This is a genomic window from Luteimonas panaciterrae (genome assembly GCF_020511115.1).
GTDB lineage: Bacteria > Pseudomonadota > Gammaproteobacteria > Xanthomonadales > Xanthomonadaceae > Luteimonas > Luteimonas panaciterrae.
Genome location: NZ_JAJAVH010000002.1, coordinates 1 through 57671 on the forward strand (window position 1 = coordinate 1; position 57671 = coordinate 57671).

Genomic DNA, 57671 nt, shown 5'->3' on the forward strand with positions numbered 1-57671 from the left:
CCCCGACCCTCCGGGTTGCTTCCCTATGGCCGCTATGCGGCGCCGCGCGGCTTGACCTTGCAGACAGCAAGGCGCTGCGCCGCGCAACACCACCTGACGGCCATAGGGAAGCAACGCGGGCCATGCGGAGTATGGAAACAGGTTCTCAGTGTCCATGTGGGCACGATAGGAGGCGGCGGGGGGGCGGTCAAGACAGGACGAGGGCGGCGTCCGGCTGCGCCGGTGCCCAGCGACGGATGAAGTCCAGGCAATCCTGCGCCTCGCGCGGGGGCGAGAGCCAGAATCCCTGGATTTCGTGACAGTGCCGTTGCTGCAGGAACTGCATCTGCGTGTCGGTCTCGACACCTTCCGCGACGACGTTCAGCCCCAGCGAATGCGCCATGGCGATGATGGTGCCGGTGATCGCGGCATCGTCCGGATTGCGGGCAAGGTCGTCGATGAACTCCTTGTCGATCTTCACGGTGGTGATGGGCAGGCGCTTGAGATAGGCGAGCGAGGAGTAGCCGGTGCCGAAGTCGTCGATGGCCAGGGAGACGCCGAGTTCGCGGAACGCCTGCAATCGCGCCGCGGTCTGTTCCGCGCTCGCCATCAGCACGGATTCGGTGAGTTCGAGTTCCAGTGCGCTCGCCGGCACGCCGGTTTCGATGAGGATGTCGCTCACGATGTCGGGGAAATCGCCGCGCAGCAATTGCAGGCCGGAGACGTTCACGGCCATGCGGAAGTCATCGAGGCCCTGGCGGCGCCAGTCGCGCAGGGTCTGGCAGGCTTCGCGCAGCACCCATTCGCCGATGTCGCGGATCAGGCCGCTTTCCTCGGCGAGCAGGATGAATTCGGTGGGATCGATCTGGCCATGCTCGCGGCTGCTCCAGCGCAGCAACGCTTCCGCGCCGGAGATGCGCGCGGCGGCGGAAGGCGTGGACGCCAGGGTCAGGCGCGGCTGATAGACCAGATGCAGTTCGTTGCGGTCGAGCACCTTGCGCAACGCGCCGGAGAGGATCGCGCGCCGCCGCGTGGCGACTTCCATCGTGTCGTCGTAGCGCATCGACGTCCGGCGGCCTGCGGCCTTGGCCTGGTACATCGCGGTGTCGGCGTGCTTGAGCAGATCGGCGGGCACCAGGCCGTGATCGGGATACAGGCTGATGCCGATGGAAGGAGAGATCGAGACTTCCAAGTGCTTGTCGATCGTCAGCGGCGCCTCGAATGCTTTCAGCACGGCTTGCGCGACGTCGTCGGCATCTTCCTGTGAGTTGATGTTCTCGAGCACCGCGGTGAATTCGTCGCCGCCGAGACGGGCGACGGTGTGGTGTTCGCCGACGGTCGCCTGCAGGCGCTGCGCGGCGGCGCACAGGATGCGGTCGCCGATGGCGTGGCCGAGCGAATCGTTGATGTCCTTGAAGCGATCGAAGTCGAGGAACAGCACCGCGATGCGGACCTGCGCGTGCTGCGCATGCATGATCGCGCGCCACAGCCTCTCGGAGAGCAGCGTGCGGTTGGGCAGGCCGGTGAGCGTGTCGTAGTTGGCGAGATAGCGCAGCTCTTCCTCGGCGCGCTTCTGCTGGGTGATGTCGTTGAGAACGGCGACGAAATACTGCTGCGCGCCGTTGGCATCGAGCACGACGTTGAACTCGTAGGCGCAGAGGAACTCCTCGCCATCCTTGCGCCGCTGCCACAGTTCGCCGGCGTAATGCCCGTGCCGCGTGACCAGCGCGCGGATGTGGTGATAGAAGGCGGTGTCGTGCCGGCTGCTGTCGAGCAGCGCGGCGCTGCGGCCGATCACTTCGGTTTCCTCGTAGCCGGTGATGCGGGTGAAGGCCGGGTTCACGGAAACGAACTCGAAGTCTCGGTTCAGCACCGTCACCGCCTCGCTCATGCTGCGCAGGACTTGCGCGGCGACGCGGTGTTCGTCGTCGATCTCGCGTTCGCGAGTGATGTCGAGCGTGGTGCCGGCCATGCGTGTCACCTTGCCGGCGGCATCGCGCTTCACGGCGCGGCCGCTGGCGCGCACCCAGATGAGCTTGCCATCGGCGTCGAGCATCCGGTGCTCGGAACGATATCTGTCGTCGTTGCCCTCGAGATAATGCTGGATGCGCTCGGTCATGAGCGGCTGGTCTTCGGAATGGGCGACGTTGCGGATGTCGAGGGTGTGTGCTTCCAGACGACCGGCATTGCCGTCGCCTGGATCCTTCACTTGCAACCGGCGCACCTTGCCGGCGACGACGTCATAGTCCCAGTAATACTGTCCTGTCGCCCAAAGCGCGAGTTTCAGGCGCTCTTCCAGCTCGCGCATGTCGACCATGCGCAAGCGGTCCGCGCGCCTGCGCCAGACGACAAGCGCGATCAACGCGAGCAGCACGAACACGGCTGCCGCGAGAAAGCGCAGATCCACGAAACTGCTCAAGTGGCGCCCCCTGGCCACGTCGTGTCATCTTTTGCAGTTTAGGGGTGCGGGCCGATCTGTGACAGGGGGCAACCTATGTCGCCTGTTCAGACAAATTCGAAAGCCGCGCCATGGCGTTGTTACACTTTGTGGCACCCGTAATATTCGAAGACGATCCGTGCCGCTCGATCTGCCCGCATTGCCCGAAGTTGAAGCCGCCTGCCGCGCACTGCGCATCGGCGTGGGCGCGTCCGAGCTGCATGGCGCTCTGTGCGGCTGGCTGGCCGGCGGCGGCGCCGATACGGACCGGTGGCTGGGCCAGGTGCTGGCCGACGACGATCTCCCGGCCGTGGCTGCCGATGGCGCGCTGGATCGTCTGTGCAAGGCCAGCGTCACCCAGCTCGAGGACCGCAGTTTCGGCTTCGAACTGCTGCTGCCCGACGAGAACGAGGCGCTGAGCGAGCGCAGCGGCGCCCTGTTCGACTGGTGTCGCGGCTTTCTCGGCGGTTTCGGGCTGGCCGCGGGCGCCAAGCCGGCGTTGTCGGAGGAAGCGGGCGAGGCACTGGCCGATCTGGCCAAGCTGGCGGCCGCTTCGCCGCAGGAAGAGGGCGATGAAGAGGACGAGGCCGCGCTGGCGGAGATCGAGGAATTCGTCCGCGTCGCCGTCCTGCTGCTGCACGGCGATTGCGCGCTGGGGCCGCGGCACCGTCAAAAGCTGAATTGAACGAAGTATTGGACGAGATCGGTTGCAGTTGAACCGAATGTTTCCGTTGAATCGAACCACATCGCGATGACCAGCAACGCCGGAATGACCGCCCAGGCCTACACGCGCCGCCGCAAGCAGCTGATGCGCATGGCCGGTGAAGACGCCATCCTGATCCTGCCGGCCGCGCCCGAGCGCATCCGCAGCCGCGATACGCATTACCCGTACCGGCAGGATTCCGATCTCTGGTACCTCACCGGTTTCCCGGAACCGGAGGCCGTGCTGGTGCTGGTGCCGGGGCGTAAGCACGGCGAGCATCTGCTGTTCTGCCGTGAGCGCAATCCCGAGCGCGAGGGCTGGGACGGGCCGCGCGTCGGTCCGGAAGGCGCCATCGACGCCTATGGCATGGACGACGCCTATCCGATCGACGATCTCGACGAAATCCTGCCGGGTCTGCTCGAAGGCCGCACCCGCGTCTACTACCACTTCGGCCGCGACACCGATTTCGATCTGAAACTGATCGGCTGGCTCAACCGCGTGCGCGCGCAGGTGCGCCAGGGCGCGCAGCCGCCGCACGAATTCCTTGAGTTGGGGCATTTGCTCGACGAGATGCGGCTGTTCAAGTCGCAGGGCGAGCTGAAGCTGATGCGCAAGGCCGCCGAGATCAGCATGCTGGCGCACGAGACGGCGATGCGCGCGGCGCGCCCCGGCATCCACGAATACGAACTGCAGGCGGAATTGGAGCGCGTGTTCCGCGCCCACGACGCGCATCCGGCCTACGGCAGCATCGTCGGCGCCGGCGGCAATGCCTGCGTGCTGCATTACGTCGCCAATGGCGGCGCGGCGAAGGACGGTGATCTGGTGCTGATCGATGCCGGCGCCGAATACCGCAACTATGCGTCCGACATCACGCGCACGTTCCCGGTCAACGGCCGTTTCAGCAAGGCGCAGCGCGCCCTGCACGACCTGGTCGGCGCCGCGCACGCCGCGGCGATGGCGCAGGCGCGGCCCGGCGTGCCTTACGAGACTGGCCACAACGCCGCGGTGGAGACGCTCACCGAAGGACTGCTTCAGCTCGGCCTGCTCAAGGGCAAGCTGGAGAAGAACATCGCCGACGGCAGCTACAAGCGCTTCTATCGCCACAAGACCGGACATTGGCTCGGCCTGGACGTGCACGATGTCGGCGATTACCGCATCGACGGCGAATCGCGCCTGCTCGAACCGGGCATGGTGTTCACCATCGAGCCCGGCCTGTACGTCGCGCCGGACGACAAATCCGTGCATGCGAAGTGGCGCGGCATCGGTATCCGGACCGAGGACGATGTGGCGATCACCGACGATGGCCACGAAGTGTTGACGGCGAAACTCGCCCGCAGCGCCGACGAGATCGAAGCGCTAATGGCGCGCGGCGCATAACGTGCAGCTGTTGACGCACCACCGATCGTGATCAGGCGTTCCCGCGCGCCGGCAACAGCCGCGCGCGCAGGCGCGGCCATAGCGTGATCACCACCAAGCCGAGCAGCAGCAGGGCACACGCCTGCAGTTTCCATGCGGGCAAGGGTTCGGCGAACACGAGTGTCGCGGTGAGCATGCCGAACACCGGCACCAACAGTGACAGCGGCGAGACCGTCGCCGCCGGATAGCGCGCCAGCAACCAGTTCCAGGCGCCGTAGCCGAACAATGTGTTGGCCACGCCCTGCCAGATCGCCGCGCTCCAGCCGAGCCAGCTGGCGCTCGCGAGCGCATGCGCGATCCGCTCCGGCCCTTCGAAGACCAGGCTCGCGGCGAGCAGCGGCGGCACCGCGAACAGGCTCGACCACACCATGAATCCCAGCATGTCCACCTTGCCGGCGCGCTTGGCGACGAGATTGGCGATCGCCCACGACAAGCCGCCGGTCAGCGTCAGGATCAGGCCGCGCGTGGTCAGGGACGCGTCGGTGTGCGCGAACAGGATCACCAGCCCGGCGATGCAGAACGCCAGTCCCACGGCCTGGAAAGCGCGTAGGCGTTCGGACAGCAGCAGCATCGACAGGCCGATGGTGAAGAACGCCTGCGTCTGCACCACCAGCGAGGCGATGCCGGGCGTGATGTCCGCGCGCATGGCGATGAACAGCAGGCCGAACAGGCCGAAGCCGAGGAAGATGCCGGTCGCGATCAGCAGTTTCCACGCCACCGGCGGCCGCCGGATCAGGAAGATCCAAGGGAAGAAGGAAAAGAAGAAGCGCAGTGTCGCGAACAGCAGCGGCGGCAGTTCGCCCAATCCCAGCTTGATGATGACGAAGTTCGTGCCCCAGACGATGACGACGGCCAGGGCAAGCAGGAGATGGGCGGGGGACATCGAAACGCGGCCGGTGCGGAAGTCGTCGTGCGGAAGTGATCGTCAGTAGGCGCCGCATGCATCGCGGCGCTGGTGCGACATTCTGCACGAAGGCGGCGATGACTATGTGGAGGCCGTCGCTCCGGTGTGGGTCGTCATGCACTGCGGCAGTTCGTAACGCACGGCGGGATTTCCCGTCTTCGTCGCGATCACCGGGCGTTCCCTCGCGTTCTGCCAGGGAAGTGGCGGCCACCATTGCGCGAACGCCGGATGCTGCGTGGGCTCGAAACTTTGTCCTGGCCGCGGCGTCAGCACGGGCGTGTCCGTGCAATGGGCTGCAGCGATCACGCGCTCGACCGGTTCGGTCCAGCCGTGATGCGCGAGTTTCAGCAGGCCCCAATGCACCGGCAGCAATGTCTTGCCGCGCACCAGCGTGTTCGCGACGACGGCCTGCTCCGGCCCCATGTGCCAGTCCGGCCAGTCGGCGTCGTATTGGCCGGATTCGATCATGGCCACGTCGAATGGCCCGAAGCGCGTGCCGATTTCGCGCAAGTCCTCGTGCAATCCGGTATCGCCGGAGTAGAACACGCGATGCCGGCCACCGATCAATGCATAACCGGCCCATAGCGTCTCGTCGCTTTGCGGCACCACGCGGCCGGACGCGTGCCGCGCAGGTGTCGCCACGATGTCGACGCCGCCAATGCGGGTGTGTTCCCACCAGTCGAGCTCGACGATGCGTGAGTCGGGCACGCCCCAATGCACCAGATGCGCACCGACGCCGAGCGGAACGACGAACACGGCGGAAGAGGAGGCCTGCAGCGTGCGGATCGTGGCTTCGTCGAGATGATCGTAGTGATCGTGCGAGATCACCACGGCATCGATCCGCGGCAATGCGCGCAGCGGCAGCGGCGGCGCGAACCAGCGTTTCGGGCCGATCCATTGCAGCGGCGACGGGCGTTCGCTCCACAGCGGGTCGGTCAACACATTGACGCCGTCCAGTTCCACCAGCGTCGTGGAATGGCCGAACCAGGTGACGCGCAATCCGCTCCGGGACGGCCGCGCGTATTGCGAGGCATCACTGACCGGGACGATCGGTGCCTCGGGCACGCTGTGCGGTGTGCTCTCGAACATGCGCGACAGCGCGCGCGGCATGTCGCCCCACATCGCCTGCGGATTGGCGAACGCATCGCCGTGCCACTGCGGCGAATGCTGCATTCGTGCCAGCCGCGTGCCTTCGGCGCGGCCGCCGAAGGAGGAACTGCCGCCGAGCACGAGCACGCCGAGCGCGAGTGCCAGCAACAGCGCGGGCACCGCGAGCGTCCAGCGCAGGATGCGTCGCAACCTCCCGCCGACACGCTTCGGCGAAGCAGGGAAACGCTCAGCCATGGACCGGCTCCCGCTCGGCGAGCCGTCGGATATCGCGGCTTTCCAGCACGGCCGTCTCCGCGCCTTCGCGCGCCGCCACCAGCATCGCGCGGCCGATCGCTTCGGTGGTCAGCACCGAATTCGGGAACAACGCGCGCAAGGTCGACAGGAACGGCCGCAGCACCGTGTAGGCGGCCTGATACAGGGCCGTTTTCGAGCGGATGCCGTGCAGCGGCTGGATCGCGCCGGGCCGGAACAGATAGACGGCCTTGAACGGCAGGCGCTGCAGTGCGTTCTCGGCGCGACCTTTCACGCGTGCCCACATCTTGCTGCCGCGTTCGGTGCTGTCGGTGCTGGCGCCGGACACGAAGACGAAGGTCATCCGTGGATTCAGCCGCGACAGCGTCCGCGCGGCGGCGAGCGTGAGATCGTAGGTGACGCGGGTGTAGTCGGCTTCGTTCATGCCGACCGAGGACACGCCAAGACAGAAGAAGCAGGCATCGAAATCCCGCAGCTGTCCTTCGATGGCCGTGTAGTCGTACAAATCCTTGTGCACGATCTCGTGCAGCTTGGGATGCTGCTGCTCCGTGGCAGTGCGGCCGAGCGTGACCACGCGCGAAACGTCGTCGTCGAGCAGGCATTCGCGCAGCACGCCCTGGCCGATCATGCCGGTGGCGCCGAAAATGAGGACGTTCATGCGGCGATCTCTTGACGGTCTTGTGGCCAGTGCGCGCTGGTCAGTTGCTCGGAGACTTCCCACAATCGTTTGGCGACGGCGATGTCGCGCGCGCGCCTGGCGATGGTGGCTTTCCCCACCGGGCCCTTGAGTTCGAGGCAGTCGTGCGGACCGTAGTAGGCGGCCGGTTCCGCGTCGGGCGAAGTGGCGGCGAACAATGTCGGCAGGGCGCCCTCCGCGGCCGACTGCGACATGTAAGGCTGCATCCATCGCGTCAGAGGCTCGATCGGATGCGGCTTGCCCTGGCCCAGGCGCGGGCCGGACGTCTGCAGGTCGGTGACCGCGTAGCCGGGATGGCAGGCATTGCTCATCAATCCCCAGCCGTGGGCATCGCTGCGGCGCTGCAGTTCGAACGCGAACATCAGCATCGCCAGCTTGGATTGCGCATAAGCGCGCCAAGGGCTGTAGCTGCGCTGCCATTGCAGATCGTCGAAATGGATCGCCGCGCCCAGGCGGTGGGCGCTGCTGCTCAGATTCACCACGCGCGGCTGCCGGCCGTTGCGCAGCAGCGGCAGCAATTGTGCGGTGAGCGCGAAATGGCCGAGGTAGTTGGTACCGAACTGCAACTCGAAGCCGTCGCTGGTGGTGAAGCGCGTGGGCGGTGTCATCACGCCGGCGTTGTTGACGAGCAGGTCGAGGCCGTCGTGCTCGCGCGCGTAGCGCTCGGCGAAGTCCGTCACCGAGGCGAGGCTGCCGAGATCGAGATGCGCATAGCCGATCGTCGCGTTGGGATAGGCCTTGCGGATACGGACGAGAGCGGTCTGGCCCTTGGCGTTGTTGCGGCCGGTGAGCAACACATTGGCGCCGGCACCGGCCAGGGCGAGTGCGGTCTCGTAACCGAGGCCGCCGGTCGCGCCGGTGATCACGACCTGGCGGCCGGTTTGAGGAGGGATGTCTTGAATGGTCCAGAGGGCGGTTGGCATGGCAATGTTTCCGTCGTTGTGTGAGTACATATGAGTGACTAGTCACTCATTATTGGAATCAAAAAATCAGGGCTTGGCGATTGCATTCCAGCAGGCCTCGAAACCGGCCTGGCTGTAGTGCTCGGCCTGTTTCGGCTCGCGGAGGACCAGATCCATGGTCATTTCCGCCAGCGCCCCGAGGATGGCCGGGACGAGTTCGGGTGGCAGCCGGTCGCGCAGCAGTCCGCTGCGGCGGCTTTCCTCGAGCAGGGCGCCGATTTCGGCGAATGCCTCGGCGCTGATCGCCTTGCTGCGGTCGTCGATATGGGAAGACAGGGCCAGTTGCACCATGACCTTGCGCTTGTCCGGATTGGCGACACCCCAGCCGACATAGCTGCGCCAGAAATGCTGCATGCGCTGTTGCAGGCTCGCGTCATGCGGATAGGCGGCCATGAGCGTTTCCCGCATTTCCAGCTTCAGGCTCAGGTAGAGCTGGTTGAGCAGCTCCTCCTTGGTGCGGAAATAGGTGAACAGCGTGCCCCCGGCGACGCCGGCCTCGCGGGCGATCCGGGCCGTGGGCGCGCTCAGCCCCTGCTCCGCGAACACCTGGGTGGCGGCGGTCAGGATGGCGTTGCGTTTGTCTTCGCTACGGGGGCGGGCCATGCCGGGATATTGCTTGAGGAATATTGATTGAGTACGCGCTCAATAATAAAGGCGGGCCGCGCCAAGACAAGAGGCGCGGCGTGCCGGTTCAGCTTCCGGACGGCCGCGCCTGTTCGGGATCGGGCTTATTCGGCGGCTTCCTCGAACGCCGGCCGCGTCAGATTGAGCGGGTCGCCCTCGGTGACCGCGATGTCGTCCTCGATGCGGATCCCGCCGTAGGGGCGGAAGGCATCGATGCGGCTCCAGTCCACGCTGTCGGCATGCGGCCCCTGCTTCAGTTCGTCGAGCAACAGGTCGATGAAATAGAGGCCGGGTTCGTTGGTCACCACCATGCCCGGCTCCAGCGTGCGCGTCAGGCGCAGGTAGGGATGGCCGTCCGGCTTGGCGATGGTGCCGCCCTGATCCGATTCGGCGAAGCCGGCGACATCGTGCACCTGCAAGCCGATGCCGTGGCCGAGGCCGTGCGGGAAGAAGGTGCTGCTGACGCCGGTTTCCACCGCCGCTTCCGGCGAGATTTTCAGGATGCCGAAGTCCTTGAGCACGATCGACAGCGTCAGATGCGCGTACAGATGCACCTGGCGGTAATCATGGCCAGCGCGATAGCGCTGGGCGATGTCCAGCTGCGCCTTGTCGACGGCATCGATCAGCGCCTGGAAGTCGCTTTCGCCCTCGGCGGCATAGGTGCGGGTGATGTCGGAGGCGTAGCCGCCGAAGCTGGCGCCGGCGTCGATCAGGAAGCTGCGCACGGGCTTGGGCGGCATGCGGCCGAGCTCGGTGTAATGCAGCACTGCGCCGTGTTCGTTGAGGGCGACGATGTTGTTGTAGGGCAGTTCGGCGGCGTCCTGGCCCACGGCCTGGCAGTAGGCAAGATGGATGCCGAATTCGGACGCACCGGCGCGGAACACGCGCTCGGCCGCGCGATGGCCGCGCACGGCACGACGCGTGGCCTCGCGCATCATCGCGATCTCATAGGGCGTTTTGTAGGCGCGGTGGTATTCGAGATAGTTCACCACGGCCGGCGGATTGTTCGGCTTGAACGCGCCGTAATCGCCGAGCGCGCTCTGCGGCTCGCCCAGGATGGCGCAGCGCGAGGCGTTCTTCGGCAGATGCTCCAGCGCCTCGGCCGGCTTGCGGATCACGACGATGTCGAAATGCTCGACCCACCAGCCGCTCGGCGCTTCCGGCACGACGTGCCAATAGTCGAACGGCTGCAAATAGATCAGCTTGGGCTTGGATCCCGGCGTATACACCAGCCAGCTGCCCGGATTGCGCGTGAGCGGCACCCAGGCCTTGAACTGCGGGTTGACCGCGTAGGGGTAATCGCGGTCGTCGAAGACCTGGTAGTGCGACGTGCCGCTGGGGACCACCAGATGATCGAAGCCGCCGCGCGCCAGCGCCTCGTCCGCGCGCTTGCTGACGGTGGCGAGGTGCTCGGGATAGAGGGCGCTGAGTTCCTGAAGATTCATCGGCATGATCGGCGGCGGAAACCAGTGATTTTGCCGCAATTGCCGCGATCTTGCGCATGATGCGGCGCAAGGCGGGCAAGTGCGGCGATGCGGCGAAGGTGGATGCCGGCCTGCGAGCCCTAGACGAGGAACAATTCGATCACGTCATTGGTGAAGCGCCGGCCCAGCTCGGTCGGCGCCACGCGATCGCCATTCATCTGCAGCCAGCCGCGCTCACGCGCGGTGGCGAGCGCGTCGGCGATCGCCGCCCGCGTCAGCCCCGTGCGCCTCTCGAATTGCGTCAGTGAGAAGCCTTCGTTCAGCCGCAGCGCATTGAGCATGTATTCGAAGGGCCGGCGTCCGGGTTCGATGCGCTCGTCGCCGCCGATCGCCTGCGGCGTGCCCGCGGCGGCCAGGTAGGCGGCGGGATGCTTGAGTTTCCAGCGCCGCAGGATCGCCTGCTCCGCGCCCAGCGTGATCTTGCCGTGCGCGCCGGCGCCGATGCCGAGGTAGTCGCCGAAACGCCAGTAGTTGAGGTTGTGCTCGCATTGGCGGCCCGGGCGCGCGTAGGCGCTCACTTCGTACTGCGCGTAGCCGGCGCCGGCGAGCAGCGCCTGGCAGTGCTCCTGCATCTCCCAGGCGGTGTCCTCGTCGGGAATCCCGGTCGGCGGCTTGGCCGCGAAGACGGTGTTGGGTTCCAGCGTCAGCTGATAGTGCGAGATGTGCGAGGGCTGCAGGGCGACGGCGCGTTCGATGTCACGCTCGGCCATCGCCAGCGTCTGCTGCGGCAGGGCATACATCAGGTCGAGATTGAAATTGTCGAATCCGGCCTCGCGCGCGAGCGCGACGGCGGCGACGGCCTCGGCGCTGTCGTGGATGCGGCCCAGGCGTTGCAGCGTGTCGTCATCGAAGGTCTGGATGCCGAAGCTGATGCGGTTCACGCCGGCGCCGCGGTAATGCTCGAAGCGGCCGTGCTCGGCGGTGCCGGGATTGGTCTCCAGCGTGATTTCCAGATTCGGCGCGAAGCGTAGGCGCGCGCTGGCGGCTTGCAGGAAGGCGTCGATGGCTTCGGCGGGAAACAGGCTCGGCGTGCCGCCGCCGAAGAAGACGCTGTGGATTGTGCGGCCCCAGACCAGTGGCAGGTCGTGATCGAGATCGGCCAGCAGCGCATCGACGTAGGCCGCGAACGGCAATTCGCCCCGTTGTTCGTGCGAATTGAAATCGCAATACGGACACTTGCGCACGCACCACGGCAGATGCACGTACAGCGAAAGCGGCGGATGCAGCAGCGCGGGCGCCGCCGGTGCGTCGACGGGCGTGGAAAGAGAGGTGTTCACGGCAGTGCGATTGTAGGTGCGAAGCGCGCACGGCGCCGCGCCGTCAGGCGCCGGGCTGCAATTCCGGCAGGCGTCGCTTCAGCTCCGCCAGCGCGCGGGCGCGATGGCTGACCCGGTTCTTGAGCGCGTCGTCGATCTCGCCCGCCGACACGCCGTGTTCGGTATCGAAGAACACCGGCTGATAGCCGAAACCCTTGTTGCCCCGGCGCTCGTGCAGGACACGGCCGTGCCAGACGCCTTCGGCGATGACCGGGCGCGGATCGCCGGCATGCCGCATCAGCACGATCACGGCGTAGAAGTGCGCGGTGCGCTGCCCCTCCGGCACGTCCGCGAGCGCGGCCAGCAGCTTGTCGATGTTCGCCTCGGCATCGCCGTGCTTGGCATAGCGTGCCGAATACAGCCCCGGGGCGCCGCCGAGCGCGTCCACGCAGATGCCCGAATCGTCCGCCAGCGCCGGCAGGCCGGTCATCGCGGCGGCATGGCGGGCCTTGAGCAGGGCGTTCTCGATGAAGGTGCCGCCGGTTTCCTCCGCGTCCTCGACACCGAGATCGGTCTGCGCCACCAGTTCGATGCCGGTATCGGCGAGCAGTTCGCGCAACTCCACCAGTTTTCCCTGGTTGCTGCTGGCGAGGACGATCCGTTGCATGACGCTCGAAGGAGAGGGCGATGGCCTAGGATAACGCGTCGCGGACGCGGCATAGCAGACTCGGTACTGACGGAGACGGCGATGGGCGAACGGGTGCGTTTGGAAGTATCCGAGGGCGTGGCCCAGGTGACGCTCGCGCGCGGCGACCGCCACAACGGCGTGGACCTGGCGATGTTGCGCGAGGTGCGCGCGATCCAGCGAGCACTCGCGCGGCGCCGCGACGTGCGCGCGGCGATCGTGCACGGCGACGGGCCGTCGTTCTGCGCGGGACTCGATTTCAAGAGCGTGCTGGCCGATCGCCGCGGCGCGTTGCGCGGCGTGCTGTCGCTGTGGCTGCCGTGGCGCAACCTGTTCCAGCAATGGAGCGTGGGCTGGCGCGAGTTGCCGTTCCCGGTGATCGCGGCTGTGCATGGCAACTGTTTCGGTGCCGGCATCCAGCTGGCGCTTGGCGCTGATCTTCGCGTGCTGGCGCCGGAAGCGCGACTGTCGTTCATGGAAGCGCGCTGGGGATTGGTGCCCGACATGGGCGGGATCGCATTGGTGCGAGAACTGCTGCCGATCGATCGGGCCAAGGAACTGGTGATGAGCGGGCGCGTCATCGGCGCCGACGAAGCGCTGCGACTTGGTCTGGCGAGTGAAGTCGCCGACGATCCGCTGTCGCGGGCGCGCGAATTGGCCAGCGAATTGAGCGCGGGGTCGCCCGATGCGATCGCCGCCGGCAAGTTCCTGCTGCAGGAGGCCTGGCACGGCTCGCTGTCCGAGGCATTGGCAGCGGAGCGGCGGCGTCAGCGCAGTTTGATCGGGCGTATCAATCAGCGCATCGCGATGCGGCGCAACTTGAGCAAGGGCGAAGCGCCGCCCGCGTTCGTCAAGCGTCGCGTCGATCACTGAGCAGAAATCCCATCAGCCGTCATTCCGGCAGTCGTTGGGATGACGGGGCAAACAACTACGCGTTCAGCTGCAACAGATCCCAGCGATTGCCGTAGAGATCCTCGAACACCGCGACCGTGCCGTAACTCTCCACACGCGGTGTTTCCAGGAAGCGCACGCCGCGTTCGGACATGGCGGTGTGATCGCGCCAGAAATCATCGGTGTGCAGGAAGAAGCCGACGCGCCCGCCGGTCTGGTTGCCGATGCTGCGTGCCTGTTCGTCGTTGGAAGCCTGCGCCAGCAGCAAGGCCGTTTCCGCGCCGGGTGGTGCGACACGCACCCAGCGCTTGCCGTCGCCGAGGTCGGTGTCCTCGAGCAGGGTGAACCCGAGGGCTTGCGTGTAGAACGCGATCGCCTCGTCGTAATCGCGCACGACCAGCGCGACCAGGCTGATGCGTTGCTTCATCGGCCTTCGGCGAGTGCCGCGTGCTGCAATGCGAGCAATTCGCCGACGCCTTTTTCCGCCAGCGCGAGCAACGCATTCAGTTCATCGCGACGGAAGGCGTGCCCTTCGGCGGTGCCTTGCAGTTCGATGAAACCGCCGCCGTCGTTCATCACCACGTTCATGTCGGTGTCGCAGTCGCTGTCCTCGGCGTAGTCGAGGTCGAGCACCGGCATGCCGCGGTAGATGCCCACCGAGATCGCGGCAACCGCGCCGTGCAATGGGTCGCGAGTGATTTCCTTCTTCGCCTGCAGCCAGCGCACGGCATCGACCAGCGCGACGTAGGCGCCGGTGATCGCCGCGGTGCGGGTGCCGCCGTCGGCCTGCAGCACGTCGCAATCGAGGGTGATGGTGCGCTCGCCGAGCGCGCCGCGGTCGACGCAGGCGCGCAGGGCGCGGCCGATCAGGCGCTGGATTTCCAGCGTGCGTCCGCCCTGCTTGCCGCGCGCGGCCTCGCGATCACCGCGGGTATGCGTGGCGCGCGGCAGCATGCCGTACTCGGCCGTCACCCAGCCTTCGCCCTTGCCGCGCAGGAACGGCGGCACGCGGTTCTCGACGCTGGCGGTGCATAGCACGCGGGTTTCACCAAAGGAAATCAGTACGGAACCTTCCGCATGACGCGTGTAGGCACGTTCAATGCGCACCTCGCGCAACTGGTCGGGGGCGCGGCCGCTAGGGCGAGTCGGGGAGTTCATCGGTGCAAGTTTAGTGGAGAAGCGGGGCGTCCGGTGCGGGAGCACGCGGGAAACGATCTGTGCCGGTTTCCGTCGACCCTGCGCCTTTTCCCGGCCTGAGGCATACTGCTGCGCCAATTCAGCACGTCCCACAGGTTCTCGGCATGATCCGCAGCATGACGGCTTTCGCCTCGGGCGAGCGCAGCACCGAATGGGGCACGCTCGGCTGCGAGCTGCGCGCGGTCAATCATCGCTTCCTCGAACTCGGCGTGCGGCTGCCGGACGAGTTGCGCGCGCTGGAATCGGCGCTGCGCGAGCGTGTGGGCGCGCGCGTCTCGCGCGGCAAGGTCGATCTCACCCTGCGCCTGCGTTCGAGCGAGGGCGGCGACACGCTGCAGATCAACCTCGCGCGCATCGGCCAGCTCTCCGAACTGGCGCTGGACCTGCAGGCGCGCTTCTCCGGCCTGCGCGTCGAATTGACGGACCTGCTGCAGTTCCCCGGCGTGCTGCAATCGAAGGCGAGCGATCCCGCGGTACTGCAAACAGAAGCGCTGGCGCTGCTCGATACCGTGCTCGACGATTTCCTCGCCACGCGCGAACGCGAAGGCGGCAAGCTGGTCGCGGCCATCCTCGAGCGCGTCGACGCCATCGCCCGGCTGGCCGGCGACGCGCGCGCCCTGATGCCGACGATCCGCGCCGGCCAGCGCGCCAAACTCGAAGCGCGGCTGGCCGATCTGATGCAGCCAGGGCCGAACAAATTCGAGACCGGACGCGTCGAGCAGGAGCTGGTGCTGTGGCTGCAGAAGCTCGATGTCGACGAGGAGCTCGATCGTCTCGACAGCCACATCGTGGAGATCCGACGCATCTTCACCCAGCGCGAACCGGTCGGCCGCCGCCTGGATTTCCTGCTGCAGGAATTCAACCGCGAAGCCAATACGCTCGGATCGAAATCCGTCGACACCCGCACCACCAACATCGCCGTGGAGCTGAAGGTGCTGATCGACCAGATCCGCGAACAAGTCCAGAACATCGAATGAGCATGCGCGGCACTCTTTTCATCGTTGCCGCGCCTTCGGGCGCCGGCAAATCCAGCATCGTCAATGCCTGTCTGGCGCGCGATCCGAACATCGCGCTGTCGATCTCGTTCACCTCGCGCAGCCCGCGTCCGGGCGAGCGCCATGCCGAGCATTACCACTTCATCGGCAAGGATGAGTTCCAGCGCATGATCGATGCCGGCGACTTCTTCGAGTACGCGCTGGTACACGGCGACTGGAAGGGCACGGCCAAGCAGTCGGTGGAGCCGCAGTTGTCCGCTGGCCGCGATGTGCTGCTGGAAATCGATTGGCAAGGCGCGCGCCAGGTGCGTAAGCAGGTGCCGGATGCGGTGAGCGTGTTCATCCTGCCGCCCTCGCGCGCCGCGCTCGACGAGCGCATGCGCAAGCGCGGGCAGGACAGCGAGGCGGTGATGGCGCAGCGCCTAGCCGCGGCGCGCGAGGAGATGTCGCACTACGACGAGTTCGACTACGTGATCGTCAACGAGGTCTTCGAGACCGCGGTGGACGAAATGTGCGCGATCTTCGTCGCCAGTCGCCTGCGCCGAGAGGCCCAGGCGGTCCGGCATGCCGGCCTGATCGATACCTTGCTGAACACGTGATTCCGGCCCGGCCCGGATGGCGAAATCCGGCCTAAATCATTGATTTTAAAGATTTGGCTTGCGAATCGCGGGCCGAATCCCCATAATTGCTGGCCCCTTTCTTGATTAAGTCGACGGCCCTCAGGCCGCCGGGAGTGTTATGGCCCGCATCACCGTAGAAGATTGCCTGGAAGTCGTCGACAACCGCTTCGAGCTCGTCATGATGGCCGCCAGGCGCGCGCGCCAGCTGGCCAACGGCGTCGAGCCGCAGCTGGACAACAGCGAGCACGACGACAAGCCGACCGTGCTGGCGCTGCGCGAGATCGCCGCGCGCCGCATCGATCAGACCTTCATCGAAGCCGTCGACAAGTCCGAGCGCGAGCGCAAAGAGCGCGAGGCGCTGGAATGGGCCGCCGCCGAGGTGGTCGCCGACGACGACATGTCGAAGGGCGACGATCTGTAAGACGATCCATAAAAACAGCGGTTTGGAGCGGGAATGCTGCATTCGCACAGCCCCGATCCCCGAACGCGATTGCAACGGCCCGCTTCGGCGGGCCGTTGTTTTTTTGTGAATCCCCATTACCGAATTGGTAATCCCGGCCTTATCCTCAGAGGATGACGCCCGCCGAACCTGCCCTTCGCTCAGTGCCCGTGCCCGCCGACGAGGCGGTGCCGGACTACGTGCGCGACCTCGAGCAGGCGACCGGCTACCTCCCGGACGACCAGCGCCTGCTGCTGCGCCGCGCCTGGGCGGTGGGCGCGGCGGCGCATGCCGGGCAGACGCGCAAGTCGGGCGAGCCCTACATCACCCATCCGGTCGCGGTGGCGCGGGTGCTGGCCGAACAGCACGTCGACGTGGAGACCCTGGTCGCCGCGATCCTGCACGACACCATCGAGGACACGCCGCTCACGCGCGAGGAACTCGCCGGCCAGTTCGGCGAAACCGTCGCGGAACTGGTCGACGGCGTCACCAAGCTGGACAAGCTGAAATTCCAGGATCGCAAGGAAGCCGCCGCCGAAAGTTTCCGCAAGATGCTGCTGGCGATGGCGCGCGATCTGCGCGTGATCCTGATCAAGCTCGCCGATCGCCTGCACAACATGCGCACGCTTGGCGCGCAATCGGTGGAGGCGCGCGAGCGCATCGCGCGCGAGACGCTGGAGATCTACGCGCCGATCGCGCAGCGCCTGGGCATGAACCTGATCAAGTCGGAGCTGCAGGACCTCGGCTTCCACGCACTGCATCCGGTGCGCCACCTGGTGCTGGAGAAGCGCATCCGCTCGCAGCCGTTGGTACGGCGCGAGGCGATGGCTAAGATCGAGGCGCAGCTGGCGCAACGGCTCACCAACGAGGGCTTGCAGTACCGCCTCGTGAGCCGTGTGAAATCGCCGTGGAGCATCTACAGCAAGATGCAGGCCGAGGGCAAAACCTTTGCCCAGGTAGTGGATGTGTTCGGTTTCCGCATCATCGTCGCCTCGGTGGCGGACTGTTATCACGCGCTCGGCGTGGCGCATTCGGTATACAAGCCGCTGGACGGACGCTTCCGCGATTTCATCGCCATCCCGAAGGCCAACGGCTACCAGTCGCTGCACACGGTCTTGTTCGGGCCGTACGGCTCGCCGATCGAGGTGCAGATCCGCACCGAGGAGATGGACCTGATTGCCGAGCGCGGCATCGCCGCGCACTGGGCGTACAAGCATGGTGGCAGCGCGCCCAACAGTGCGCAGACGCGGGCGCATTCGTGGATCGCCAATCTGCTCGAATCGCAACGCGCGACCGGTTCCTCGCTCGAATTCCTGGAGAACGTCAAGGTCGACCTGTTCCCGGACGAGGTCTACCTGTTCACGCCCAAGGGCGACATTCTTTCGCTGCCGCGCAATTCCACCGCGCTCGATTTCGCCTATGCCGTGCATACCGACGTCGGCAACCAGGCAGTGGCCGCGCGCGTGGATCGCAAGCTGGTGCCGCTGCGCACCAAGCTCACCAGCGGGCAGAAGATCGAGATCATCACCGCCAAGTCATCCTCGCCGAAGCCGCAGTGGCTGGAGTTCGTGGTCACCAGCAAGGCGCGCACCGCGATCCGGCATCAGCTCAAGCATCTCGAACACGAGGATGCGGTGCAGCTTGGGCATCGCATGCTCGATCGCGCGCTCGAAGATCTCGGCAGTTCGCTCGAACGCCTGCCGGTGTCGTTGCTGGAGGCGTATCTGGCCGAGTTCCGCTATCCGCGTCTGGAAGAGTTGCTCGCCGACATCGCGCTCGGCAATCGAATGCCGGCACAAGTTGCGCAGGCGCTGGCCAAGCAGGGCGCGGATCTGCCGCAGCCGCCGGGCAACGTGCGCGTGCCGCGCGATGGCGATCGCATCCTGATCACCGGCAACGAGCGTGGGGTGGTGACGTTCGCGCAGTGCTGCATGCCGATTCCGGGCGACGAGATCATGGGGTATCACACGACGGGACGTGGCATCGTCGTGCATCGCTTGGATTGTCCGAACGTGGCGGAGTATCGGAAATCGCCGGAACGATGGGTGGCGATCGGCTGGGATCGCGAGGTGAGTGGCGATTTCCAGGTGGCGTTGCGGATCGAGGTCGGGAATCGGCCTGGGGTGTTGGCGCAGGTGGCCGCGGCGATCGCGCAGGCGGAGTCGAATATCGATGGTGTCGAATATTTAGAGCGTGATACGAATGTGGCGGCGATTCGGTTTTCGATCGAGGTGCGGGATCGGGAGCATTTGGCTGAGGTGATTCGGCGTGTGCGGCGGCTGGGTGTGGTGCACGGCGTGCAGCGCGTTTGAGTCTTTTGATCGTCATCCCAGCGAAAGCCGGGATCCATTTGGCTGTTGCCGTTGCTCGTCATTCCCGCGTAGGCGGGAATCCAGTGTCTTTGCTCTTTGCTGTTGCTGTTAAAAAGCAAAAGCGTTTCGTCCGCTACGCGGCCGAGTTCATTTCTTTTGGTAAGCCCCAAAAGAAACGAACCAAAGAAAAACGCTTTCCCCGACAAAGCAGCCCCAGGGATTCGTTTTTATCGGGATTTTTCGACTCGCCATCCATGGCTCGGTCGAAAAACGGCGCACATCCCTGTGCGCCGCCCTCCGGGTCTCCGACTGTCAGGGCGTTCAAACTTTTTTAGAAGCAAAAGACGAAGCAAAGCCGAGCAAGGCTTTTGCTCTTGCTGAGAACTTTGCGAGCCGACCTCGCCTCTAGACCCGAAGGGCGGCGGGCAGGATGCCCGCCGTTTTCCGGCCGAGCCATGGATGGCGAGTCGGAAAATCCTGGGGCAGTTCCCGTCATGGGATTGCTGTGTCGAGAAAAGCGTTTTTCTTTGGTTCGTTTCTTTTCACGCTTATCAAAAGAAATGAACTCGCCCCTTCAGGGGCGAAACGCTTTTGATTTTCAACAAGAGATGCCAGAGGTAAAACACCCTTCATCCAGTGCAACAGGCAAAAAGGATTAAACTCCGACATCCTCCAAGCATCTAGACAAACCATGCCCCGCGCCCCAATCAGCACCGACCAAGCCCCGTCCGCCATCGGCCCGTATTCGCAGGCCGCACGTGCCGGGAATACCGTGTTTCTTTCCGGCCAGATCGCGCTGGATCCGGCGACCGGCAATTTGGTCGATGGCGGTGTTGAAGCGCAGGCGCGGCGCGCATTCGAAAATCTGAAAGCAGTCTGCGCCGCGGCCGGTGGTTCGCTCGACGACGTGGTGCGGGTCGGGCTCTATCTCACCGATTTGGGCGCTTTCGCCGAGGTCAATGCGGTGATGGGCGAGTACTTCACGGCGCCTTATCCGGCACGTTCCACCATCGAGGTGTCGGCGCTGCCGAAGGGTGCGCAGTTCGAGGTGGATGCGATTCTGGTGTTGAGCTGAGCCAACGGCGGCTGCGTCAGCGGCGAATCCGCGCCTCGCGCGGCGCCACACCGGTCCAGCGTTTGAACGCGCGCCGGAATTCACGCGCGTCGCGGAAGCCGACGCGCGCGCCGATCTGGGTGATCGACAGCTGGCCTTCGCGCAGCAGGTCGTGCGCTCGTTCGCTGCGCAGCTGATCGTGCATTTCCTTGAAGCCGAAGCCGGCGGCGGACAGTTGCCGGCGCAAGGTGCGTTCGGTGAGATGCAGGTCGGCGGCGATGTCGGCCAGTCTCGGGTTTTCCTGCAGGCGTTCGCGTAGCAGGTTGCGCACGGTGGCGACGATTTCGCTGGCGCCCTGTCCATCCGGCATCATCGCGCGGCATAGCGCAAGAGCTTGTTGCGCGCTGACCGGGTTGTAGGTCGGCAATGCATGAGGCATCCAGCTGGTGTCGATCATGACGCGGTTGCGCGGCATGCCGAAACGCACTTCGCATTCGAACAACGCGTCGTATTCCGCCGCATAGGCTGGCGCGGGGTAGGTGAGTTCCAGGCGTCGCGGTTTGAAGTTCGCGCCGACCAGTCCGCGGCATAGCATCAAAGTGCTGGCGAACAGCTCCTCGCACAGGAACGGCAGGATCTGCGGCTCCTGCGCGCGCGGATGCGCGACCATCGCCACCACGCCGGATTCGGATGTATCGAGTTCGAGATCCATCAGCCCGCCGGACACGGGCGCGTACTGCATTCCGATGCCGACCGCGTCGCCGAACGTGCGCGCGGTCATCATCGCCAGGCCGAGCAATCCGAAATTGCCGATGTTCTGCCGGCGGCCCAAACGCAGGCCGAGATCGGGAAGCGACAGCGCACGCATCGCGCGCTGCACGATGCGGCTGGCCTGTCGGTAGGAGACGCGCACGCTGGCATCGTCGATCTGCGCGCGCGTCAGCCGCAGTCCGGCGAACCATGGTTCGCAGGGAACATCCTGTTCGTCGGCGACCATGCACAGTCCGGACAGGATGTTGGTAGCGTTGCTTGCAGTCGTAAGCCGAGGATCGATGGGCGGGTGTGGCGAGCGCATCAAATTGTCCGTTTTGCCCCCCGTCAGTATGCCGTGATTGCCCTCCACTTGCGACGATGCGCGTCGGAGACTGGAATGCGCAGGCTGGCGCGGCGCCGGTCGTGGAGAGGATGCGATGAAGCGCACATTTTTGGCCTTGGCCGTGCTCGGCCTGCTGGCGGGCTGTGGCCGCGACGGCGGCGGGAACACCCCTGCCGCGCCTGCGGCGAACGCCGAGTTCCAGAAGACGTTGCAGCAACGTCTGCTCGATGCGAAGACCGGCGAGGTCATCGAGATTCCCGCCGGCCGCTACGCCTTCGATCGCAGCCTGAGCCTGCGCGTGAACGGCGTGACCATCCGCGGTGCCGGCAAGGACAAGACCGTGCTCAGCTTCAAGGGACAGAAGAGCGGCGCGGAAGGGCTGATCGTCAACGCCGACAACTTCACGCTGGAGAATCTCGCGATCGAGGACAGCAAGGGCGACGGCCTGAAGGTCAACGAAGGCGAGAACATCATCATTCGCGGCGTGCGCGTGGAATGGACCAACGGGCCGGATACCGACAACGGTGCCTATGGTTTGTATCCGGTGCAGAGCAAGAACGTGCTGATCGAGGATTCCGTGGTGATCGGCGCGTCCGACGCCGGCATCTACGTCGGCCAGTCGCAGAACATCGTGGTGCGCCGCAACCGTGCCGAGCGCAACGTGGCCGGCATCGAGATCGAGAACTGCATCGGCGCCGATGTGCACGACAACGTCGCCACCGAGAACACCGGCGGCATCCTGGTGTTCAACATGCCCGATCTGCCGCAGCCGGGACACACCACGCGCGTGTTCAACAACAATATCTTCAAGAACAACACCGACAATTTCGGCCGCAAGGGCACGGCGGTGGCCAGTGTGCCGGCGGGGTCGGGCGTGGTGATCATGTCCAACGACGACGTGGAGATCTTCGGCAACGAGGTGTCCGACAACAAGACCGCCAACGTCATCATCGCCAGCCATTACTCGGCCGGCTATGAGGGCAAGTACAAGCCGGCGCCGACGTTCGATCCGTATCCCGAGCGCATCTACGTGCACGACAACAAGTTCTCCGGCGGTGGCGATTCGCCCGACGGGCTCGAACTGAAGGCGCTGAAACTGGCGATGTTCGGCCTGGGCGGCCATCTGCCCGACGTGATGTGGGACGGTTACGTCAACACTAAGCGCACCGAGGGGCCGCAGATTTGCATCCAGGGCGCTTCGGGTGTGATCAACGCCGACGGCCCCAACAAGAACAAGAATCCGAAGTCGGATGCCGCACCGTTCAACTGCAAGCTGGAGCCGTTGCCGCCGGTGACGCTGCAACTCGGTTAGCCGGATGACGTCTAAGATTCGCTTTGCCCTGGTCCGTCGTTCCCGCGCAAGCGGGAGTCCATGGATGTCACCGCTGGACGCATTGTTGCAGAAGGAAAGCCCATGGGCTCCCGCTTGCGCGGGAGTGACGGCAGGCAGGCTGTTCGGTCTGTTGCTGATCCTGCTGCTCACCGCTTGCGCGCGCGAGCCCGCGCCCGTGCAGTTCCACGCCGACGGTTATCCGCCCAAGCTGAGCGACTGGCACGTGGTGAGCAGTGACGGCCAGCGACTGGCCTTGAACGAGGGTGTGGTGCCGTTCGATCTCAACACGCCGCTGTTCTCCGATTACGCGCACAAGCTGCGCACCGTGTGGATGCCGAACGGACAGGCGGCGAAATACGAACCCGACGAGGCTTTCGATTTCCCGGTCGGCACGATCTTCAGCAAGACCTTCTTCTATCCCAGGGCCGGGAAGACCGCGGACGGTGGCGATGCGGTGGCACGCACCTACGACGAATCGCGCGATCGCAGCGGCGAAGGGCTGGATCTGCGCAACGTGCGCATGGTCGAGACGCGCCTGCTGGTGCATCGCAAGGATGGCTGGGTGGCGCTGGCCTACGTCTGGAACCAGGAGCAGACCGAGGCCGAGCTGATGCGCACCGGCGACAGCGTGCCACTGCAACTGGTGGCGAGCGATGGCAGCCGCGAGGATTTCACCTATCAGGTGCCGGACCAGAACCAGTGCGCCGGCTGCCACGCCAGCAACAACACCACGCGATTGATCCAGCCGCTGGGGCCGAAGGCGCGGCATCTCAATCGCGACTACGCCTACGCGTCCGGTAAAGAGAACCAACTGCAGCACTGGGCGAAGCTCGGTTATCTCACCGGCACGCCGGCGGGCACGCTGCCGCACAACGCCAATTGGCGCGATGCCGCCCATGCCAGCCTCGAGTCCCGCGCCCGCGCTTATCTCGACATCAACTGCGCGCACTGCCACAACGCCAAGGGGCCAGCCGACACGTCGGGGCTGCTGCTGGAGATCGGCAGCCGCGATCCGCGCCACCTCGGCCTGTGCAAGCCGCCGGTGGCCGCGGGCCGTGGTACGGGCGATCGACGCTACGGCATCGTGCCCGGCAAACCGGACGAGTCGATTATGGTCTACCGTATGGACAGCGACGATCCCGGCGTGATGATGCCGGAGCTGGGTCGCGACGTGGTGCATCGCGAGGGGGTCGAGCTGATCCGGGAATGGATCGCGGCGATGGAAACAGGAGGCTGCGAGGCAGCGGGCTGAGGCCGAGGGAGCCAGGGAATGGCAACACAATCAACGCAAGGGGAGAGGGAAATGTCGTTGAAACAACATGTCTTGTGCATTTCGATGCGTCGCGCGCTGATCGGCGCGTGCGCGCTGTCGTTCTCCGCGATCGCGCCGATCGCGGTCGCCCAGGAAGCACAGGAGGCATCGCCGCCGCAAACGCAGCCATCGCCGCAGGCGCAAGCGCCCGCGCAGGCGAAGGAAGCGGTGACGCTGGATCGCATGATCGTGACCGCGCAGAGCCGCGAGCAGGAATTGCAGGACGTGCCGATCGCGCTGCAGGTGGTGAACGAACAGCTGCTCGGTGATGTCGGCGCCGAGAATCTCGGCGATATCGAGGGGTTCGTGCCGGGTCTGCAGGTCAACAGCAACCAGCCGACGCAGCCCAGTTTCCAGCTGCGAGGCATCCAGACCGACGATTTCGGCATCGGTACGGATTCGGCCGTCGGCGTCTACATCGACGGCGTCTATGCGGGCCGAGGTGGCGGTGTGCTGCTACCGTTCACCGATGTTGAGCGCATCGAGATCCTGAAAGGACCGCAAGGCACGCTGTTCGGTCGCAACACCGCGGCCGGCGCCATTTCGATCATCACCAACAAGCCCAGCGACGAGCAGGAAGCACGCGCCAAGCTGCGTCTGGGCAATGACCATAAGCAGTACCTCGAAGCGATGGTCAATCTGCCGACGGGCGAGGATTCGGCGCTGCGCTTGAACGGCCTGTTCAATCACAGCAAGGGCTGGATCAAGGACGCCGCCACCGGCGAGGATCTGAATCCCGAGAACAACTGGGCGACACGCGCCGCCTGGCGCATGCGCTTCGGCGACAACACCAGCGCGGTGCTGAGTTGGGATCACGAAAGCCTGAGCCAGCGCGCGCAGGCGACGACCGGGATCGTTGCCCTGCCGCCTGAGCCCGGCGTGCCCCCGGTGCCGGTGGACGAGACCGCCTATCTCGATCCGCGCAAGACGCCGACCTACAACGACGCCATCGGCAGCGACGAATCACGCCGTTTCGACGGCGTCACCCTGATCGTCGACCACAGCATGGACTGGGGTTCGATGACCTCGACCACGGCTTGGCGCGACTACGACTCCAACAACACCGCGGTCGACGAGGACGGCACCAATCGCCGCAACCTGTACATCGATTCCACCAACACCGAAAGCAGCCGCAGCTACTACCAGGAGATCAAGTTCAACGGCAGCAACGAGCACGTCGATTGGGTGGCGGGCGCGAGCTACTACGACGAGAAGTCGCAGCAGACCAGCGAAGTGAACCTGTTCAGCGACAGCGTGGACACGGCGATGGTCAGCAGCGGTCTGATCCCGCCGGAATTCGTGCAGCCCAATGGTCCGCTGCCGCCGGGTGTCGGCTTGTTCACCTTCGGCCAGGGATTGCTCGACGCGTTTAACATCCCGATCAAGCTGCTCGGACAACCCTGGAACGAGGCCTATCACAACAGGCTGAAGTCGAAGTCCTACGCCTTGTTCGGCGACGTGATCTGGCACGTCAACGACAAGCTCAATCTCACCTTCGGCTTGCGCTACACGCGTGACAAGAAGGAGTTCAGCTGGTTCAATCCCGATCGCACCGCGCCCGGACTCGACGCCAGCCTCGACCAGCTCGAACAGATGGGATTGCTGGCCGCGCTGGGCCTGAACCGGGATGACTTGCTCTTCAACGTCGCCTTCAGCGATCCGGTGTCCGAGCTCTATCGCAATCAGACCGTGCGCACCAAGCACGCCTGGTCCGATTTCAGCCCGCGCTTCGTCGTCGACTATCACCTCAACGATGACACCATGGTGTTCGCCTCGCTGGCGAAGGGCTACAAGGCCGGTGGCTACAACGCGTTGCAGATCAACAGCCGCTTCGACAACGAAGAGGTGTGGAACTTCGAGACTGGCATCAAGCAGGCATTCCCGGATCTGCGCCTGCAATACAACGCCTCGCTCTTCTACTACGTCTATGACAACCGGCAGTCGACGGTGCTGGATTTCAGCACCGACATCCCGCGCTTCGTGGTCGATACCGCCGACATCGAGGCCTACGGACTCGACTTCGACACGGTGTGGAAGCCGACCGACGCGCTGAGCCTCGACTTCAACGTCGAATACATCGATTCCACGTACAAGGAGTACAAGGTCGGCAATGATGATTTGAGCGGGCAGCCCAGCGGCGAGCCGCGCTGGTCGTTCGCGGCCGGTGTGAACTACCTCTGGAATCTGAATGAGGCCGGCGATGTGCGCTTCACGCTCCGTCATGCCTATCGCGGCAAGGCCCGCTGCAACGATCAGTCGCAGGAGCAGGGCGCCTGTGGTCCCAGCCGCGCGCTCGACCTCGGCGAGGCGGAGAACCGCACCGACGTGCGCGTGGCCTGGACCTCGCCGCGCGGGCACTGGACCTGGGCCGTGTTCGGCAACAACGTTTTCGACAACCAGTACATCAACTCGCTCGGCACCTACGGCAAGACCGTGCTCGGCACGGTCGGCGCGCGCGTCACCGCGCCACGCATGTACGGTGTGGAGGCACAGCTGAAGTTCTGAGGCCAATCCCAACCCCGACCGCGCGTCGGGGTTTTGGTTTGCGGGCGTTCCCGGCATGCTTGTCGCATGCCGGCGTCCGTTCCCAATCCATCCGCATCTGATCGCGTCGATCCCGCCCACACGCCGTTGACGGCTCTGCCGGGCGTCGGCGCGCGCGTGGCGGAAAAGCTCGCGGCGCGCGATCTCCACAACCTGCAGGACCTGTGGCTGCTGCTGCCGCGGCAGTACGAGGACCGCACCGCGCTGACACCGATCCGGGTGCTGCAGCCGGGCCTGACGGCGCAGGTGGAGGGCAGGGTGGAGGCGGTCGAGCGCGGTTTCCGCTATCGGCCGATGCTGCGCGTGGCGATCAGCGACGGTTCGCAGGGCACGCTGGTGCTGCGTTTCTTTCATTTTCGCGCGGCGCAGGTGGCGCAGTTCACGCCGGGCGCGCGACTGCGCGCCTATGGCACGCCGCGTCCGGGCCAGCATGGTCTGGAAATGGTGCATCCGAGCTATCGCATCCTCGGCGCGGACGATGCCGCCGAGCTGAGCGAAGGGCTCGATCCGGTCTATCCCGCCATCGAGGGCATCGGCCCGGCGACACTGCGCAAACTGATCGGACAAGCGCTCGATCATCTGCCCGACGAGCAGGCGCTGGAACTGCTACCGCAGGCGTGGTTGCAGGAACGCAAGCTGCCCGGCCTGCGCGATGCATTGCGGATCATGCATCGCCCGCCGAAGGATGCCGACGTGGCCGCGCTGCTGGCCGGTACGCATCCTGCGCAGCGTCGTCTGGCATTGGAGGAATTGCTCGCCCACCATCTCAGCCTGCGTCGTCAGCGCATCGCCTTGCAGGCGCATGCGGCGACGCCGCTGCGTGGCGGGACATTGGCGGACAAGTTGCGCAAGGCATTGCCGTTCGCGCTCACGGGCGCGCAGGAGCGCGTGTACGCGCAGGTGCGCGAGGACTTGGCGAAGGCGATGCCGATGCTGCGCCTGGTGCAGGGCGATGTCGGCAGCGGCAAGACCGTGGTCGCGGCGCTCGCGGCGCTGCTGGCGATCGAGAACGGGCGGCAGGCCGCGCTGATGGCGCCGACCGAGCTGCTCGCCGAGCAGCACCTCAACAATCTGCGCGCATGGTTGGAGCCGCTCGGTGTGCGCATCGCCTGGCTGGCGGGCAAGGTCGCCGGCCGCGCGCGTGAAACCGCGCTGGCGTCGGTGGCTGGTGGCGAAGCGCAGTTGGTCGTCGGTACGCATGCGCTGATGCAGGAGGGTGTGGTCTTCCGCGATCTCGCGCTGGCGATCGTCGACGAGCAGCATCGCTTCGGCGTGCACCAGCGCCTGGCATTGAGAGACAAAGGCGGCGAGGACGGCCGCGTCCCGCATCAGTTGGTGATGACCGCGACGCCGATCCCACGCACGCTGGCGATGGCGGCCTACGCCGATCTCGACGTCTCGGCGATCGACGAACTGCCGCCGGGCCGCACGCCGGTGCAGACGGTCGTGCTCAGCGGCGAACGCCGGCCGGAGCTGGTGGAACGCATCCGCGCCGCCTGCGCCGAAGGACGGCAGGCGTACTGGGTGTGCACGATCATCGACGAATCGGATGAAGTGATCGCGCAGGCCGCGCAGGCCACGTTCGAAGCCTTGTCGAAGGCGCTGCCGGCATTGCGCGTCGGCTTCGTGCACGGGCGCATGAAGGCACGCGACAAGCAGGCGGCGATGATCGCGTTCAAATCCGGGGAGCTCGATCTGCTGGTGGCGACCACGGTGATCGAGGTCGGCGTCGACGTGCCGAATGCTTCGTTGATGATCGTCGAGAATGCGGAGCGGCTGGGGCTGGCGCAATTGCATCAGCTGCGCGGCCGTGTCGGTCGCGGTTCCGCGGCATCGACTTGTGTGCTGCTGTACCAGCCGCCGTTGTCGATGATGGCGAAGCAGCGATTGGAGACGATGCGCCAGACCAACGACGGCTTCGTCATCGCCGAGAAGGATCTGGAACTGCGCGGTCCCGGCGAACTGCTCGGCACGCGTCAGACGGGTTTGGCTGCGTTCCGCGTCGCCGATCTGGCTCGCGATGCCGATCTGCTGCCGTTCGTGCATCGCGTGGCCGAGCGTCTGCTGCAGGAATCGCCGCAGCTGGCGGACCGGCTGGTCGATCGCTGGATCGGCAGCGCCGCGCGCTATGCCGCTGCCTGATTCTGCATCGATTGTCGACAGTCATGTCGTGAGGCGCTGGTTCGGCGCGCATTTCGCCGAGCTGCATCCGGCCTTGCAGGCATTGATCGTGACGACGGCGTCGAGACGGGGCGCTATCGCTTCGGTGTCGTGTTATCGCTGACCGTTCTCAGGCTACTGTTGCGCTACGAAGGCATCCTGCGAATCAGTGTGCCGTTCAGCGCACCGCGATGAGGGATTTGCTCAGCCCGAAGACACGCTCCCGTTCCATCCGGGCTTCCGGGAACAGGCTGGTGAAGCGAGTCGCGTCGAGCAGGCTCGAATCCTCGATGTAGTTGGCTGCCTGGTCGAACGAGGTGGCGCGCGGGAAGGCGCCGCAGTTGCGACTGCGCACCAGGGCGATCCGCCAGGGTTCCGGCAGCCAATGAAAAAACGGCACGCGGAAATGCGGTTCGAGCGGGAACCAGTAGTCCGGCGTCTGCACGAAGTAACGCGGCGCCAGCCGACGCACCTCATTGGCCATGCGCTGCATGTCACCCCAGCGGCCGACATGCTCGATCACCGAATTCGAGTGTGCGATGTCGAAACTCCGATCCGCGAAACGCGACAGGTCCCGGCAGTCGCCAGCCAGACTGGTGAAGCGCGGATCGGTGACGGGTTCGGCTTTCAGATTGACGAGTGTGAACACCAGCGGGCGACCGCCCCAGACCGGTTCAAGATCGAGCCAGTACGACACGGTGCCGCCGACATCCAGTACATGGACCTGATCTTTCTCGCGCAGCACCTCGTCGACGATGGCGACGAAGCCGGCCAGGCGTCGTGCCCGGTACTTGGTCTGCGTGCCCCAGTGCGCATCGCCCGGCTTGGGAGCGAGCGTGGTTCCGGAATTCATGGGAGTGTCCCCTGTGATGCACTGCGCTGTGCTGGCCCCGAAACCACCCTATGCCCAACAGTGTCTACGTCACATAAAGACGGGGACGTACCCCTCCCCAGGGCCGGGAATGGCGCGAAAAAAGCGTATAAACTTCCCCGCCGAGTCCAGATACCCAGCATGACCGACAAGACTCCGCTGCTCATCGACACCGATCCCGGCGTCGACGATGCCCTCGCCCTGCTGATGGCATTCAACGATTCCCGACACGACGTCGTCGGATTGACCGTCGCCGCCGGCAACGTCGGCCTCAAGCACACCGTCGCCAATGCCCTGAAGCTGTGCGAAGTGGCCGGTCGCGCGGACATTCCCGTATTCGCCGGTTGCGCCGGCCCCTTGCTGCATCCGGCACCGGATGCCGGCTACGTGCATGGGCAGGACGGCTTCGGCGACGTCGGCTATGAGCCCGCCAAGCACAAGGCCGAGGCCGAGCACGCCGCGCAGGCGATCCTGCGCTTCTCGCACGCGCATGCCGGCAAATTGCTGCTGGTGGCGCTGGGGCCGCTGACCAACATCGCGTTGGCGCTCAAGCTCGATCCCACGCTGCCGCAGCGCGTGGCGCGTTTCGTGGTGATGGGCGGCGCGGTGACCTGCCAGGGCAACATCACGCCGGCCGCCGAGTTCAACATCTACTTCGATCCCGAGGCGGCGCACATCGTCTTCGACGCCTTCGAGCGTATCGAACTGGCCGACTGGGAGGCCGTGATCGCGCACGGGCTGCATCACGCCCGCGTGGCCGAATGGCTGAAGGCCGGCACCGAGCGCGGGCGCTTCTACGACCGCATTTCCGAGAAGACCCGGCTGTGGTCGATCGATCGCCGCGGCGACCACTGGTTCGCCGCCGACGCCCTGGCCATGGCCTATGCGCTGGAGCCGGACGGGGCACTGGAAGTGCTCGAACGCCCGATCTCGATCGAGCTCGAAGGCCGCCACGGCCGCGGCGCGACCGTGGTCGACTGGCGCCGCCAGGAAGGGCTTCCGGACAAGGCGGCGATCCTGATGCGCTACGACCAGGACCGCTTCGAGTCGCTGATCCAAGCGGCGCTGGCCGCGGGCTAGGGCGGGAAAACCGCCCGGAACCAGGCGGAAATCGGACCGGAATTGGGCCGGGTTGCATGATCCGGGCGGAGCGGGCTAAAATGCCGCTCTTTCCTTGCATGAATCTGGTGCCCGCCATGAAGGCCGACATCCACCCCCAATACCGCGAAGTCGTCTTCCAGGACGTGACTTCGGATTTCAAGTTCCTGACCCGCTCGACCCTTGGCAGCAAGGAGACGATCAAGTGGGAGGACGGCAGTGAGTATCCGCTGATCAAGGTGGAAATCTCCTCGGCCACGCATCCGTTCTACACCGGCCAGAACAAGGTCATGGACACCAGCGGCCGTATCGACAAGTTCAAGCGCCGCTACACCAAGTAATAAGCGTCCGCGCTTCGCGCGACGCCGCCGCGGCCGCCCTCGGGCGGCCGTTTGCGTTTCCGCGATCCCGAAAAACGAAGACGGTGGGTAGGCCATGAATTCCTGCCGCCTTGCGGGTCATGGGCGTGTGACGGTCGCATGATGCGGCGAGAAAATGTGGCGCTGCGGCCCATGAACCCCACCGTTCGCCAGGCGCAACGCTGCATCGCGCACCACCCGGCGGGATCGAGTCGGGACTCCAATCGCGCTATGCGATAATTGCTGCATCGCGGCAAGCCGCCGGCTTCGACCGCCGATCCCATCCACCAGCGCTGCCCAGGCAGCGCGGCTGTGAAAACGGCATGTTCTGAGGAGTGTTGCAGTGTCAACCATCGATCAGGTCACGTTGAACGCCGGCGACAAGTCGGTCGAATTGCCGGTGCTGAAACCGACGCTGGGCAACGGCTGTGTCGACATCGCCAAGCTCACCAAGGAGACGGGGTTGTTCACCTACGACTCCGGCTTCACGGCGACGGCGAGCTGCAAGTCCGCCATCACCTACATCGACGGCGACAACGGCGTGCTGCTGTATCGCGGCTACCCCATCGAGCAGCTTGCGAAGGATTCCAGCTTCCTCGAAGTCGCCTATCTGCTGATGAACGGCGAACTGCCGGACAAGGCGCAATTCGCCGCCTTCGACGACGAAGTCACGCATCACACGATGATGCACGAGTCGCTGAAGAACTTCCTGCACGGTTTCCATTACGACGCGCATCCGATGGCGATCCTGTGCGCCTCGGTGGCCTCGCTGTCGGCGTTCTATCACGACACGCTCGATCTCAATGATCCCGAGCAGCGCCGCCTGGCCGCGATCCGCCTGATCGCCAAGGTGCCGACGATCGCCGCGGCCGCCTACCGTTATTCGATCGGCTGGCCGGTCCGTTATCCGCGCAACAACCTCGAATACGTCGACCGCTTCCTGCACATGATGTTCGAGGTGCCGAGCGAGCCGTTGCAGCTGAACCCGGTGGTCGCCAAGGCGCTGGATCTGCTGTTCATCCTGCACGCCGATCACGAGCAGAACGCCTCGACCTCGACCGTGCGCCTGGTCGGTTCCACCGGCGCCAATCCCTACGCTTCGGTCGCCGCCGGCATCGCCGCGCTGTGGGGCCCGGCGCACGGCGGCGCCAACGAAGCGGTGCTGAAGATGCTGGCCGAAATCGGCGACGCCAAGAACGTCGAGAGCGCGGTAGCCAAGGCCAAGGACAAGGAATCCGGCTTCCGCCTGATGGGCTTCGGCCATCGCGTCTACAAGAACTTCGATCCGCGCGCCAAGATCATCCGCGAGATGACGCACAAGGTGCTGGGCGAACTCGGCGTCAACGATCCGTTGCTGGAAGTGGCGCTGAAGCTGGAAGAGGCGGCGCTGAAGGACGAGTACTTCATCCAGCGCAAGCTCTACCCGAACGTCGATTTCTACAGCGGCATCATCTACAAGGCGCTGAAGATTCCGACCGAGATGTTCACGGTCATGTTCGCCATCGCCCGCACCGCCGGCTGGGTGGCGCATTGGCTGGAACAGCAGGTCGATCCGGAAGCGAAGATCGGCCGTCCGCGCCAGATCTACACCGGCCACGACGTGCGCGATTACGTCGGTATCGACAAGCGCTGAGCGTGTGAACGACGCGGCGTCGTCCGGGCGGCATTCGCTGCGCGGCTTCGTCGCGTTCAAGTGGTTGGTCTACGTTCTGCTCGCCGGGAACGTCATGCTCTACGGCATGCACGGCACCGTGACCGAGCAGATCGATACCGGTGCCTGGGTCGTGTTGCTGCTCCTGTTCGAATGGGAGACGGGTGACTGGCGAACCTCGCCGCGGTTGCGGCGATGGTTGCATGGGTTGCGCATTCCCGCCGCCGCCGCGGTGGTCTGGGCCTGTTTCGATTACGCCCTGGCGCGGGAATGGCTGGACTTCGGCAATGCCCTGACCTGGCTCGGGGTGGTGGCGTTGCTGGAGCTGGAAGTGCGCATTTCGCCGCAACGCCCGCTCGCGCACGCGTTCCGGCGTTGGGCGACCGGCTTGCTGTATCTGGCGTTGGCCGGTTTTCTACTCATCTGGTTCGTGCGTGGTGTCGGCGATGGCAGCGCGGCCGTCTGGCTGGACGCCTGGGATGCGTTGCTGTGGCTGGTGGCGTTCGTGGTGATCGAACTCAACGTCTTCGGTTTCGAGCGGCGTCCGACGACCGCTTGAACCTGATCCTCGGCCTGACGCGCGTGGATGCGCGCGATCGCGTCCGCGCATCATCGTGCGAACAAACGATGCGGATACGACACGCCGCCTATGCTTCGTAGGCGGCGATCTCTTCCTCGGTCAGCATCTGCCGCAACTGCGAGGCGGACGCGCGTTTCATCGGTTTCTCGTCGACGCCCGACAACGGTGCCTGCCGCAGCGCGTCGGCGGGCAGCACGGTGAGATCGAAAGAGAACTCCTCGGCGCTGAACACCCAGACCGGAAAATCGCCTTCGCGCGAACGATCCAGGCGCAGGCGGCGGTTGCGGCTGTCGGCGGGAATGCGATGCTCTTCGAGGAAGCGCACGACCGCTTCGGCATCGTCGGTGTAGAGCTGCAATGCGACCGGCGCGTTGGCATCGGCGGTGCCCTCGAGCACCGGGCCGACGAGGCGGGCATCGAAGGCGGCGAAGAATTCCAGCGCGCGCAGCGCGGCATCGCGGCGCGCGCGCAGGGCATCGCGATGAGCGCCGCCGACAAACAGGCGCTGATATTCGCGCAGCGCATCCTCGATCTCGCGATTGCGTGGTAGCGAGGCGTCGTCGTGGATGCCGAGGCGGCTGGCGGCCTTGAGCTTGGCTTGGTGATAGTCGCGAATACCGCCTTCGGCCATCAGGCGCGCGGCTTCATGAGCGAGACGGCGGCGACGTTCGCGGGTTCGTGTCTCGGCGTGCTGACGGGCGTGGTGCATCGCATGCTCCCGGATCAAGCCTCGCCGGACTGTACACGAAGTTTTATGCATGTCTACCAAACGTCCCGGTCGAAATGACGAATCGGGCGTTAGGAAACGAGACAGATAGACACAACCGGCATCGGTCGGCGATGCCGGAAGAATGGGCCGGCTCCTCGCAGGAATTCACCCGCGGGAACTCAGCGGCTCAGAAGATGTCGAAGGATTTCTCGTCCGGCGCCTGCTCGACGTCTTCGTTGGTGTAGGTTTCCATGCGTTCGAGGTCTTCGGCCTTGACCCATTCGACGATGCCGCCGCTGCCGCCCGGGATCAGCGTGCCGTTGCCGGCGACGGTGACCTTGACCATGCCCTGCGGCGGATCGTTGCGCGCGATCGGCACGTCCTTCAGCGCCACGCGCATGTAGTCGATCCAGATCGGCAGGGCGGCCTTGCCGCCGTATTCGCGGTAGCCGAGCGAACGGAAGTCGTCGCGTCCCACCCAGACGGTGGTGACGAGATTGCCGCCGAAGCCGGAGAACCAGGCGTCGCGGTGGTCGTTGGTGGAGCCGGTCTTGCCGCCGACGTCCTCGCGTCCGAGCACCTTGGCGGCGGTACCGGTGCCGCGCTGGACCACATCGCGCATCATCGAGACCAATTGATAGGCGACGCGTTCGTCGATGGCGCGCGGCGCGAGTGGCGTGCCGGGCGGAGGCGGCGGTGCGAGCGGCGCGGTGTCCGCTTCGGCCTTGGCGTCCTTCTTGTCTTTGCCGTTCTTGTCCTTGCCGGCGACGCTCTTGTCGGTGGGCGCGGGTGGCGATGCGCCGGGGCCGAGATTGAAGCCGTCGACGACGTTGGAAACCTGGATGCCCTGTTCGCCCGCGGCCTGGCTGCAGCTACGGCAGGCGGTCGGCGGCTTCTCCTTGAAGATGACCTTGCCGTCGCGGTCCTTCACTTCGTCGATGAACCAGGGAGTGATGCGGAAGCCGCCGTTGGCGAACACGGCGTAGCCGCGCGCGACATCGATGGTCGGCAGCGAGGCGGTGCCGAGCGACATCGACAGGTTGGGCGGCAGCAGCGCCTCGTCGATGCCGAAGTGGCTGATGTAGCGGCGCGCGTAGTCGACGCCGATGGCATCGAGCAGGCGCACCGAAACGAGATTGCGCGACTGCACCAGGGCTTCGCGCAGGCGCATCGGGCCGGCGAAGTTGCCGGTGTCGTTCTGCGGACGCCACATCTGGCCGCGGCGCATGCGGAACACGACCGGTGCATCGAGCACGATCGAGGCGGGGTTGTAGCCGCGCTCGAAGGAAGCGGCGTAGAGGAAGGGCTTGAAGCTCGAGCCGGGCTGGCGTCGCGATTGCGTGGCGCGGTTGAACTTGCTGCCGGCGAAGCTGAAACCACCGACCAGGGCACGCAGGGCGCCGGTGTCGGGTTCCAGCGACACCAGCGTCGCCTGCGCCAGCGGCAGCTGGTCGAGGCGCCAGCTCACCGTGACCGCCGGCGGCGGCTGCGGCGCGTCGGTGGCGCCGGTCTTGTCGTTGCCGGCCGGTGGCGTCGCGGTCTTCACCGGCGTCTCGATCTTGCGCACGCGCGCGAGGTCGCCGCGCACGAGCAGGGCCGAGGGCGCGCGTCCGGTCCAGCGGCTGCTGGCCGCATCCAGCGTCAGTGTGGTGCCGTCGGCGAGGACGAGGTCGGCGGTGCCGCCGCCGCTGCGCAGAACCACCGCCGGATACAGGCCGCCCTGCGATGCGATCCCGCGCAGGCGCGCGGCCGCGGCGGTGGCGTCCTCGTTCGCGGCCAGGTCGAAGTGCTGCTCGACCTTGCGCCAGCCGTGACGGTGGTCGTAGGTCTCCAGGCCATCGCGGATCGCCTTGTCGGCGGCGGCCTGCATCACGGGGTCGATGGTGGTGGTGACGTGATAGCCCTTGGTGAGCGCCTCGCCGCCGTAACGGGCGAGCATCTCCTGCCGCACCATTTCCGCGACGTAAGGCGAGTAGACCTCCACCGGCCGCTCGTGCGGCGTGGCGTGCATCGCCGCGGTCTTGGCCTGCGCGACTTCATCGGCACCGGCGTAGCCGAGTTCGGCCATGCGGTCGAGGATGTAGTCGCGACGCAGCTTGTTGCGCTCGGGATTGCTGATGGGATTGCCGCTGGAGGGGAACTTCGGCGTACCGGCCAGGGTGGCGATCTCGTCCAGGCTGAGCTGGTCCAGCGGCCTGCCGTAGTAGTACTCCGATGCCGCGGCGACGCCGTAGGCGCGATTGCCGAAGAAGCTCTTGTTGAGGTACAGCTCGAGGATCTCGTCCTTGGTCAGCTCGCGCTCCATCTTCATCGCCAGCAGCATTTCCTGCAGCTTGCGCATGTAGCTGTATTCGGAGCTGAGGAAGAACTGCCGCGCCACCTGCTGGGTGATGGTCGAGCCGCCGGGCACGCGCTGGTCGTTGGTGGTGGCGAGCAGCCAGATGGCGCGTCCCACGCCTTTGTAGTCGACGCCGTGGTGCTGGTAGAAGCGGCTGTCCTCGATCGCGATGAAGGCGTCCTTCACACGCTTGGGCACTTTCTCGATGGCGATGGGATAGCGCCGGGTCTCGCCGAACAGCGCCATCAGGCGGCCGTCGCGCGCGTAGACGTACATCGGTTCCTGCAACTCGATGTGGCGCAGCGTCTGCACGTCCGGCAGGCGCGAGGACACGACGACGTAGAGCGTACCGAGTGCCAGTCCTCCCAGGATGATCGCGGCGACGCAAACGATCAGTGTCCAGCGCAACAGGCGGCGAAAGCGTGACATCAAGCGGGTCCCTGGGGTGTGTAACGAGGTTGTCGTGGCCGCGGAAGTATAGAGGACCGGCCTGATCGGCCCCGGAATGGGGGCGGGGGCGCCTCCCGGTAAGCGTTTCCGGCCGCGTCACGCCCGTCACACCGCGAAACGCCTTAGAAAGTGGGCGTGGCGACCCGATGCGTCGATTTTTGGCATGACAGTTGCATGTCGGTCGTAAACGAACGCTTCACGTCGCTTGTGCGACCAAAAATGCGGGCATTGCGACACGCTCTGACAACTTGGCGGTTGCCAGGCAGTGAAAAGTCCGTTATCTAATGACGCTGGGGCACGAGAAGCGCTATGCGCGCCCGTGAAATGGGGAGAGATCGTGGGGTTACTTACTAAGAGCCAGGTCCCGCTGGTCGGGGTCGATATCAGCTCGACGGCTGTAAAGCTGGTGCAATTGTCGCGTGCGGGCGAGCGTTATCGGGTCGAGCACTACGCCATCGAGCCGCTGCCCGCGAACGCGGTGGTGGAGAAGAACATCGTCGAGGTCGACGCGGTCGCGGGTGCCGTCCGGCGCGCGCTGACGCGTTCGGGCAGCCGCGCCAAGCATGCCGCCGCCGCCGTGGCGGGATCGGCGGTGATCACCAAGATCATTCCGATGCCGGCCGATCTCGACGACGACGAGCTGGAATCGCAGGTCGAGCTCGAAGCCGCCAACTACATCCCGTATCCGATCGAGGAAGTGAACCTCGATTACGAAGTGCTCGGCGCGATGCCCGGCAACAACGAGATGGTGCAGGTGCTGCTGGCCGCGTCGCGTTCGGAGAATGTCGAGCTGCGCGCTTCGGCGCTCGAACTCGGCGGGCTCTCGGCGAAGGTGATGGATGTGGAGGCGCTCGCGATCGAGAACGCCTTCGCGCTGGTGTCGCACTCGCTCAACCTGCCGCATGGCGGCCTGGTGGCGCTGGTCGACATCGGCGCGAGCACGACCACGCTGAGCATTCTGCGCAACGGCCGCAGCCTGTACAGCCGCGAACAGATGTTCGGCGGCAAGCAGCTCACCGACGAGGTGATGCGCCGCTACGGGCTGAGCTACGAGGACGCCGCGCTTGCCAAGCGCCAGGGCGGCCTGCCGGAAAGCTACGCCATCGAAGTGCTGGAACCCTTCAAGGAAACGCTGGTGCAGCAGATCGGACGTCTGCTGCAGTTCTTCTATGCGGGCAGCGAGTTCAATCGCGTCGACCAGATCGTGCTGGCCGGCGGATGCGCCTCCATTCCCGGCGTCGCCGAGATGGTGGTGGAACAACTCGGTGTCCCGACCGTGGTCGCCAATCCGATGGCGCAGATGACGTTGGGCGCGCGCGTGCAGGCACACATGCTGCAGCAGGATGCGCCGGCGCTGATGATCGCGGTGGGCCTGGCCCTGAGGAGCTTTGACTGATGGCGCGGATCAATTTGTTGCCGTGGCGGGCGGAACGCCGCAAGCAGCGCCAGAAGGAATTCATGATCATGCTCGGGCTCTTCGCCCTGGGCGGCGTGTTCCTCTGGTTCCTGGTGAACACCTACTACAACAACCAGATCGACGGCCAGAACGCGCGCAACGCCTACATGGAGGCGCGGATCAAGGAAGTGCAGAAGCAGATCGAGGAGATCAAGCAGCTCGACGAGAAGAAGGCGCGGCTGCTCAAGCGCAAGGAGATCATCGAGAAGCTGCAGTCCGACCGCTCGAAGATGGTGCATCTGTTCGATTCGCTGGTGCGCACGATTCCCGACGGCGTGGTGCTGACCTCGATCAAGCAGGAGGGCGAGAAGCTCACCCTGGAAGGTCGCTCGCAGTCCAATGCGCGCGTGAGCAATTACATGCGCAATCTGGAAAATTCCGGTTGGATGACCAAGCCGGATCTGTCCGTGATCCAGGCCAAGGGTGCGGTGAAGGGCCTGCCTTACGTCTTCACCCTGGCGGTGACGACCGCGAATCCCAACGCGCCGCGTGACGAGGACGGCGACGGCATTCCCGATGCGCCGCCACCAGAGCAGACGCCCGGTGCGGTCGGTGCCACGGGCACGACGCCGGCCGCCGGCACGCAGCCGGCCGCGCCACCAGCGGCGCCTGCCGCCGCCAAGCCGACCGACGCCAAGCCTGCCGCGGGAGCCACGCCATGAGCCAGAAAAAGGTGTCGCTCAAACAGCTGGACATCAACAGCATCGGATCGTGGCCGCGGACCTACCAGATGGGGTTCTGCGCGCTCATCGCCCTGATCATCTTCGGCCTGATGTGGTGGTTGCTGACCAGCGACAAGGGCGATGTGCTGAAGGGGTTGGAGAACAAGGAAACCGAGCTGCGCGCCAAGTTCCAGAAGGATCAGGGCCGCGCCGCCAATCTCGAGCCGCTGAAGCAGCAGTTGGCACAGATGGAGCAGCAGTTGCAGCAGATGCTGCGTCAGCTGCCCAGCAAGACCGAGATGCCCGACCTGATCACCGACATCTCGCAGACGGCGCTGGCCACCGGCATCCGCAACGAGCTGTTCCGGCCCCAGCCCGAGACGTTGAAGGAGTTCTACGCCGAGAAGCCCATCGACCTGGAAATGGTGGGGACCTATCACCAGTTCGGCGCCTTCGTCAGCGGCGTGGCTTCGTTGCCGCGCGTGGTCATCATGACGATGCACAACATCTCCCTGAAACCCGTGAATGCGGACAAGGATCCACTCGCATCGCTGCGCCCGGACGGCAGCCTGAAGCTCGCCGGTACCGTGAAGACCTATCGCTACCTCGACGAGCAGGAAGTGGCCGAGCAGGAAAAGGCCGCCGCCGATGCCGCCGCCAAGGAGAACAAGGGCAAGAAGAAGCCCAAGGCCGCTGCCGGAGGGGAGAGCTGACATGCGCATGATCGTCACTTCGCGTTCCCTCGCACTGTTTGCCGTTGTCCTGGCGCTGACCGGCTGTGGCCGCGGCATCACCAGCACGCCCGGCGATGCGCCGAACCTCGAGGAATGGGTCGCCGAGATCAAGGCCAAGCCGGCGCCGCCGCTGGATCCCTTGCCGGTGATGCAGCAGTTCGAGACCTTTGAATACGCCGCGCAGGGGCTGCGCGATCCGTTTAGCGATGCCTTCACCGACGAAGACACGGGAAGTGGTCCGCGTCCGGACTCGCATCGCCGCAAGCAGCCACTGGAGCAATTTCCGCTGGATACGCTCGACATGGTGGGTACGATCCAGGCCGGTGGCCTTGTCGCTCTGGTGCAGGCGCCTGACAAGGTCGTCTATCGCGTGCAGTCAGGCATGTACATTGGCCAAAACGATGGTCGTGTAACATCGGTCAGCAAGGACAAGATCGAACTCGTTGAATTGGTGCCCGACGGTGCAGGGGGCTGGCTTGAAAGGCCGGCGTCGGTCGCGCTCGAAGACAAGTGACTAGGGGAGATCAGATGTTTGTTAAAAGACAGTTAGACTCGCATCGGGGTCGTGCCTCGGTATTGCGCGCGGGCACCGTAGGGCTCGCCGCGGGCCTGTTGGCGGCCTTCGGTGCCGTCCATGCAGCCCCTATCGACGGTGCCACTGCGATCCCTGCTTCCGCACAGAGCGTCGCCGCGACCGCTGGCGTCGATCCTGCCAAGCGACTTCCGGGCGGCGTTTCGATTTCCAATCTGGACTTCAAGCGCGGTGACGGCGGCTCCGGCAAGCTGATCATGCGTTTCAGCGGTGACGGCGCGATGCCGGACATGCGCACGCAAGGTTCCAGCGTGGTGATCGACGTCGGCAACGCCAATCTGGCACCGGCGCTGCAGAAGCCACTCAACGTCACCGACTTCGCCACGCCCGTGCAGCGTATCGACGCCAACCAGGTCGGTACCGGTTCGCGCATCGTGCTGGCAACGCAGGGCACGTTCGAGCCGATGGCCTATCAGACCGGTCGCGACTACGTGGTCGAGATCGTGCCGCGTGCCGCGGCGTCCGCGCCCACGGGTCGTGCCGTTGGTGCGACGACCACTAGCACCGCCGCCGGCGCGCAGGCGACGGCCGGTGAAGCCACGCGCATGTACACGGGTCGTCCCGTCACCTTCGATTTCCAGAGCATCGCCGTCAGAACGGTGCTGAAGATCATCGCCGACGAAGCCCATCTCAACATCGTGGCCTCCGACACCGTGCAGGGCGACATGACCCTGCGCCTGGACAACGTGCCGTGGGATCAGGCGCTGGACATCGTCTTGCAGGCCAAGGGGCTGGACAAGCGCCGTAGCGGCAACGTGATCTGGGTGGCGCCGCAGGCGGAGATCGCCAGCGCCGAACAGGCCAGGGCCGACGCGCGCATCGCCATCGAGGAGCGTGCCGAGACGGTGACCGAGTACATCCCGGTCAACTACGCCAACGCCGAGGACATCGCCAAGCTGCTGACCGAGGAAAGCAAGAGCGGCAGTGGTGGCGGTGGCGCCCAGAGCCGCGGCTTCCTGTCCGCGCGCGGCAGCATCAGCTTCGACCGCCGCACCAACACGCTGCTGGTGATCGACATCCCGCAGCGCGTGCAGAACGTGAAGAATCTTGTCAGCCAGCTCGACCGCCCGGTCGATCAGGTGGTGATCGAGGCCCGGATCGTGATCGCCAACGAGTCCTTCGCGCGCGAGCTCGGTGCCAAGTTCGGCATCAGCGGCAGCAACATGAAGGGCGACAAGTATTTCAGCGGCGATCTCGGCGCCAACATCAACAACATCAATGCCGAGGCCACTGCGCAACGGGAATACAACCAGTCGCTTCAGGACTACACGGCAGCGCACGATGCCTGGGAACGGGGGGGTGGAACCGGCCCCGAGCCGCAGGCACCGCTTGGCCCGCTGCGCACGCTGACTCGCGGCTTGAACGTCAACCTGCCGGTCACCAACGCCGCCGGCGCGCTCGCCCTGTCGATCCTCAACGCCGGCTACCTGCTCGACATCGAGCTGTCGGCGCTGCAGCAGGAACAGCGTGGCGAAGTGGTCTCCAACCCGCGCGTGGTGACCAGCAACCAGCGTGAAGCGGTCATCACCCAGGGCCGCGAGATCGGCTACATCACCGTCACCGGCCAGAATGCCAACGTGCCGACGGTGCAGTTCAAGGACGCCGTGCTCGAACTGAAGGTCACGCCCACCATCACCAATGACGGCCGCGTGTTCCTGGCCATGGCGATGAAGAAGGACGAGATCGCCGACTACACCACCATCGCCGGCCTCGGCTCGGTGCCGAACCTGGCCAAGCGCTCGATCAACACCGCGGTGCTGGTCGAAGACGGCCAGACGGTGGTCATCGGTGGCGTCTACGAGTTCAACGACCGCAGCGACGTGACCAAGGTGCCGTTCCTCGGCGATCTGCCGATCCTCGGCAACCTGTTCCGCAAGAAGGGCCGCAGCAAGCAGAAGGCCGAGCTGCTGATCTTCGTCACGCCGAAGGTGCTGAAAGTCGCTCAGCGCAATTGATCACGGCGACAGCCGACCGGACGGGGCCTGCGGGCCCCGTTCGCGTTTTCGTGTCGAGGTTTCCTTAACGGACGAAGGACCGGCAGGAACCAGAGGCCGCTGAATCAGTCAAACTCGGCCTGACGCCAACCCGCGCCGCTGCCCGTAACGCCATGGATACCGCTGCCTCGTACGACGTCCCCAAAAACGACCAACCCTCGGACCTTTCGCGCCTCCACGGCCTGTTCCATGCCTTGCGCGAGGATCTCAGCCACGAGATCGTCGGCCAGGCCGCGCTCATCGAGCGCCTGCTGATCGCGTTGCTGGCCGACGGGCATCTGCTGGTCGAAGGCGCGCCCGGCCTCGCCAAGACTACCGCCATCCGTGCGTTGTCCTCGCGCATCGAGGCCGATTTCGCCCGTGTGCAGTTCACGCCCGACCTGCTGCCGGCCGATCTCACCGGCACCGAGGTCTGGCGCCCGCAGGACGGGCACTTCGAATTCCAGCCGGGACCGATCTTCCACTCCGTGCTGCTCGCCGACGAGATCAACCGCGCGCCTGCGAAGGTGCAATCGGCGCTGCTGGAAGCGATGGGCGAGCGCCAGGTGACCGTCGGCCGCCAGACCTACGGCCTATCGCCGTTGTTCCTGGTGATGGCCACGCAGAATCCGATCGAGCAGGAAGGCACTTTCCCGCTGCCGGAAGCGCAGCTCGACCGTTTCCTGATGTACGTGCGCATCGGCTATCCGGAAGCCGCGGCCGAAAGCGAGATCCTGCGGCTGGCTCGCGAGCGCGCGCGTCAGGCGCAGCAGCCCGCGCGCGCGCCGGCGACCAAGATCGTGCCCGCGGACGTGTTCGCCGCGCGCAACGCCGTGCTCGATCTGCACGTCGCGCCGCAGGTGGAACGTTATCTGGTCGAACTGGTGCTGGCCTCGCGCGATGCGCGGCGCTACGACGCCGACCTCGCGCGCCGCATCGGTTGGGGCGCCAGCCCGCGCGGATCGATCGCGCTGGAGCGTTGCGCGCGCGCACGCGCCTGGCTGGGCGGCCGCGACTTCGTCACCCCCGATGACGTGCGCGCCATCGCGCCGGACGTGCTGCGCCATCGCGTGCTGCCGAGCTACGAAGCAACCGCGGAAGGCTGGGACGGCGAGCGGTTGGTGCGGGCGCTGCTGGACAAGGTGCCGTTGCCGTAAGGCGCGGCCTCGATCGCGCTCGCCATCTTGCCGCCCATCATCCCCGCATGAGCATGCAACCGGTTGCCCATTCCGTCGCGCTCGGCAACGGCATCACGCCGACGCTGGCCGAACTCGTCGCCTTGCGCGCCGCCGCGCAGGGACGGCGACCGCCGCGACGCGGGCGTCATGGCGTCAGCGGACAGGCGTTGTCGCCGCAGCGCGGCCGCGGCATGGAATACGCGGAATCGCGCGAGTACACGATTGGTGATGATGCGCGACATATCGATTGGCGGCTCACCGCGCGCTCCGGTCGTCCGCACACAAAATTATTTCAGGCCGAACGCGAACGCCTCACGCTGATCGTCGCCGACACCGCGCCGTCGCTGTACTTCGGCACGCGCGTGCGCTTCAAGTCGGTACAGGCCGCGCGCGCCGGCGCCATCGCCGCGTGGGCCGCGGTACGCGACGGCGATCGCATCGCGGCGTTGCGCGGTAACGGTTCCGAGCCACCGGTCGCGCCAGCCTCGGGGCCGCGTGGCGCATTGCGAGTGCTCGATGCGCTGGTGCGCTGGTATGCGCAGCCGCCAGCCGGCGATGCCGGGCTCGGTGTCGCGCTCGATCATGCGCGGCGCGTGCTGCGTCCCGGCTCGCGCCTGCTGGTGCTGGCCGATCCCGCCAGCATCATGGCAATTCCCGACGAGCGCTGGCCCTCGCTGGCGATGCACAACGAAGTGATCGTGCTGCTGCTCAGCGATCCGCTGGAGCGCGTGCCGCCGCGTGCCACGTTGCCGTTCGCGAGTGCGGGACATCGCGTCGAACTCGATCTCGCGGCCGATGCGCCGCGACAGCGCTGGCGGCAGGAATTCGTACGGCCGCTGGAAGCCACACTCGCGCGTCTGCCCGCGCGAGGCATCCGTGTGCAGGTGCTGTCGAGCGAGATGCCCAGTGATGCGTGGCTGCCGATTTTCGGCAAGACGAGGGCCGGCTGAGATGCAGTCTTCCGACGGCCTCGTCCTGCGCGAGATCCACCAGCCCGAGGCGCCGCCGTGGTGGCCGCCTGCGCCGGGCTGGTGGCTGGTTGCCGCCGTAGTGATCATTGCCGTCGTAGTGTCGACGCGTCTCTGGTTGCGCCGCAGGCGTCGACGCAAGGCGGCCGTCCGTTTGTTCGACGATGCGTTGCAAGCACACGATGCCGCTTCCGCACGGGTCGCCGCCATTTCGGAACTGCTGCGCCGCGCCGCGCGTCGGAGCGATCCGGCGGCAGACAAGCTCGAAGGCGAAGCCTGGCTGGCCTTTCTCGATGGTCCGTCGAGAAAAAAAGGCCGCGCGGAAAAACCCTTCTCGCAAGGACCGGGACGTCTTCTGCTCGACGGCGGTTTCCGTCGTGATCTCGCCGACGAAGTCGTGCGTGATCTGCTTCCGCTCGCACGCAAGCGCTATCTGGAACTGATGGCGGTGCGCAAGTGAGCGACTGGTTTTCCTTGCCGGAATTCTCCTTCGCCTGGCCCTGGCTGCTGCTGGCGCTGCCGTTGCCCTGGCTGGTGCGGCGCCTGCTGCCGGCACAGCGCAGCGCTTCGGCGGCATTGAAAGTCCCGTATGGCACGCGCCTGGACGCGATTGCGGGTGGCCGCATCGGCGTCGGGCGCGCAGGATTCGCCAATCCGATGCTGTGGCTGGCATGGGCTTTGCTCTGCGTGGCCGCGGCGCGCCCGCAACAGGCGGGCGAGGCCTTGCAGCCGCCGCAGTCCGGGCGCGATCTGATGCTGGCCGTCGACCTGTCCGGCAGCATGGCCGAAGAGGACATGCAGCTCGGCAACGGCGTCGTCGATCGCCTCACCGCGGCGAAAGCGGTGCTGGCGGACTTCCTCGATCGCCGCGCCGGCGATCGCGTCGGCCTGCTGGTGTTCGGACAGCGCGCGTACGCACTCACGCCACTCACGCTCGATCGCGAAAGTGTTCGTCAGCAGCTCGTCGACAGCGTGGTGGGCTTGGCCGGGCAGGAAACCGCCATCGGCGATGCCATTGGCCTCGGCGTCAAGCGTCTGCGCGCGCAGCCCACCGATCAGCGCGTGCTGATCCTGCTCACCGACGGCGTGAGCAATGCCGGCCTGCTCGATCCGATGAAGGCCGCCGAACTCGCGCGTGACGAACATGTGCGCATCCACACCATTGCGTTTGGCAGCGACGGCACGATGTCGGTGTTCGGTTTCCGCCTGCCGGTGCCCGGTGGCGGTGATGACATCGACGAAGCCGGCCTGAAGCGTATCGCCGACATGACCGGTGGCCGCGCCTTCCGCGCACGCGACACCGAACAGCTCGCCGGCATCTACGCCGAGATCGACAAACTCGAACCGGTGATGCGCGCGGGCAAGCGCGTGAGGCCGCAGATCGAGCGTTATCCGTGGCCGCTGACGGCTTCCGTCCTGTGCCTGCTGCTCGCGTTCGCGTGGCCGCGCCGGATGCTGGCGGGAGCGACGGCATGAGCATCGCGGCTTGGCAGGAGGCACTCTCCGCGCTGCACTTCCTGCGGCCCTACTGGCTGTTGGCGTTGCTCGCGTTGCCGCTGCCGGCGTGGTGGTGGTATCGGCAGCGGCGACAGCGCAGCGTCTGGCGCGATGCGGTCGATCCGCATCTGCTGCCGCATCTGCTGGCGGCACGGGAGGGCGCTCGTGGCGCTCTCGGAATGTGGGCGCTGCTGGCGGCATTCGCGCTGGCGGTGCTGGCGCTGGCCGGTCCGAGCTGGCGCAAGAGCGAGCAGCCCTTGCTGCAGAACGAAGCGCCGCTGGTGATCGCGCTCGATCTGTCCAGCGCCACGCTCGCGGCCGATCTGCCGCCCTCGCGCCTGCTGCAGGCGCGCGCGAAGATCGCCACGCTGCTCAAGCAGCGCGCCGGCGGTCAGGTGGCGCTGGTGGCCTTCGCCGGCGATACGCACACGGTCGCGCCGTTGACCGACGATGCGGGCAACCTCGCGTTGTTCCTGGATGCGCTCACGCCGGACATCATGCCGGTGGAGGGCAGCAACGCGGCATCGGCGATCGCCTGGTCCGCGCGACTGATCCGGCAGGCTGGTTACGGCGGCGGCGACATCCTGCTGCTGACCGATCATGCCGATGCCGAAGCACAACAGGCGGCACGCCAGGCACGCGATGCGGGCATGCACGTGTCGGTGCTCGGCCTCGGCAGCGAAGCCGGCAGCGCCTACCGCACGGCGGAAGGGCGCATCGAGCGCACGCGGCTGGATTCGGCTTCACTGCGCGAACTGGCCGACGGCGGTGGCGGTCGCTATCAAGCATTGAGCGCGGACGCGCGCGATCTCGAAGCCCTCGGCGTGTTGCGCCCGCAGGCGGGACGCGAGGCGGTATCGCTGCAAGGCGACAAAGCGAGCGTGTGGAAGGACGACGGCTATTGGCTGCTGCTGCCCTTGCTGCTGCTGATGCTGCCGGCCTTCCGTCGAGGCAGCGTGCTGGCCGCGTTCGTGGTGATGGCGTGGCTGCCGCTGCAGCCCGCGCATGCGGCGGACGATGGCACGCTGTGGCGTCGCGCCGATCAGCGGCAACACGAGAAAATGCGCGAGGGGGTGGATGCGTATCGCAAGCGCGACTACGACAACGCCGAACGCACCTGGAAGGATTTGCCGGGCGCCGACGCCGCCTACAACCGCGGCAACGCGTTCGCGCAGGCAGGCAAATATCAGGATGCGATCGCCGCTTACGACGAGGCCCTGCGTCAACAGCCGGCGATGGCCGACGCGATCGCCAATCGCAAGGCCGTGCTCGAAGAGATGAAGCGAAAACCGCCGCCGCAGCAGCAGAACAAGAACCAGGACAAGCAGCAGAAAAACAATTCCGGCAACGGGCAGTCGAATCCGCAAAACGGCCAGAAAAACGATTCCGACTCGAAGCCCCAGGACGGCGAGCAACAAAACAATCATCCGCAGAACGACAAGCCGTCCCAGGACGATCGTCAGCAACAGCCGCAACCGCAAGGGCAGCAGCCGACACCTCCGTCTCAAGACACGCCATCGCAACCGAAACCCGACGATGCCGAGGCGCAGCGCAAGGCCGATGCCGAGCAGCGCGCACGCATGGAGGAAGCGCTGCGCAAGGCGCAGGAGCAGAAGAACAAGGGCGGTGCGAAAGACGCACAGCAACGCGACGAGACGCCCGCCGAACGCGAGCGCCGCCAGGCCAACGACGCTTGGCTGCGGCGCGTGCCGGATGATCCGGGCGGCCTGCTGCGCGCCAAATTCCGGCTCGAATACGAGCGCCGCCAGGAAACCGGGGAACGCTGATGTCAAGAGGAATGTTGTCGTGGTTGTTGCGATCCCTGCTATGTCTGCTGTTGTCGTGCATGGTTCTGGCCGCGCAGGCGCAGACGCGCGCGTGGATCGACCGCGACAACATCGCCGTTGGCGAAACCACCACGCTCAACATCGAAACCGATGACCTGACCGTCGATTCACCCGATTATTCGCCGCTGCGGCGTGATTTCGCGATCAGCGGCAACACCAGCAGCCGCCAGATCGAGATCGTCAACGGCGAGACCCGCACGCGCATGCTGTACGCGGTTGCGCTGCAACCCAAGCGCGAAGGCGCCCTGACCATTCCCGCATTGAGGATCGGCTCGCGCACCACGCAGCCGCTGGCCTTGAACGTCTCCGCGGTCAGAGTCGCACGCGCGGGCGGACCGGTGTTCATCGAAGCGTCGGCCGACGATCCGGCGCCGTATGTGCAGCAGTCCGTGGGCTACACGGTGCGGCTGTATTACGAAACCCCGCTGATTTCCGGCCAGCTCGACCAGCCGACGCCGGAGGGCGCATCGCTGCAGCGCGTCGGCAGGGATGTGCAATACACCGATCAGGTCGGCGGCAAGCAATACACCGTGGTCGAGCGCCGCTATCTGCTGATCCCCGAGCGCAGCGGCGCGCTCACCGTGCCCGGCGCGCGTTTCCAGGGGCGTGGCTTGGGTGGCTTCTTCGACGATATGTTCGGCGATGGCGAGCGCGAATTGAACACCGCCGGCAATCCGCAACGCCTCAGTGTGCGCCCGATCCCCGCGAACGCGCCGCAACCTTGGCTGCCGCTGCGCGGATTGTCATTGCGTTACCTCAATACGCCGCAGAGCGTGCGTGCGGGCGAAGCGGCGACGGTGATGATCGAAGTGCATGCGGATGGCGCCAACGCCCCGCAGCTTCCTGATCTGCAGTTGCCATCCATCGATGGCGCGCAGGTGTTCGCCGATCCCGTGCAGAGCGACGACACGATCGAGAAGGGACGGCCGCAGACCAGACTGACGCGCAAGTTCTCGATCGTGCCGGCACAGGCCGGGACGCTGCGCGTGCCCGGTCCGCGCATCGTCTGGTGGGATACGAGCGCCGGCATCGCGCGCACCGCGTCGCTGCCCGATCTCAATCTGAGGGTTGGCGGTGGAACACAAGGCGCCAATTCCACGGTGCCGCGAGGTTCCGCCGCGGGCGCGACGGCGATCTCTCCGGCGGCCGGCGATACGAGCATCCCCGGCGCGGAGGCGCATACCCGTCCGTGGGCACTGGCGACAGTGATCTTCGCGGTACTGTGGCTGGTGACGCTGGGATGGGGATTGCACCGTCGCAACGTCACCATCGTGCCGCAGCGTCGTGCCGTGGCGAACGCCGGCCAGGGCGTGGCGACGCCTTCCGCGCCGCGCATCGGCCAGCGCGATTTGAAGCACCTGCTCGATACCGCCGATCTCGGTACCGTCGCGGATGCGTTGTGCATGATGACGCAGCCGCAGGTCGCCGACCTCGATGCCTTGCGGGCAAGGCTCGACGATCCCGCGCAGCAAGCGGCCGTCGAGCAGTTGCAGCGGGCACGCTGGGGTGGTGGAGACGCGGTCGCCGCGCGCGCCGCGTTGCGGAGCGCTTTCGCGTCCGGGCCGCGCTGGAAAACCGTGACCGTCGCGCGGGAAACGGTGTTGCCGCCGCTGTATCCCTCCTGAGGCGATTTCCGCCGCGCGACCCGCCTCTGCCGCCGGAACAAGGCCGCAATGCGGCGCGGGAAGCGCCGGATGAGCTCGGTTTGCTAAGCTGCGGCCGTTTTTCGCCTGCGGAGCCCGTCATGTCAGAACCGAATACGCACGCTGGCGGACATCGCCAGAAAGACGGGCGCATGCAGCTGCATTGGAAGATCGCGATCGGTTTCGTCGTCGGCCTGTTTCTTGGCCTGATCGTGCACTACGGCGTCGGCCCCGAGGCGCAATGGGTGCAGCTGCTGACGAAATACGCGACACAGCCGTTCTCCACGGTCTTCCTCAATCTGATCTTCATGATGATCGTGCCACTGCTGTTCTCGGCACTGGTGGTCGGTGTGTCGGAGATGGGCGACATCGGATCGCTGGGCCGGATCGGCTGGCGCACCTTGCTCTACACCGTACTGCTGTCCGGCGCCGCGGTCGTGCTCGGACTGGTGATGGTGAACCTGTTCCAGCCCGGTGCCGGCGTCGACAAGGCGCTGGCGCAGCAACTGCTCAACGAAGGCGCTGAACGCGCGCAGGCCATCGTCCAGGACAGCAGCAAGAGCGACTCCAGCGGCCTGCACATGCTGCTGTCGATCGTGCCCTCGAACGTGATCGGCGCCGCTTCCGACAACGCCTCGATCCTGGCGCTGATGTTCTTCGCGCTGATGTTCGGCATCGGCATGGTGCTGACCAACTCACCGGCGGTGCAGACGCTCAAGCGCGGCATCGAAGGCTTGTTCGAGATTTCGATGACCCTGATCGGGCTCATCATCCGCCTCGCGCCCTACGCGGTGTTCTGCTTCATGTTCAATCTGGCCGTGCTGTTCGGCTGGGATCTGATGCTGCGGCTTGGCGCCTATGTGCTGGTGGTGTTCTTCGCCCTCGTCATCCATCTGGTGGTGACGTATTCGCTGGCCTTGAAATTCATCGGCGGCTATTCGCCGATCCGCTTCTTCAAGGGCGTGCAGGAGGCGATGCTCGTCGCCTTCTCCACGGCCTCCAGCAACGCCACGTTGCCGGTGTCGCTGCGTCTGGCCGACGAGGCGCTGGGCCTGCCGCGCAAGGTCTCGCGCTTCGTGCTGACGGTCGGCGCCACCGCCAACCAGAACGGCACGGCCCTGTTCGAGGGCGTCACGGTGCTGTTCCTGGCGCAGTTCTTCGGCGTGGAGCTGTCGATCTGGCAGCAGGTGATGGTGATGCTGGTCTGCATCCTCGGCGGCATCGGTACGGCCGGCGTGCCGTCCGGCTCGTTGCCGGTGGTGGCGCTGATCTGCGGGATGGTGGGCGTGCCGCCGGAAGGCATCGGCCTGGTGCTGGGCGTCAACCACTTCCTGGATATGTCGCGCACCGTGGTCAACGTCACCGGCGACCTGGGCATTGCCGCGATGGTCTCCAAGGGCGAGGTCGATGGTCCGAGCCTGGATGATCGCGGTAACAGCATCGGCTAGGACGCCGGTGCATGCGCGTTAAAACCGCGCGGGCCTGGCATGATGGGCGTGTTAATTGCGCGGATGTTTTGAAGCATGGATGTTCTGAGGCATGGACGTTCTGAAGGAGTCGTCATGAAATCGATTTTCTGCGCCGGGCTGCTGGTGGCGCTCCTGCCGTTCGGGCAGGCACGGGCGCAGGAAGGCCAGTGCATGGATCACTACAGCAAGGAAGGCAATATCCTGAAGGGCCGCGCATTCAAGAGCTGGGCCGAATATCCCGGCATTTCCGTCGATGCCGCCTTCAAGAAGCTGCAGCAGGAAGTGGTCAGGCAGGGATTCACGGTCATCAACGCCGACAGGAAGGCGGGCACCATTTCCGCCGATCAAGGCGTGTCCGGCAGCGGAAGGCGGGTACCGTTGAACGTCCTGGTGTCCAAGAACGGCGGCGGTGTTCGCGTCGAAGTGTCGTTTACGCCCGCCGGCGGGTTGTTCGTGGACAGGAAAGGCTTGAAGAAGGGCTTCTGCGACATCCTGGAAGCGCCGGTCAAGTAACGAAATCGCGGCAGGCGACAGGGCATTCCCGAGGTGGGACAATAAGCATCCCACACATTACTCGGCGCCTTGGTTCTCCATGACATCCGCCCCCACTCGCCGCGACCTCGCCAACGCCATCCGTTTCCTCGCCATCGACGCCGTTCAGGCCGCCAACTCCGGCCATCCCGGCATGCCGATGGGCATGGCCGACATCGCCGAAGTGCTGTGGAACGACTACCTCAGCCATAACCCCAACAACCCGAAGTGGTTCAACCGCGACCGCTTCGTGCTCTCCAACGGCCACGGCTCGATGCTGCAGTACGCGCTGCTGCACTTGTCCGGCTACGACCTGCCGCTGGAGGAGATCAAGCATTTCCGCCAGCTGCATTCGAAGACGCCGGGCCATCCGGAGAATTTCGTCACTCCGGGCGTGGAGACCACCACCGGCCCGCTCGGGCAGGGCTTCGCCAACGCCGTCGGCATGGCACTTGCGGAAAAACTGCTCGCGCAGCGCTACAACCGACCTGAATTCGCCATCGTGGACCATCGAACCTGGGTGTTCATGGGCGACGGCTGCATGATGGAAGGCATCTCGCATGAAGCCGCATCGCTGGCCGGCACCTGGGGCCTGGGCAAGCTGGTCGCCTTCTGGGACGACAACCACATCTCCATCGACGGCAATACCGAGGGCTGGTTCACTGACAACACGCCGGAGCGTTTCGAAGCCTACGGCTGGCACGTGATCCGTGGCGTCGACGGGCATGATCCGGATGCGGTGAAGGCGGCGATCGAGCAGACGCTCACGCGCGACGACAAACCGACGCTGATCTGCTGCCGCACCACGATTGGCTTTGGCTCGCCCAACAAGGCCGGCAAGGAATCCGTGCACGGTGCTGCGCTCGGCAAGGACGAAGTCGAGGCCACGCGCAAGGCGCTGAACTGGAACTACGGCCCGTTCGAGATTCCGCAGGACATCCGCGACGCCTGGCGCGCCGGCAACGCCGGCCTCGTGCGCGAGGACCAGTGGAACACCCTTTTCGACAAGTACGCCGCGCGCCATCCCGAGCTCGCCGCGGAACTGACGCGCCGCTCGCATGCCGAGCTGCCGGCGGACTTCGCCGCAGCCGCCGATGCCTATATCGCCAAGCTGCAGGCCGATGGCCAGACCATCGCCTCGCGCAAGGCCTCGCAGATGGCCATCGAGACCTTCGCCCCGCTGCTGCCGGAACTGCTCGGCGGCTCCGCCGACCTTGCCCACTCCAACCTCACGCTGTGGAAGGGTAGCAAGACGGTGGTTGGCGAGGATCCGGCTGCCAACTACGCCTATTACGGCGTGCGCGAATTCGGCATGACCGCGATCAGCAACGGCCTCGCCGTGCATGGCGGTTTCATTCCTTTCGACGCCACCTTCCTCGTCTTCAGCGACTACGCGCGCAACGCCGTGCGCATGAGCGCGCTGATGGGCGCGCATGCGATCCACGTCTACACGCACGATTCGATCGGTCTCGGTGAGGACGGCCCCACGCATCAGCCGATCGAGCATCTCGCGTCCTTGCGCTACATCCCGCACAACGATGTCTGGCGTCCCTGCGACGCCGTGGAATCAGCCGTTTCTTGGCGCGCGGCGATCGAACGCAAGGATGGCCCGAGCTGCCTGATCTTCTCGCGCCAGAACCTGCAGCACCAGCCGCGCAGCGAGGCGCAAGTGGCCGACATCGCCCGCGGCGGATACGTGCTGAAGGATTCGGTCGGCGCGCCTGAGCTGATCCTCATTTCCACCGGCTCCGAAGTCGGCATCACCGTGGAAGCCGCCGCGAAGCTCGGCGACAAGGTGCGCGTGGTGTCGATGCCGTCCACCAACGTCTTCGATCGTCAGAGCGCGGAGTATCGCGAGTCGGTACTGCCCAAGGCCTGCCGCAAGCGTGTCGCCGTGGAAGCGGGCGTCACGGATTTCTGGCGCAAGTACGTCGGTCTCGATGGCGCCGTTGTCGGTATCGACAGCTTTGGCGCCAGCGCGCCGATCGAGGCGTTGATGCCGTACTTCGGCTTCACCGTCGATAAGGTGATTGAGGCTGCGCAGTCATTGAAAGTCTGAAAATCTTTCCTCGCCGAATGCCTAATTAAGCTGAGCCGCGAAGCGGCTTCAGCTCGAATGCATTGTTAGGCAGCCTTGCAAAGTGATGCCGCGACCGAACGAACCACTCGGCGATCAGTAAATTGGGAATCCAGCAAAGCCACGAAATGGCGGGGTATGCGATTGCCATTGGAAAGCCCGCCAGCTGGCTCAAGGGTATGTACAGACGAAGTGTCACGGCCGCAAGCGTGAGCGCATAGCTGCGAATCATCCAGCTTCTATGCCCAACAAGATCGCCTCGTCTGATGAGGCGATAGGCATTCAACGTGCTGCCCACCCAACAGACTGCCAGCAGGCCAAATCCCAGATGAGAAATCAGGCCGCCCATTGAATGCGGCGCCAAGATCAACGCTGCAACCCCGCCCATGGCCGCCGCGAGGATGTACAACCGGCCAAGCCAGCGGTGAGCGCCGATGAAACGGTTTCGAAGCCGGGAATTGAGTTGAAAAGTGTCGGCGATCAGTGCAATCGCTCCGCCCAGAAAATGGGCAAGCGCCGCGACGGGCCAATCCGAAAGAAGGCCACGTACGAATGGCGGGCGAGCCTCGGGTGCGAGTAGCAACATGGAGATCGCATACCCTGCGACGGCCAGCGCAAGCAGGCTCATGATCAGCCACGCGAATGTCCTTTTCCTCATCAATCAACCTCCATTTGCTGCCTGATGCCAGAAATTAAGCCGAGCCGTGAAGCGACTTCGGTTTCAATCAATGGTTGGACGGTAATCCCCAGAAAAACCGTGCTTCTTGCCGCTAGGCACAAGGGTGCCACCAGCGGCCAACGACCTGCCAGAGACGAATGGGAGGGTTACTAAATGCCTACGGGTCAAGCGCGAGGCATCGGATGAAGTCGTTGTCATATTCATGATAGACAAGCAAATCCATCGCTTGCTCGAGTGTCGCGTTGTTTGGTAGTTGGACAACGATGGAATTGGTGGACAGGAGTGCCGATGCTGAATTGCGCATCTCTATCGTGCAATTAGACGTTCAACCTGTGCGAGTTCGCTGGGATCCCGAAACAATACAGTCAGACTGTCACGAGAGTGGAGGCCAATATGATGACCCAGGGCCGCGAAGCGGCTCGGCTTGAGTTGTCAGCCAATGCTTACGCGTTATCGGCCTTCATTTCTTGAGGCCGATACCTCTAGATACATCCCTTCGCGTTGGGCGTCACTGCCTCGTATGAGCTCGTAAGTGATCTCGCCGATGTTGACGATCACGTCGCCATACTCCCTGTTTTGAATTAGGCCGAGCTGCGAGCCGGTTGAGTGTGTTGTTTGCGTTCTTCGACGCGGATGCCTACAGCTCGCAGAATAGTGCCCGTGACAAGCGCTCCAATGATTGAAGATGGAGTTCCCCAAAGAATCACGGCGATGTAGATCATGGATGCGCCGCCTCCGGTATATGGGCGGACGCAATCGGTGTAGTAAGCGAAAAAGAGCCACGGAGCGAACAAGAGGCAGGCACCAACGGCTCTCAAAGGATTTGCGGTCACCAGCGAGAGGATGGCTGGGAGCAAAGGAAGGGATAGAAAGATGCCGAGGGCCCCGAGGAATGACCAGAGGTCGTGTCCGTAGCAAGCAAAGCTGTTGAATGCTTGAATGCTGATGACGCCGGCAATCGCGATGACGCCTGAGAGAATGGCTTTGCGACGTTGAATCAGCATAGGGGCCAGTGCCTGGATTAGTCCGAGCCCCGGAACGGGGCTGGTTCAAATGGTCTACCGCGGCATGCTACTCCAGCACAGCAGGCGCCCGCGGGCCATGGATCAGGTCGCGGAACCGTAAAAAAGGCGGAGGTCGGCGCCGCCTTGAAACCCGCATCGGCACCCGCATTTCAGGAGCATTGCCGGCTCCGCGCCGGCCGATTTCCGAGGCAATCCCGATGCGAATGGACAAACTCACCTCGCGTTTCCAGCAGGCGCTGGCCGACGCGCAGTCGCTGGCCGTGGGCCGCGACCACAACCTGATCGAGCCGGCGCACCTGCTGCTGGCCCTGCTCGACCAGCAGGGCGGCGGGACCCGGCCGCTGCTGACCCAGGCCGGCGTCAACGTGCCCGTGTTGCGTGAGCGGCTGACCGAGGCGCTGGACAAGCTGCCGAAGGTGTCAGGGCAGGCCGGCCAGATTTCCGTCGGCAACGATCTCGGCCGCCTGCTCAACGTGACCGACAAGCTGGCGCAGCAGAAGGGCGATGCCTTCATCGCCTCGGAGCTGTTCGTGCTGGCGGCGCTCGACGACAACGGCGATGCCGGCCGGGCACTGAAGGCGGCGGGCGCCGACAAACGCAAGCTGGAAGCGGCGATCGATGCCATGCGCGGCGGCGAATCGGTGAAGGACGAAAACGCCGAGGACGCGCGGCAGGCGCTGGAGAAATTCACGATCGACCTCACTGCGCGCGCCGAGAGCGGCAAGCTCGATCCGGTGGTCGGTCGCGACGAGGAAATCCGCCGAACGATCCAGGTGCTGCAACGCCGCACCAAGAACAATCCCGTGCTGATCGGCGAGCCTGGCGTCGGCAAGACCGCCATCGTCGAAGGGCTGGCACAACGCATTATCAACAACGAAGTGCCGGAAGGCTTGCGCGGCAAGCGCGTGCTCTCGCTCGACATGGGCGCGCTGATCGCCGGTGCCAAATATCGCGGTGAATTCGAGGAGCGCCTGAAAGCGGTGTTGAACGATCTTGCCAAGAACGAAGGCCAGATCATCCTCTTCATCGACGAGCTGCACACCATGGTCGGCGCCGGCAAGGCGGAAGGCGCCATGGATGCCGGCAACATGCTCAAGCCCGCGCTCGCTCGCGGTGAGCTGCACTGCATCGGCGCGACCACGCTCGACGAGTACCGCAAGTACGTCGAGAAGGACGCGGCACTGGAGCGCCGTTTCCAGAAGGTTTTCGTTGGCGAGCCGAGCGTGGAGGACACCATCGCCATTCTGCGCGGCCTGAAGGAGCGCTATGCCGTGCATCACGGCGTGGAGATCACCGACCCGGCCATCGTCGCCGCGGCCACGCTGTCGCATCGCTACATCAGCGACCGCCAGCTGCCAGACAAGGCCATCGACCTGATGGACGAGGCCGCCTCGCGCATCCGCATGGAGATCGACTCCAAGCCGGAGGAGCTCGACCGCAAGGAGCGCCGTCTGATCCAGCTCAAGATCCAGCGCGAAGCGCTGAAGAAGGAGAAGGACGACGCCTCCAAGCAGCGTCTGGCCGATCTCGAGAAAGAAATCGAAACGCTCGAGCGCGAATACAACGATCTGGAAGAAGTGTGGAAGGCCGAGAAGGCCACGCTGCAGGGCGCGACCAAGATCAAGGAGCAGATCGAGCAGGCCAAGTTGGAACTCGAGGCCGCGCAGCGTCGTCAGGATTACGCCAAGATGAGCGAGATCCAGTACGGCATGCTGCCGGAATTGGAGAAGCAGCTCAAGGCGGCGCAGGAAGCAGAGACGCAGGGCTTCAAGCTGCTGCAGGATCGCGTCACCGCCGAGGAGATCGCCGAGGTCGTGTCGCGCTGGACCGGCATCCCGGTCAGCAAGATGCTCGAAGGCGAGCGCGAGAAGCTGCTGAAGATGGAGGACGCGCTGAAGACGCGTGTCGTCGGTCAGGAAGAAGCGATCCGCGTCGTCTCCGATGCCGTGCGCCGTTCGCGCGCCGGTCTCTCCGATCCGAATCGGCCGAGCGGATCATTCCTGTTCCTTGGCCCGACCGGTGTCGGCAAGACCGAGCTGTGCAAGGCGTTGGCGGAATTCCTGTTCGATAGTTCGGACGCGATGATTCGCATCGACATGAGCGAGTTCATGGAGAAGCACAGCGTCGCCCGTTTGATCGGCGCGCCTCCGGGCTATGTCGGTTACGAGGAAGGCGGTTATCTCACCGAGGCCGTGCGCCGTCGTCCGTACAGCGTGATCCTGCTCGACGAAGTCGAGAAGGCGCATCCGGACGTGTTCAACGTGCTGCTGCAGGTGCTCGACGACGGCCGCCTCACCGATGGTCAGGGCCGCACCGTTGATTTCCGCAATACGGTGATCGTGATGACGTCCAACCTGGGCTCGCATCAGATCCAGGAACTGGCCGGCGACGATTCACCCGAAGCCTATACGCAGATGAAGGCGGCGGTGATGGGCGTGGTGCAGGCGCACTTCCGTCCTGAGTTCATCAACCGCCTCGACGACATCGTCGTGTTCCATCCGCTCGACAAGGTGCAGATCAAGGCGATCGCGAGGATCCAGATGCGCGGCCTGGAGAAGCGGCTGGCCGAGCGCGGGCTGCGCATCACCGTCAGCTACAAGGCGTTCGAACTGCTCGGCAACGTCGGCTTCGATCCGGTCTACGGCGCGCGTCCGCTCAAGCGTGCGATCCAGCAGCAGTTGGAGAATCCGCTGGCGCAGAAGATCCTCGCGGGCGAGTTCGCCAACGGCGACACCGTGCAGGTCGATGCGCAGGGCGGACAACTGGAGTTCGTGAAGGCCTGACGATATCCGGCGACGCCTTCTCTGGTCGAGAAGGCGTCG

At 65.3% G+C, this 57671-nt stretch carries 48 protein-coding genes; 31 read left to right on the forward strand and 17 right to left on the reverse strand.

What is annotated here, in order from left to right; all coding sequences use genetic code 11:
- Positions 1-187 precede the first annotated feature (187 nt).
- Entirely contained in the window at positions 188-2398 is a 2211-nt protein-coding gene (locus tag LG367_RS04200; protein ID WP_226467981.1) for a putative bifunctional diguanylate cyclase/phosphodiesterase, read from the reverse strand.
- Between the two features lie 157 nt (positions 2399-2555).
- Here LG367_RS04200 and LG367_RS04205 point away from each other — a divergent pair, with 157 nt between their 5' ends.
- Together LG367_RS04205 and pepP are read left to right on the forward strand one after the other, a co-directional pair.
- On the forward strand, positions 2556-3101 hold the full coding sequence (locus LG367_RS04205) for a UPF0149 family protein (RefSeq protein WP_425490906.1): 546 nt from the start codon (positions 2556-2558) through the stop codon (positions 3099-3101).
- A 66-nt stretch (positions 3102-3167) separates the two neighbouring features.
- Positions 3168-4496: a Xaa-Pro aminopeptidase gene (pepP, locus tag LG367_RS04210; protein ID WP_226467982.1), complete on the forward strand. Its 1329-nt coding sequence runs from the start codon at positions 3168-3170 to the stop codon at positions 4494-4496.
- Between the two features lie 31 nt (positions 4497-4527).
- Here pepP and LG367_RS04215 read toward each other — a convergent pair whose 3' ends face one another.
- The 8 genes from LG367_RS04215 to rdgB all read right to left on the reverse strand — a co-directional run bounded on the left by LG367_RS04215 (position 4528) and on the right by rdgB (position 12491).
- Positions 4528-5418 carry an EamA family transporter gene (locus tag LG367_RS04215; RefSeq protein WP_226467983.1) on the reverse strand — a complete coding sequence of 297 codons (891 nt, stop codon included), beginning with the start codon at positions 5416-5418 and terminating at the stop codon, positions 4528-4530.
- 102 nt (positions 5419-5520) lie between these two features.
- The gene (locus LG367_RS04220) at positions 5521-6783 is read right to left on the reverse strand and encodes an MBL fold metallo-hydrolase (RefSeq protein ID WP_226467984.1); all 1263 of its coding nucleotides are present in this window, start codon (positions 6781-6783) and stop codon (positions 5521-5523) included.
- Positions 6776-7459 carry an NAD-dependent epimerase/dehydratase family protein gene (locus LG367_RS04225; RefSeq protein ID WP_226467985.1) on the reverse strand — a complete coding sequence of 228 codons (684 nt, stop codon included), beginning with the start codon at positions 7457-7459 and terminating at the stop codon, positions 6776-6778. Before LG367_RS04225 ends, LG367_RS04220 begins: the two co-directional genes overlap by 8 nt.
- Positions 7456-8421, reverse strand: a complete 966-nt coding sequence (locus tag LG367_RS04230) for an SDR family oxidoreductase (protein ID WP_226467986.1) — start codon at positions 8419-8421, stop codon at positions 7456-7458. Before LG367_RS04230 ends, LG367_RS04225 begins: the two co-directional genes overlap by 4 nt.
- Before the next feature lie 66 nt (positions 8422-8487).
- A complete protein-coding gene (locus LG367_RS04235) occupies positions 8488-9063 on the reverse strand; it encodes a TetR/AcrR family transcriptional regulator (protein WP_226467987.1) in 576 nt (191 codons plus the stop codon).
- A 125-nt stretch (positions 9064-9188) separates the two neighbouring features.
- Positions 9189-10529, reverse strand: a complete 1341-nt coding sequence (gene pepQ, locus LG367_RS04240; RefSeq protein WP_226468065.1) for a Xaa-Pro dipeptidase — start codon at positions 10527-10529, stop codon at positions 9189-9191.
- Positions 10530-10648: 119 nt separating this feature from the next.
- Positions 10649-11845, reverse strand: coding sequence for a radical SAM family heme chaperone HemW (gene hemW / locus LG367_RS04245; RefSeq protein WP_226467988.1), 1197 nt, complete (start codon positions 11843-11845; stop codon positions 10649-10651).
- Positions 11846-11888: 43 nt separating this feature from the next.
- Positions 11889-12491 carry an RdgB/HAM1 family non-canonical purine NTP pyrophosphatase gene (gene rdgB, locus LG367_RS04250; RefSeq protein WP_226467989.1) on the reverse strand — a complete coding sequence of 201 codons (603 nt, stop codon included), beginning with the start codon at positions 12489-12491 and terminating at the stop codon, positions 11889-11891.
- Positions 12492-12572: 81 nt separating this feature from the next.
- Here rdgB and LG367_RS04255 point away from each other — a divergent pair, with 81 nt between their 5' ends.
- Positions 12573-13382, forward strand: coding sequence for a crotonase/enoyl-CoA hydratase family protein (locus LG367_RS04255; RefSeq protein ID WP_226467990.1), 810 nt, complete (start codon positions 12573-12575; stop codon positions 13380-13382).
- Between the two features lie 55 nt (positions 13383-13437).
- Here the strand turns inward: LG367_RS04255 and LG367_RS04260 are convergent, their stop codons facing one another.
- Positions 13438-13827 (reverse strand): VOC family protein, encoded by a 390-nt coding sequence (locus LG367_RS04260; protein WP_226467991.1) that lies wholly within the window; start codon positions 13825-13827, stop codon positions 13438-13440.
- Positions 13824-14558: a ribonuclease PH gene (rph, locus tag LG367_RS04265; RefSeq protein WP_226467992.1), complete on the reverse strand. Its 735-nt coding sequence runs from the start codon at positions 14556-14558 to the stop codon at positions 13824-13826. The genes LG367_RS04260 and rph overlap by 4 nt, the downstream gene beginning before the upstream one ends.
- Positions 14559-14701: 143 nt before the next feature.
- Between rph and LG367_RS04270 the strand changes: the two genes are divergently transcribed.
- The 5 genes from LG367_RS04270 (at position 14702) to LG367_RS04290 (ending at position 20038) form a co-directional block, all read left to right on the forward strand.
- The gene (locus tag LG367_RS04270) at positions 14702-15574 is read left to right on the forward strand and encodes a YicC/YloC family endoribonuclease (RefSeq protein ID WP_226467993.1); all 873 of its coding nucleotides are present in this window, start codon (positions 14702-14704) and stop codon (positions 15572-15574) included.
- A gap of 2 nt (positions 15575-15576) precedes the next feature.
- Complete coding sequence (gene gmk, locus LG367_RS04275) at positions 15577-16191, forward strand: guanylate kinase (protein WP_226467994.1); 615 nt, start codon at positions 15577-15579, stop codon at positions 16189-16191.
- A gap of 139 nt (positions 16192-16330) precedes the next feature.
- The gene (rpoZ, locus tag LG367_RS04280; protein WP_226467995.1) at positions 16331-16633 is read left to right on the forward strand and encodes a DNA-directed RNA polymerase subunit omega; all 303 of its coding nucleotides are present in this window, start codon (positions 16331-16333) and stop codon (positions 16631-16633) included.
- A 152-nt stretch (positions 16634-16785) separates the two neighbouring features.
- Complete coding sequence (locus LG367_RS04285) at positions 16786-18963, forward strand: RelA/SpoT family protein (RefSeq protein ID WP_226467996.1); 2178 nt, start codon at positions 16786-16788, stop codon at positions 18961-18963.
- Between the two features lie 691 nt (positions 18964-19654).
- Complete coding sequence (locus LG367_RS04290) at positions 19655-20038, forward strand: RidA family protein (RefSeq protein WP_226467997.1); 384 nt, start codon at positions 19655-19657, stop codon at positions 20036-20038.
- Between the two features lie 16 nt (positions 20039-20054).
- On the opposite strand, the gene LG367_RS04295 is transcribed toward LG367_RS04290, so the two are convergent.
- Positions 20055-21014 (reverse strand): AraC family transcriptional regulator, encoded by a 960-nt coding sequence (locus LG367_RS04295; RefSeq protein ID WP_226467998.1) that lies wholly within the window; start codon positions 21012-21014, stop codon positions 20055-20057.
- A 193-nt stretch (positions 21015-21207) separates the two neighbouring features.
- On the opposite strand from LG367_RS04295, the gene LG367_RS04300 reads away from it, so the two are divergent.
- The 4 genes from LG367_RS04300 to recG all read left to right on the forward strand — a co-directional run bounded on the left by LG367_RS04300 (position 21208) and on the right by recG (position 28444).
- Positions 21208-22425, forward strand: coding sequence for a parallel beta-helix domain-containing protein (locus LG367_RS04300; RefSeq protein WP_226467999.1), 1218 nt, complete (start codon positions 21208-21210; stop codon positions 22423-22425).
- A gap of 64 nt (positions 22426-22489) precedes the next feature.
- Positions 22490-23698 carry an SO2930 family diheme c-type cytochrome gene (locus LG367_RS04305; RefSeq protein ID WP_226468000.1) on the forward strand — a complete coding sequence of 403 codons (1209 nt, stop codon included), beginning with the start codon at positions 22490-22492 and terminating at the stop codon, positions 23696-23698.
- A 51-nt stretch (positions 23699-23749) separates the two neighbouring features.
- Positions 23750-26263: a TonB-dependent receptor gene (locus LG367_RS04310; protein ID WP_226468001.1), complete on the forward strand. Its 2514-nt coding sequence runs from the start codon at positions 23750-23752 to the stop codon at positions 26261-26263.
- Between the two features lie 66 nt (positions 26264-26329).
- Complete coding sequence (gene recG / locus LG367_RS04315) at positions 26330-28444, forward strand: ATP-dependent DNA helicase RecG (protein ID WP_226468002.1); 2115 nt, start codon at positions 26330-26332, stop codon at positions 28442-28444.
- Positions 28445-28640: 196 nt separating this feature from the next.
- On the opposite strand, the gene LG367_RS04320 is transcribed toward recG, so the two are convergent.
- Complete coding sequence (locus LG367_RS04320; RefSeq protein WP_226468003.1) at positions 28641-29315, reverse strand: class I SAM-dependent methyltransferase; 675 nt, start codon at positions 29313-29315, stop codon at positions 28641-28643.
- Positions 29316-29474: 159 nt separating this feature from the next.
- On the opposite strand from LG367_RS04320, the gene LG367_RS04325 reads away from it, so the two are divergent.
- From LG367_RS04325 to LG367_RS04340, 4 genes are all read left to right on the forward strand, one after another.
- A complete protein-coding gene (locus LG367_RS04325; protein ID WP_226468004.1) occupies positions 29475-30413 on the forward strand; it encodes a nucleoside hydrolase in 939 nt (312 codons plus the stop codon).
- Positions 30414-30529: 116 nt separating this feature from the next.
- Entirely contained in the window at positions 30530-30772 is a 243-nt protein-coding gene (locus LG367_RS04330) for a type B 50S ribosomal protein L31 (protein ID WP_226468066.1), read from the forward strand.
- A 361-nt stretch (positions 30773-31133) separates the two neighbouring features.
- The gene (locus LG367_RS04335) at positions 31134-32423 is read left to right on the forward strand and encodes a citrate synthase (protein WP_226468005.1); all 1290 of its coding nucleotides are present in this window, start codon (positions 31134-31136) and stop codon (positions 32421-32423) included.
- A 4-nt stretch (positions 32424-32427) separates the two neighbouring features.
- Entirely contained in the window at positions 32428-33000 is a 573-nt protein-coding gene (locus LG367_RS04340) for a hypothetical protein (RefSeq protein ID WP_226468006.1), read from the forward strand.
- Positions 33001-33088: 88 nt separating this feature from the next.
- Here the strand turns inward: LG367_RS04340 and LG367_RS04345 are convergent, their stop codons facing one another.
- Both LG367_RS04345 and LG367_RS04350 read right to left on the reverse strand, forming a co-directional pair.
- On the reverse strand, positions 33089-33730 hold the full coding sequence (locus LG367_RS04345) for a hypothetical protein (RefSeq protein WP_226468007.1): 642 nt from the start codon (positions 33728-33730) through the stop codon (positions 33089-33091).
- Positions 33731-33917: 187 nt separating this feature from the next.
- Positions 33918-36497, reverse strand: coding sequence for a penicillin-binding protein 1A (locus LG367_RS04350; protein ID WP_226468008.1), 2580 nt, complete (start codon positions 36495-36497; stop codon positions 33918-33920).
- Positions 36498-36855: 358 nt separating this feature from the next.
- Between LG367_RS04350 and LG367_RS04355 the strand changes: the two genes are divergently transcribed.
- The 14 genes from LG367_RS04355 to tkt all read left to right on the forward strand — a co-directional run bounded on the left by LG367_RS04355 (position 36856) and on the right by tkt (position 53127).
- Positions 36856-37914, forward strand: coding sequence for a pilus assembly protein PilM (locus LG367_RS04355; RefSeq protein ID WP_226468009.1), 1059 nt, complete (start codon positions 36856-36858; stop codon positions 37912-37914).
- The gene (locus LG367_RS04360; protein WP_226468010.1) at positions 37914-38636 is read left to right on the forward strand and encodes a PilN domain-containing protein; all 723 of its coding nucleotides are present in this window, start codon (positions 37914-37916) and stop codon (positions 38634-38636) included. The genes LG367_RS04355 and LG367_RS04360 overlap by 1 nt, the downstream gene beginning before the upstream one ends.
- A complete protein-coding gene (locus tag LG367_RS04365; RefSeq protein ID WP_226468011.1) occupies positions 38633-39349 on the forward strand; it encodes a type IV pilus inner membrane component PilO in 717 nt (238 codons plus the stop codon). Before LG367_RS04360 ends, LG367_RS04365 begins: the two co-directional genes overlap by 4 nt.
- 1 nt (position 39350) lies before the next feature.
- A complete protein-coding gene (locus tag LG367_RS04370; RefSeq protein ID WP_425490907.1) occupies positions 39351-39884 on the forward strand; it encodes a pilus assembly protein PilP in 534 nt (177 codons plus the stop codon).
- A gap of 14 nt (positions 39885-39898) precedes the next feature.
- Complete coding sequence (locus tag LG367_RS04375) at positions 39899-41917, forward strand: type IV pilus secretin PilQ (protein ID WP_226468012.1); 2019 nt, start codon at positions 39899-39901, stop codon at positions 41915-41917.
- Positions 41918-42069: 152 nt separating this feature from the next.
- Positions 42070-43092, forward strand: coding sequence for an AAA family ATPase (locus tag LG367_RS04380; protein ID WP_226468013.1), 1023 nt, complete (start codon positions 42070-42072; stop codon positions 43090-43092).
- A gap of 47 nt (positions 43093-43139) precedes the next feature.
- Positions 43140-44063: a DUF58 domain-containing protein gene (locus LG367_RS04385; protein WP_226468014.1), complete on the forward strand. Its 924-nt coding sequence runs from the start codon at positions 43140-43142 to the stop codon at positions 44061-44063.
- Between the two features lies 1 nt (position 44064).
- Complete coding sequence (locus LG367_RS04390; protein ID WP_226468015.1) at positions 44065-44541, forward strand: DUF4381 family protein; 477 nt, start codon at positions 44065-44067, stop codon at positions 44539-44541.
- Positions 44538-45557, forward strand: coding sequence for a vWA domain-containing protein (locus LG367_RS04395; protein WP_226468016.1), 1020 nt, complete (start codon positions 44538-44540; stop codon positions 45555-45557). The genes LG367_RS04390 and LG367_RS04395 overlap by 4 nt, the downstream gene beginning before the upstream one ends.
- Entirely contained in the window at positions 45554-47365 is a 1812-nt protein-coding gene (locus LG367_RS04400) for a VWA domain-containing protein (protein WP_226468017.1), read from the forward strand. The genes LG367_RS04395 and LG367_RS04400 overlap by 4 nt, the downstream gene beginning before the upstream one ends.
- Positions 47365-49050 (forward strand): BatD family protein, encoded by a 1686-nt coding sequence (locus tag LG367_RS04405; RefSeq protein WP_226468018.1) that lies wholly within the window; start codon positions 47365-47367, stop codon positions 49048-49050. Before LG367_RS04400 ends, LG367_RS04405 begins: the two co-directional genes overlap by 1 nt.
- 119 nt (positions 49051-49169) lie before the next feature.
- Positions 49170-50516 (forward strand): dicarboxylate/amino acid:cation symporter, encoded by a 1347-nt coding sequence (locus LG367_RS04410; RefSeq protein WP_226468019.1) that lies wholly within the window; start codon positions 49170-49172, stop codon positions 50514-50516.
- A gap of 114 nt (positions 50517-50630) precedes the next feature.
- A complete protein-coding gene (locus tag LG367_RS04415; protein ID WP_226468020.1) occupies positions 50631-51050 on the forward strand; it encodes a hypothetical protein in 420 nt (139 codons plus the stop codon).
- A gap of 79 nt (positions 51051-51129) precedes the next feature.
- A complete protein-coding gene (gene tkt, locus LG367_RS04420; RefSeq protein WP_226468021.1) occupies positions 51130-53127 on the forward strand; it encodes a transketolase in 1998 nt (665 codons plus the stop codon).
- A 25-nt stretch (positions 53128-53152) separates the two neighbouring features.
- On the opposite strand, the gene LG367_RS04425 is transcribed toward tkt, so the two are convergent.
- Entirely contained in the window at positions 53153-53773 is a 621-nt protein-coding gene (locus tag LG367_RS04425) for a DUF2306 domain-containing protein (protein ID WP_226468022.1), read from the reverse strand.
- Between the two features lie 632 nt (positions 53774-54405).
- On the reverse strand, positions 54406-54828 hold the full coding sequence (locus tag LG367_RS04430; protein WP_226468023.1) for a Na+:solute symporter: 423 nt from the start codon (positions 54826-54828) through the stop codon (positions 54406-54408).
- Between the two features lie 218 nt (positions 54829-55046).
- On the opposite strand from LG367_RS04430, the gene clpB reads away from it, so the two are divergent.
- Positions 55047-57632, forward strand: a complete 2586-nt coding sequence (clpB, locus tag LG367_RS04435; RefSeq protein ID WP_226468024.1) for an ATP-dependent chaperone ClpB — start codon at positions 55047-55049, stop codon at positions 57630-57632.
- The last annotated feature ends 39 nt before the right edge of the window (positions 57633-57671 follow it).

Bases quoted from the DNA above. Each gene is read 5' to 3' on its own strand.
- pepP (WP_226467982.1), top strand. From the start codon at position 3,168: ATGACCAGCAACGCCGGAATGACCGCCCAGGCCTACACGCGCCGCCGC.
- LG367_RS04215 (WP_226467983.1), bottom strand. From the start codon at position 5,418: ATGTCCCCCGCCCATCTCCTGCTTGCCCTGGCCGTCGTCATCGTCTGG.
- LG367_RS04220 (WP_226467984.1), bottom strand. From the start codon at position 6,783: ATGGCTGAGCGTTTCCCTGCTTCGCCGAAGCGTGTCGGCGGGAGGTTG.
- LG367_RS04225 (WP_226467985.1), bottom strand. From the start codon at position 7,459: ATGAACGTCCTCATTTTCGGCGCCACCGGCATGATCGGCCAGGGCGTG.
- LG367_RS04230 (WP_226467986.1), bottom strand. From the start codon at position 8,421: ATGCCAACCGCCCTCTGGACCATTCAAGACATCCCTCCTCAAACCGGC.
- LG367_RS04235 (WP_226467987.1), bottom strand. From the start codon at position 9,063: ATGGCCCGCCCCCGTAGCGAAGACAAACGCAACGCCATCCTGACCGCC.
- pepQ (WP_226468065.1), bottom strand. From the start codon at position 10,529: ATGAATCTTCAGGAACTCAGCGCCCTCTATCCCGAGCACCTCGCCACC.
- rdgB (WP_226467989.1), bottom strand. From the start codon at position 12,491: ATGCAACGGATCGTCCTCGCCAGCAGCAACCAGGGAAAACTGGTGGAG.
- LG367_RS04255 (WP_226467990.1), top strand. From the start codon at position 12,573: ATGGGCGAACGGGTGCGTTTGGAAGTATCCGAGGGCGTGGCCCAGGTG.
- LG367_RS04260 (WP_226467991.1), bottom strand. From the start codon at position 13,827: ATGAAGCAACGCATCAGCCTGGTCGCGCTGGTCGTGCGCGATTACGAC.
- rph (WP_226467992.1), bottom strand. From the start codon at position 14,558: ATGAACTCCCCGACTCGCCCTAGCGGCCGCGCCCCCGACCAGTTGCGC.
- LG367_RS04270 (WP_226467993.1), top strand. From the start codon at position 14,702: ATGATCCGCAGCATGACGGCTTTCGCCTCGGGCGAGCGCAGCACCGAA.
- gmk (WP_226467994.1), top strand. From the start codon at position 15,577: ATGCGCGGCACTCTTTTCATCGTTGCCGCGCCTTCGGGCGCCGGCAAA.
- rpoZ (WP_226467995.1), top strand. From the start codon at position 16,331: ATGGCCCGCATCACCGTAGAAGATTGCCTGGAAGTCGTCGACAACCGC.
- LG367_RS04285 (WP_226467996.1), top strand. From the start codon at position 16,786: ATGACGCCCGCCGAACCTGCCCTTCGCTCAGTGCCCGTGCCCGCCGAC.
- LG367_RS04290 (WP_226467997.1), top strand. From the start codon at position 19,655: ATGCCCCGCGCCCCAATCAGCACCGACCAAGCCCCGTCCGCCATCGGC.
- LG367_RS04295 (WP_226467998.1), bottom strand. From the start codon at position 21,014: ATGGTCGCCGACGAACAGGATGTTCCCTGCGAACCATGGTTCGCCGGA.
- LG367_RS04300 (WP_226467999.1), top strand. From the start codon at position 21,208: ATGAAGCGCACATTTTTGGCCTTGGCCGTGCTCGGCCTGCTGGCGGGC.
- LG367_RS04305 (WP_226468000.1), top strand. From the start codon at position 22,490: ATGTCACCGCTGGACGCATTGTTGCAGAAGGAAAGCCCATGGGCTCCC.
- LG367_RS04310 (WP_226468001.1), top strand. From the start codon at position 23,750: ATGTCGTTGAAACAACATGTCTTGTGCATTTCGATGCGTCGCGCGCTG.
- recG (WP_226468002.1), top strand. From the start codon at position 26,330: ATGCCGGCGTCCGTTCCCAATCCATCCGCATCTGATCGCGTCGATCCC.
- LG367_RS04320 (WP_226468003.1), bottom strand. From the start codon at position 29,315: ATGAATTCCGGAACCACGCTCGCTCCCAAGCCGGGCGATGCGCACTGG.
- LG367_RS04325 (WP_226468004.1), top strand. From the start codon at position 29,475: ATGACCGACAAGACTCCGCTGCTCATCGACACCGATCCCGGCGTCGAC.
- LG367_RS04330 (WP_226468066.1), top strand. From the start codon at position 30,530: ATGAAGGCCGACATCCACCCCCAATACCGCGAAGTCGTCTTCCAGGAC.
- LG367_RS04345 (WP_226468007.1), bottom strand. From the start codon at position 33,730: ATGCACCACGCCCGTCAGCACGCCGAGACACGAACCCGCGAACGTCGC.
- LG367_RS04350 (WP_226468008.1), bottom strand. From the start codon at position 36,497: ATGTCACGCTTTCGCCGCCTGTTGCGCTGGACACTGATCGTTTGCGTC.
- LG367_RS04360 (WP_226468010.1), top strand. From the start codon at position 37,914: ATGGCGCGGATCAATTTGTTGCCGTGGCGGGCGGAACGCCGCAAGCAG.
- LG367_RS04365 (WP_226468011.1), top strand. From the start codon at position 38,633: ATGAGCCAGAAAAAGGTGTCGCTCAAACAGCTGGACATCAACAGCATC.
- LG367_RS04370 (WP_425490907.1), top strand. From the start codon at position 39,351: ATGCGCATGATCGTCACTTCGCGTTCCCTCGCACTGTTTGCCGTTGTC.
- LG367_RS04375 (WP_226468012.1), top strand. From the start codon at position 39,899: ATGTTTGTTAAAAGACAGTTAGACTCGCATCGGGGTCGTGCCTCGGTA.
- LG367_RS04380 (WP_226468013.1), top strand. From the start codon at position 42,070: ATGGATACCGCTGCCTCGTACGACGTCCCCAAAAACGACCAACCCTCG.
- LG367_RS04385 (WP_226468014.1), top strand. From the start codon at position 43,140: ATGAGCATGCAACCGGTTGCCCATTCCGTCGCGCTCGGCAACGGCATC.
- LG367_RS04390 (WP_226468015.1), top strand. From the start codon at position 44,065: ATGCAGTCTTCCGACGGCCTCGTCCTGCGCGAGATCCACCAGCCCGAG.
- LG367_RS04400 (WP_226468017.1), top strand. From the start codon at position 45,554: ATGAGCATCGCGGCTTGGCAGGAGGCACTCTCCGCGCTGCACTTCCTG.
- LG367_RS04405 (WP_226468018.1), top strand. From the start codon at position 47,365: ATGTCAAGAGGAATGTTGTCGTGGTTGTTGCGATCCCTGCTATGTCTG.
- LG367_RS04410 (WP_226468019.1), top strand. From the start codon at position 49,170: ATGTCAGAACCGAATACGCACGCTGGCGGACATCGCCAGAAAGACGGG.
- LG367_RS04415 (WP_226468020.1), top strand. From the start codon at position 50,631: ATGAAATCGATTTTCTGCGCCGGGCTGCTGGTGGCGCTCCTGCCGTTC.
- tkt (WP_226468021.1), top strand. From the start codon at position 51,130: ATGACATCCGCCCCCACTCGCCGCGACCTCGCCAACGCCATCCGTTTC.
- LG367_RS04425 (WP_226468022.1), bottom strand. From the start codon at position 53,773: ATGAGCCTGCTTGCGCTGGCCGTCGCAGGGTATGCGATCTCCATGTTG.
- LG367_RS04430 (WP_226468023.1), bottom strand. From the start codon at position 54,828: ATGCTGATTCAACGTCGCAAAGCCATTCTCTCAGGCGTCATCGCGATT.
- clpB (WP_226468024.1), top strand. From the start codon at position 55,047: ATGCGAATGGACAAACTCACCTCGCGTTTCCAGCAGGCGCTGGCCGAC.